Origin of the sequence: Yersinia vastinensis (assembly GCF_044905075.1) — a bacterium.
Lineage (GTDB): Bacteria > Pseudomonadota > Gammaproteobacteria > Enterobacterales > Enterobacteriaceae > Yersinia > Yersinia vastinensis.
Map to the genome: position 1 here is coordinate 1,037,470 of NZ_CP173260.1, position 57,671 is coordinate 1,095,140.

Here is a 57,671-nt window from a genome sequence, read left to right on the forward strand (position 1 = left end):
CCAGCTATTCCACAGATTCTCATTGGTGGCGCAGATGTCAGCCACAGTTAGGCTAACCAAATAGCGCAGGCGAGTTTCGCTTTGCACCTCAGCGGAGAATTGTTGGATCACCGCTGGATCCTGAATATCCCGACGTTGAGCGGTGACTGACATCAATAGATGACAGCGGACTAGCCAAGCGACAAGCTGGGCTTCACGGGAATTCAACCCATGCTGCTCGGCAAATTCCAAAACGTCGTGAGCGCCTAGAATTGAGTGGTCACCCCCACGGCCTTTGGCGATATCGTGGAATAGCGCGGCAAGCAGTAATAATTCTGGCTGAGGCAAGCGCGGGTAAAGCTCTACGCAAAGCGGATGGCGTGGCCGCGTTGTTTCATCGGCGAAACTTTCGAGCTTGAGTAGCACTCGAATCGTGTGCTCATCAACGGTATAAGCATGGAACAGGTCAAACTGCATTTGCCCGACAATACTGCCCCATTGCGGCATATAGGCCCACAAAACACTGTGGCGGTGCATTGGTAATAATGCGCGGGAAACCGCGCCGGGGTGGCGTAAAATTGCCATAAACAGCTTACGGGCTTCAGGGATGTTGCATAAGGGTTGCTTCAGATGCCGGCGGGCATGACGTAAACGGCGCACGGTGGTGGAGTAAATCCCTTTGATATCCTGATTGCGCACCATCAAGTAGAACATGCGCATAATGGCTTCAGGTTGTTGAACAAAGAGGTTTTCATCACGAAGGTCTATTAAATCCCCGCGTAACTGAAATTCATCATCCAGTGCGCGTGGTTTTTCATTGGTATCCAGCGCCAGTATGGCCTCATCAAACAACTGCAATAACATGTTATTCAGTTCACTGACCCGGCGCGTCATACGATAAAAATCTTTCATCATATGTTCGACGGGCTCATTACCTTCCCCCTGATATTGCAAAAGCTGGGCAACGCTCAGTTGGCGGTCAAATAACAGACGGTTATCGTAACGGGTCAATACCAAATGCAGTGCAAAGCGGATACGCCATAAAAAACTTTGGCTTTCGATAAGCTCATTGCGCTCTGCTTTCGTCAGAAAACCAAAATCAACCATTTCACTTAATGATGTGGCGCCAAAATGGCGGCGGGCAACCCACTGAAGAGTATGAATATCTCTTAATCCACCGGGGCTACTTTTGATATCCGGTTCCAGATTATAGCTAGTGCCGTGGTAGCGTTTATGCCGCTCTTGCTGTTCAACCACTTTGGCGTGGAAAAATTTGGGGGATGGCCAGAAGCTGTCGCTGAAAATGTGTTTTTGCATCTGTAAAAACAGAGCAACATCACCACAAATTAAGCGCGACTCAATCATATTAGTGGCTACCGTGAGGTCGGCTAGCCCCTCTAACAAACACTCTTCCAGTGTGCGGACGCTATGACCAACCTCTAGCTTCAAGTCCCACAGTAAAGTGATTAACTGACCGACTCGCTGAGCATGTTCTTCATTTAAACGCTGTTTGCTAAGGATTAAAACATCGATATCGGATAAGGGATGCAATTCGCCACGGCCATAGCCACCAACGGCGACGAGCGCGGTTTCTGGCACATCATCAAAGCCATAAAATGTCCACAACCGCCGTAGCAGTTGGTCAATATAATCACTGCGTGCAGCAATGAGTGTCTCGGCACTAATTCCGCCATTGAATGCTTCAGCGAGCCAAGATTGGAATATCTCTAACCGCTGTTTGAGTATGGGGCAATTAAGCTCGCTATCAAGGTAGGTACTCGGTAGCGCGGGCTGTTCCGGAATGACCTTCGTTACCGCGAGTGGTGCAGAGTGCTCGGTGTGATTGTCAGACATATATTCCCCGTGGATAAAGAATCCGATGAAAAACGCAGCCCATAAAAAAGCCGGCGGGAGCCGGCTTGTTATAATTACTCGTGCGTTATGATGTTGGGGATGGTGTCATCCTTACGCAACGTCATTATTTCGCAGCCGTTATCGGTTACCACAATAGTATGCTCATACTGTGCCGACAAGCTGCGATCTTTAGTTTTTACCGTCCAGCCATCTTTCATGGTACGAATCCGGTAATCCCCAGCATTGACCATCGGTTCAATGGTGAAAGCCATGCCCGCTTGCAGGATAACGCCGCCATCATCAGCATCGTAGTGCAGAACTTGTGGTTCTTCATGGAAACCTTCACCAATACCGTGACCACAGTACTCACGCACAACAGAGAAATTCTCAGCTTCGACAAATTTCTGGATAGCTTTGCCCAGCGTGCGCAGACGGATACCCGGTTTGACCATTTTGATCGCCAGATACAGGCTCTCTTGCGTCACGCGGCACAGACGTTCCCCGAGAATGGTCGGTTTACCGACAATAAACATTTTTGAGGTATCGCCGTGAAAACCATCTTTAATTACGGTCACGTCGATATTAACGATATCGCCATCTTTCAGCACTTTTTCATCACTTGGAATACCGTGACAAATCACCTCATTTACCGAGATACAAACTGATTTCGGATAGCCGTGATAGCCCAGACAAGCAGAAATAGCCTGTTGTTTATTGGTAATATGGTCGTGGCAGATACGATCCAGTTCACCGGTCGTTACCCCTGGTTTTACGTAGGGTTCAATGATTTCCAGCACTTCAGCAGCCAAGCGGCCAGCAACGCGCATTTTTTGAATATCGTCAGGTGTTTTGATTGAGATTGCCATGCAAAAGTGTCCACAGGGGCCAGCGTGAGGCCGCTGTATAATGAAATAAGTAAAAATGCTGTCGCGTATGGTATCAGCCCTGCAATTTGCTGCCAAACTTTCGTTTGCAGCGCCGAGACTAAATACAACAAAAGTTGGTGTGTTGCGGCTGTTTATGGTATAAAGCGCGCCGGCGAACCGCACTGTGTTCTAATGACAAATGCGTTGTTTAGCCAAGTAATACCAATCGCACTCATATGTGTAAATAACACACACGTGTCGACACATACACCGGGGTGCCCTAAAGTTTTTGATGATTATCAATCGCTTATGGGGTCGGTGTTATGGGACACGTGGAGGCATAACCCCAACTGATACTATAGAGGTTTTAATCATGGCAACTGTTTCCATGCGCGACATGCTCCAGGCTGGTGTTCACTTCGGTCACCAGACCCGTTACTGGAACCCGAAAATGAAGCCTTTCATCTTCGGCGCACGTAACAAAGTTCACATCATCAACCTGGAAAAAACTGTACCACTGTTCAACGAAGCTTTGGCTGAATTGAAAAAGATCTCTTCCCGTAAAGGTAAGATTTTGTTCGTTGGTACTAAACGCGCAGCAAGCGAAGCGGTAAAAGAAGCTGCCAACAACTGCGACCAGTTCTTCGTGAACCATCGCTGGTTGGGCGGGATGCTGACTAACTGGAAAACAGTTCGTCAGTCCATCAAACGTTTGAAAGATTTGGAAATCCAGTCTCAAGACGGCACCTTTGACAAGCTGACCAAAAAAGAAGCGCTGATGCGTACTCGTGAACTGAACAAGCTGGAAAACAGCCTGGGCGGTATCAAAGACATGGGCGGCTTACCAGACGCACTGTTTGTTGTTGATGCTGATCACGAACACATCGCTATCAAAGAAGCTAACAACCTGGGTATCCCGGTATTCTCTATCGTTGATACTAACTCCGATCCAGATGGCGTTGACTTCATCATCCCAGGTAACGACGACGCAATCCGTGCAGTTAAACTGTACCTGAGCGCTGTTGCTACTGCCGTCAATGAAGGTCGTTCTCAAGATCTGGCCGTTCAAGCGGAAGAAAGCTTCGTAGAAGCTGAATAATAAGTCAGGCTCGGTGTGAGCCCTTATTAACCAGGTATTGAAATATGTTGGTTAGGGGGCCTTTTATAGGCCCCCTTTGCGTATCTAATGTGAGATCTTGTTTTCACAAGAGAACCGAGGAAATTGAAATGGTTGCTATTACCGCTGCTTTGGTAAAAGAACTGCGTGAGCGTACTGCCGCAGGCATGATGGAATGTAAAAAGGCGTTGGTTGAAGCTAACGGCGACATCGAGCTTGCCATCGACAATATGCGTAAATCTGGTCAGGCTAAAGCTGCCAAGAAAGCAGGCCGTATCGCTGCTGAAGGCATCATCCTGGCTAAAGTTTCAGCTGACGGCAAATTCGGTGTGATTCTGGAACTGAACTGCGAAACTGACTTCGTTGCTAAAGATGCTGGCTTCAAAGCATTCGGCGAAGAAGTTATCAACGCAGCTCTGGCTGACAAAATCGCTGATATCGACGTTCTGAAAGCTAAGTTCGAAGAACAACGCGCTAATCTGGTTGCTAAAATCGGTGAAAACATCAACATTCGTCGTGTTGCTGTTCTGGAAGGCGATGTTCTGGGGACTTACCTGCACGGCGCACGTATCGGTGTTATGGTTGCGGCAACTGGCGCTGATGAAGAGCTGGTTAAGCACATTGCTATGCACATCGCTGCAAGCAAGCCTGAATACGTTAAGCCAGAAGATGTTCCTGCTGAAGTTGTTGCTCGCGAGCACCAAATCCAGCTGGACATCGCTATCGAATCCGGCAAACCACGTGAAATTGCTGAGAAGATGGTTGAAGGCCGTATGCGTAAGTTCACCGGCGAAGTTTCTCTGACTGGTCAGAACTTCGTTATGGACCCAAGCAAAACTGTTGGTGATTTGTTGAAAGAAAACAAAGCCGACGTTGTAAACTTCATCCGCTTCGAAGTGGGCGAAGGCATTGAGAAAGTTGAGACTGACTTTGCTGCTGAAGTTGCAGCAATGAGCAAACAGTCTTAATGCTAAAAAATGGGGCCGCCAATAGGCGGTTCCATTTTATCCACTTCTAGAATTTAGTCCGTAGACCTTTAGCGCACTTATTGTTGCTCTGAATGTATGACGGTCAAGTCCCCAATACTATTACTGCTGCTTAGGACAGAACACCATGGCAACCAATGCAAAACCCGTATATCAGCGTATCCTGCTTAAGCTTAGTGGCGAAGCCCTGCAAGGCGCAGAAGGTTTTGGTATCGACGCAAGCGTTTTAGATCGCATGGCTCAAGAAGTTAAAGAGCTGGTCGAATTGGGCATTCAGGTCGGTGTGGTCATTGGCGGTGGTAACTTATTCCGCGGTGCCGGTTTGGCACAGGCTGGGATGAACCGCGTAGTGGGCGACCACATGGGAATGCTGGCTACCGTAATGAATGGCCTGGCAATGCGAGATGCGCTGCACCGTGCCTATGTGAACGCCCGCCTGATGTCTGCGATCCCACTTAATGGCGTGTGTGATAATTACAGCTGGGCCGAGGCAATCAGCCTGCTACGTCACAACCGTGTGGTGATTTTTGCTGCAGGTACAGGTAATCCATTCTTCACCACGGATTCTGCGGCTTGTCTGCGCGGCATCGAAATTGAAGCTGATGTTGTGCTGAAAGCAACTAAAGTCGATGGGGTTTACTCCGCAGATCCGGTGAAAAATCCTGACGCGACACTGTACGAACAGTTAACCTATCAGGACGTTTTAGAACGTGAGCTGAAAGTTATGGATCTGGCAGCCTTTACTCTGGCACGTGACCATAACCTGCCAATTCGTGTCTTCAACATGAACAAACCTGGCGCTCTGCGTCGCGTGGTGATGGGTGAGAATGAAGGGACGCTGATCACTAAAGAAGTGACGGCTATCTCTAAATAAGCGACTGCCTGTACTGTCAGGGGGCAATTAGATTGAATACCCGCCCCTTTAGCCAGCAATTGTTGGTTTGTATATTCACCGGCTATACTCAAGCTATGGCCTGCCAAGTAACCAGTTTTCAAGGGTTCACAACGTGATTAACGAAATTAGAAAAGATACCGAAGTACGCATGGAAAAATGCGTCGAAGCCTTCCAGAACCATATTAGTAAGATTCGTACCGGCCGTGCTTCTCCAAGTATCCTTGATGGCATTCAGGTTGAGTACTACGGCACGCCAACCCCTTTGCGTCAGTTGGCTAACGTTGTTGTGGAAGATTCCCGTACTCTGGCACTGACTGTTTTTGACCGTAGCCTTAGTGCCGCAGTTGAAAAAGCAATTATGTCTTCAGATTTAGGTCTGAACCCTTCTTCTGCAGGTACTGTGATTCGCGTGCCATTACCACCGCTGACAGAAGAACGTCGTAAAGACTTGATCAAAGTTGTTCGTGCAGAAGCAGAGCAGGGCCGCGTCTCTATTCGCAACGTGCGCCGTGATGCTAACGACAAAGTGAAAGCCTTACTGAAAGACAAAGAAATTAGCGAAGACGAAGATCGTCGTTCTCAAGATGAAGTGCAAAAATTGACTGATGCTTACATCAAGAAAGTTGATGCAGCATTGGCAGCGAAAGAAGCTGAGTTGATGGATTTCTAATCGTCACTCACCAGGCAGAGCGTCGCTTAGGCGGCGCTTTGTTTTTAGTTCGGTTTACTGCTTTATTGGAAAAATATCTTATTGATAATTTTTCTAATAAAACAATAGGTTATAGGCGCAATAGACTCTCATCAATAAAGCGCCGTAAATTGGGTTTGAGGGTAGTAGTTTTCCGCCTGTCATACAGTTGGTTGATGCCTCACCTATCATAAAAACAGTTATTCAGAGCACTCTCATGAAGCAACTGACTATTCTTGGTTCTACTGGTTCTATCGGCAACAGCACTCTGGGTGTTGTGCGCACTAATCCCGAATTATTCAAAGTTACTGCACTGGTTGCTGGCCGCAATGTCGAGCAGATGGCACAGCAATGCCTAGAGTTCGCTCCCCGTTATGCGGCAATGTCCGATGAAACATCGGCTATAGCGCTGCGTCGCCTGTTGGCTGAAAATGGCTCTCGAACTGAGGTTTACTCTGGTGAAAAAGCAGCTTGCGAATTAGCGGCTTTAGAGGATGTCGATCAGGTTATGGCTGCTATTGTGGGTGTGGCTGGCTTGCCTTCTACATTAGCGGCTATCCGCAAAGGCAAGCAGGTCTTGTTGGCGAATAAAGAGTCGCTGATTACTTGCGGCAAGCTCTTTATGGATGAAGTCAAACATAGCCACGCGCAATTGCTCCCCATCGACAGCGAACATAATGCTATTTTTCAGAGTTTACCTGAAAATGTTCAGCGTCAATTAGGCTATTCTTCTCTAAGTGAGAATGGTGTTTCACGCATTATTCTGACAGGCTCTGGTGGCCCACTGCGTGAAATTCCATTATCACAATTTGTTGATGTCACACCGGATCAAGCCTGCGCACACCCTAATTGGTCTATGGGGCGCAAGATATCGGTCGACTCGGCAACAATGATGAATAAAGGGCTAGAATATATTGAGGCTCGTTGGTTATTTAATGCCAGTGCTGAGCAGATGGAAGTGATTTTACATCCTCAGTCAGTGATTCACTCGATGGTCCGCTATCATGACGGAAGCGTATTGGCACAGATGGGGACACCTGACATGCGCACACCTATTGCACATGCGATGGCATACCCGAAGCGAGTTCAGTCCGGTGTTGCTCCCTTGGATTTTTGCAAAATCCGCGAGTTGACCTTTGGTACACCGGATTATCAACGTTATCCATGCCTGAAACTGGCTATCGATGCATGTAATGCAGGGCAGGCCGCCACGACAGCGCTTAATGCGGCGAACGAAATTTCTGTCATGGCATTCTTGGATTCGAAAATTCGTTTCACTGATATTGCTGTTATCAATCGTACTGTAGTTGAACATTTATCGTCACCAGAACCAACCTGTGTGGATGAAGTGCTGATAATTGACCGTCAGGCCCGTGATATGGCAACGAAAGCAATAGCAAAATTGAATAATTAAAAGCCTTATCACCTGATGCGGGAATTTGTTAGGGCTGGGCTGAGATGGTATAGTCAGCACCATCAATGGAGATATAGACCGTTGATTAACGGCCCAATAGGTATTTAAACCGTCTATTTTGGCTGTCACTTAAGAAGCCGTGACTTGGTACACGGCTTTTTTTGTGCGCTTACTGCCTAATGTTCGGGACGAACAATTGATTTATTGAGGAAATGAGTTCGCATTATGTCGTCTGTAAATGAAGATAGGGCTAACTTGTCCCCACTGACTCCACGTCATGTTGCTATTATTATGGACGGTAACGGGCGTTGGGCTAAAAACCGGGGGAAATTAAGGGTTTTCGGTCATAAAGCGGGAGTGAAGTCGGTTCGTCGCGCGGTCAGTTTTGCTGCTTCTCATCAGTTAGATGCGCTCACGCTTTATGCTTTCAGTAGTGAAAACTGGAATCGCCCTGCTCAAGAAGTCACCGCGCTGATGGAGCTTTTTGTTCGAGCGCTGGACAGCGAAGTAAAAAGTCTGCATAAACATAATGTTCGTTTATCAGTAATTGGTGATATAAGCCGATTTAGTGAGCGCTTACAGCAACGGATTCGTCGCTCAGAAGAGCTAACTGCGAACAATGATGGTCTGAAGCTGAATATTGCAGCCAATTATGGTGGTCGTTGGGATATTATTCAGGGAGTGCGCCACTTAGCTGAACAAGTACAGCGAGGAGAGCTGCAACCCGAAGATATCAAGGAAGAATCGCTAAACTCGTATATCTGCCTACATGAGCAATCTGAGGTAGATTTAGTGATCAGAACCGGTGGTGAACATCGCATCAGTAATTTCTTGTTGTGGCAAATTGCCTATGCTGAACTTTACTTTACTGATGTACTCTGGCCTGATTTTGATGAACATGTCTTTGAAGGTGCGCTGAATGCATTTGCACAACGCGAGCGTCGCTTCGGGGGAACTACACCTATCGATGTCACGGCATCCTAGGGGGAACTTTTGCTGAAGTATCGTCTCATAACTGCTTTGATTTTGATTCCGGTTGTCATTGGTGCACTGTTCCTGCTTCCGCCGGTTGGTTTTGCTATTGTAACTCTCTTTGTCTGCATGCTTGCAGCTTGGGAGTGGGGGCAATTAGCCGGGTTTGCCAGCCGTTCTCAGCGTATTTGGTTGGCTATACTTTGTGGTTTTCTTCTTGTCCTGATGCTGCTTAGTCTTCCTGCCTACCAGCATTCGGCACATCTTCTGCAAGTAAGCGTCCCCCTCTGGCTCTCTATGGGGTGGTGGATTGCCGCATTGCTGTTGGTGCTAACGTACCCACGTTCAGCGGCTTTCTGGCGCAATTCTCGTCTCTTACGTATAATTTTCGGCATTCTGACGATTGTCCCTTTCTTCTGGGGCATGGTGGCACTGCGCCAGTACGGTTATGAGTTGAACCATAATATCGGTGCCTGGTGGTTGCTGTATGTGATGCTCTTGGTGTGGGGAGCGGATTCCGGCGCTTATATGTTCGGAAAACTGTTCGGTAAACACAAATTAGCGCCTAGAGTTTCACCTGGTAAAACGTGGGAAGGATTAATTGGCGGTTTACTGACATCAGCTCTGATATCATGGCTGTTTGGTCGATACGCTCCGTTGGATATCATCCCGGAAAAACTGTTAATCTGTTCCGTGGTTGCTGCATTGGCCTCGGTACTCGGCGATTTGACCGAAAGTATGTTTAAACGTGAAGCGGGAATCAAAGACAGTGGTCATTTGATTCCTGGTCATGGTGGGATACTGGATCGTATCGATAGCCTGACCGCAGCTGTGCCGGTATTTGCCTGCTTAATGCTGTTAGTGTTTTAATCCGTCACTGACGGGGAGTTTAGGGAATATGATGAGCATACTCTGGAGCCTGGCCGCGTTTATTATCGCACTGGGGATCTTAATTACAGTGCATGAGTTTGGTCACTTTTGGGTGGCACGGCGCTGTGGTGTCCGTGTGGAGCGCTTTTCGATCGGTTTTGGTAAAGCGTTATGGCGCCGAACTGATCGTCAGGGTACTGAGTATGTCATCGCCCTTATCCCTCTGGGCGGTTATGTTAAAATGTTGGATGAGCGTGTAGAGGCTGTCGCGCCAGAGTTCCGCCATCAATCTTTTAACAATAAAACTGTTTTACAACGCGCGGCGATCGTCAGCGCGGGTCCGATTGCTAACTTCCTTTTTGCTGTCATTGCATACTGGCTGGTGTTTATCATTGGGGTGCCAAGTGTGCGCCCGGTTGTGGGTGATATTTCACCACAATCTATTGCTGCACAAGCCAATATTTCTCCGGGAATGGAACTTAAGTCCGTAGATGGCATCGAAACGCCTGACTGGGATTCTGTTCGTTTGGCATTAGTCAGTAAAATTGGCGACAAGCAAACGCAAGTGGGGGTTGCTCCATTTGGTTCTGCCAATGTGGTGCAAAAAACACTGGATTTGCGTCAGTGGCAATTTGAGCCAGATAAACAGGACCCTGTCGTCGCATTAGGGATTATTCCTCGCGGCCCGCAGATTGAATCTGTTCTGGCAGAAGTTCAACCAGGTTCAGCGGCAGAAAAGGCGGGTTTACAAGCAGGGGATAGGATAGTTAAAGTTGGCGGTCAGTTATTGGATCGTTGGCAAACATTTGTTTTACAAGTTCGAGATAACCCCGGTAAAGCGCTGGTGTTAGATATTGAAAGGGGTGGTACCCCCTTGTCTTTAACCTTGATACCAGATACAAAATCGGTTGGAGAAAACCGCAGTGAAGGTTTTGCGGGTGTAGTGCCGAAAGTTATACCGCTTCCGGATGAATATAGAACGATTCGCCAATATGGCCCGTTTACGGCATTCTACCAAGCTGGGGATAAAACCTGGCAGTTGATGCGGTTGACGGTAAGCATGTTGGGTAAACTGATTACTGGTGATGTTAAGCTGAATAACTTGAGTGGCCCGATATCTATTGCGCAAGGTGCTGGGGTTTCAGCTGAGTACGGATTGGTGTATTACCTGATGTTTTTGGCACTCATCAGTGTCAATTTAGGCATTATCAATTTGTTCCCATTACCGGTGTTAGATGGTGGACATCTGCTCTTCCTGGCGATAGAAAAGCTGAAGGGTGGGCCGGTTTCTGAGCGAGTACAGGACTTCAGTTATCGCATCGGCTCGATTTTGCTGGTGCTATTAATGGGGCTTGCACTTTTCAATGATTTCTCCCGTCTTTAACGGCAGGGGATAGGTTAGGAAGAACGCATAACAACGATGGCGATGAAAAAGTTGCTCATAGCGTCGCTGCTGTTTGGCAGCGCCACCGTATACGGTGCAGACGGGTTCGTAGTGAAAGATATTCATTTCGAAGGCCTGCAACGGGTCGCCGTCGGTGCGGCGTTACTTAATATGCCGGTTCGCGTAGGCGATACCGTCAGTGATGAAGACATCGGTAATACTATCCGTGCGTTGTTTGCTACAGGCAACTTCGAGGACGTTCGTGTCCTGCGCGATGGTAATACGCTGATTGTTCAAGTCAAAGAACGCCCAACGATTGCCAGCATCACTTTCTCCGGTAATAAAGCGGTGAAAGATGACATGCTTAAGCAGAATCTGGAAGCCTCTGGCGTCCGGGTTGGCGAAGCCCTGGACCGTACCACTATATCCAGCATTGAAAAAGGACTCGAAGATTTCTACTACAGTGTGGGTAAATACAGTGCTTCCGTGAAGGCTGTTGTTACGCCATTGCCACGTAATCGTGTCGATCTCAAACTGGTCTTTACCGAGGGTGTTTCTGCAAAAATTCAGCAGATCAACATCGTAGGTAACCACAGTTTCACAACGGATGAGCTTATCTCTCGCTTCCAATTGCGTGATGAAGTGCCATGGTGGAACGTGGTCGGTGACCGCAAATACCAGAAACAGAAACTGGCTGGTGATCTTGAAACCTTGCGTAGTTTCTATCTTGACCGTGGTTATGCCCGCTTTAATATCGATTCAACTCAAGTGAGTTTGACTCCAGATAAAAAAGGCATCTATATCACCATCAATATTACTGAAGGCGACCAATACAAGCTTAACAGTGTGGTCGTGAGCGGTAATCTTGCAGGTCATCAATCTGAAGCAGATAGGCTGACCAAGATTGAGCCGGGCGAATTGTTCAACGGCAGTAAAGTCACCCGCATGGAAGAAGACATCAAGAAGATGTTGGGCCGTTATGGCTATGCCTATCCACGTGTGGTATCTCAACCTGAGATTAACGATGCTGATAAAACGGTCAAATTGCATATCAATGTAGATGCGGGTAACCGTTTCTATGTCCGCAATGTCCGTTTCGAAGGTAACGACACCAGTAAAGACTCCGTATTACGTCGTGAAATGCGTCAGATGGAAGGTGCTTGGCTGGGGAATGATCAGGTTGAAGCCGGTAAAGAACGTTTGAACCGTTTGGGCTATTTCGAAACCGTTGATGTTGAAACTCAGCGTGTTCCGGGGACTGCTGATCAGGTTGATGTTACCTACAAAGTTAAAGAACGAAACACCGGTAGCCTGAACTTTGGTATCGGTTACGGTACTGAAAGTGGTGTGAGCTTCCAAGTTGGTGTTCAGCAGGATAACTGGCTGGGTACCGGTAATACCGTTGGTATTAACGGCACGAAGAATGACTATCAGACTTATGCTGAATTTACCTTAACTGACCCTTACTTCACCGTCGATGGTGTCAGTCTGGGCGGGCGTATCTTCTATAATGACTTTAAAGCAGATAACGCGGACCTGTCTGGCTATACCAACAGCAGCTATGGTGTTGACGGTACTTTAGGCTTCCCTATCAATGAAAATAACTCATTGCGTGTTGGCTTAGGTTACGTCCATAACGATCTGTCTGATATGGAACCACAAGTCGCGATGTGGCGATATCTTGACTCCGTAGGTCAGGATCCTAATCTGACTGACCGTGCAAGCTTTACCGCAGATGATTTCACGTTGAATCTGGGGTGGACATATAACAACCTTGACCGTGGTTTCTTCCCAACTTCTGGTGTTAAATCATCAGTGAATACGAAAGTGACCGTGCCTGGCTCTGATAACGAGTTCTATAAAATCACTTTCGATACTTCTGCTTACCAGCCGTTAGATGAAAACCGTTCGTGGGTGCTCTTAGGTCGTGGTCGCTTAGGTTATGGCGACGGTATCGGCTCTAAAGAGATGCCATTCTACGAAAACTTCTATGCCGGTGGTTCTAGTACGGTGCGTGGTTTCCGATCAAATAACATCGGTCCTAAAGCTGCATACTATAATGCTAATGGAACCATCCGGGATTCTACAGATGCTGTCGGTGGTAATGCGATGGCGGTGGCCAGTTTAGAACTGATCACACCGACACCGTTTATTAGCGAGAAATACTCAAACTCTGTACGTACTTCATTCTTCATTGATTCAGGTACGGTATGGGATACTAATTGGGAAAATACCGCAGCGACGCGTGCTGCTGGCATACCTGATTACAGTAAAGCCAGCAATATTCGTGTGTCTGCCGGTGTGTCGCTGCAATGGATGTCTCCATTGGGGCCGTTAGTGTTCTCATATGCTAAACCGGTTAAAGATTACGAAGGTGATAAGTCAGAGCAATTCCAGTTTAACATTGGTAAAACTTGGTAATTGATTGGCAAAGTAGTACTGAATTTTAAAGACAGCACTGGTAGTTGAAATAACCTAAAGTAGCGTTGGCTCAGGCTGGCGCTAACTTAGGGATTATTCAGTATTAAGTGCACTTCAAGGTGTCTCTGACACAAACGGGTAATGGTAAGGAGTTTATAGTGAAAAAGTGGTTGTGTGCCGCAGGTCTAGGTTTAGCATTGGCTGCTTCAGCCAGCGTTCAAGCCGCTGACAAGATTGCTGTTGTTAACGTTTCCAGCATTTTCCAACAATTGCCTGCGCGTGAAACCGTAGCTAAACAGCTGGAGAATGAATTCAAAGGCCGTGCAACCGAACTGCAAGGAATGGAGCGCGATCTGCAGACTAAAATGCAGAAGCTGCAACGTGACGGTTCTACCATGAAAGCCAGCGAACGTACTAAGCTGGAAAACGACGTAATGAAACAGCGTGAAACTTTCTCTACTAAAGCCCAGGCTTTTGAGCAAGACAATCGCCGTCGTCAAATGGAAGAACGTAACAAAATTCTGAGCCGTATTCAGGATGCTGTTAAATCTGTTGCCAGCAAAGGCGGTTATAACGTAGTGATCGATGCAAATGCTGTTGCATATGTAGATTCTTCTATGGATATCACTGCTGACGTGCTGAAACAGGTTAAATAAAACATGCCTTCAATTCGACTGGCTGATTTAGCCCAGCAGTTGGATGCACAGGTGCACGGTGATGGCGATATCGTCATCACCGGCATCGCTTCTATGCATTCCGCCGAGCCTTCGCAAATCACATTTTTAGCAAATAGCCGATATCAGGAACAACTCGCCACGTGTAATGCAGGTGCCGTAGTGTTGACTGAGGCTGATTTACCTTTTTGTAAATCTGCCGCTTTAGTCGTGAATAATCCCTATTTAACCTATGCTCGCATGGCGCAAATAATGGATACGACCCCTCAGCCAGCACAGGATATTGCGCCAAGCGCGGTAATTTCTCCACAAGCGACGCTGGGAGAGAACGTCTCTGTTGGCGCAAATGCGGTGATAGAGTCTGGTGTTGTACTGGGTGATAACGTTGTTATCGGTGCAGGCTGTTTTATTGGTAAAAATACTCGCATTGGTGCTGGTAGCCGTTTGTGGGCCAATGTCTCCGTTTATCATGAAGTTGTGATTGGGCAAAATTGCTTAATTCAATCCGGTACGGTCATTGGTGCAGATGGTTTTGGCTATGCGAATGATCGTGGTAATTGGATAAAAATCCCCCAGCTTGGCTCTGTTCATATTGGTGATCGTGTTGAGATTGGTGCTTGTACAACAATTGACCGTGGTGCGTTGGATAATACGATTATTGGCAACGGCGTCATCATTGACAACCAATGTCAGATTGCACATAACGTTGTGATTGGCGACAATACCGCAGTTGCGGGTGGTGTTATCATGGCAGGCAGTCTGAAAGTTGGGCGCTATTGTATGATAGGCGGGGCCAGTGTGATCAATGGTCATATGGAGATCTGTGACAAAGTCACTATCACTGGGATGGGAATGGTGATGCGTCCAATCACTGAACCTGGGTTATACTCCTCCGGTATTCCGCTACAACCGAATAAAGTTTGGCGCAAGACAGCTGCTTTAGTGATGAATATTGATGGAATTAATAAACGCTTAAAAGCTATTGAGCGCAAGATCGATAAAGAATAGTCACTTAAGCCCGAAACTCTGAGCAAATAATCAAACTTATTGGCAGTTAATGTCAAAAGTAAGTGTAAAGAGTTCATAATTTGCGGCCTGCCTAATGCCTCCCTTTTGGGGCTGCGCAGGCCGTGTTGTTGATAGCATCAGTTTTTAGACAGGAAGAGTATTTTGACTACTGACACTCATACTCTGCACATTGAAGAGATTTTGGATCTACTCCCGCATCGTTTTCCATTCTTGCTGGTAGATCGCGTCCTCGATTTCGAGGAAGGTAAATTTCTACGTGCAGTGAAGAACGTCTCTTTCAACGAGCCATTTTTCCAAGGCCATTTCCCGGGCAAGCCAATCTTCCCTGGCGTGCTGATATTAGAAGCGATGGCTCAAGCTACTGGGATTTTGGCGTTTAAGAGCCGTGGTAAACTTGAACCGGGCGAGCTTTATTATTTTGCTGGTATTGATGACGCCCGCTTCAAACGCCCCGTAGTGCCAGGCGATCAAATGATCATGGAAGTTGAGTTTGTCAAAGAACGCCGTGGCCTGACCCGTTTTACTGGTGTTGCGAAAGTTGATGGTGAAATTGTTTGTACGGCAACAATGATGTGTGCGCGTAGCAAACCAGCAACAGCAGAAGTCGCAGCTGTAAAGCCTGACGTTAAGGAGTCCTGATACGTGATTGACAAAACCGCCGTTATCCATCCTAGCTCTATTGTTGAAGAAGGTGCCATTATTGGCGCCGGCGTTCATATTGGCCCCTTCTGCTTTGTCGGATCCCAGGTGGAAATCGGCGCTGGCACGGAACTGAAATCCCATGTCGTCGTTAATGGAATAACAAAAATCGGCTGTGATAATCAGATTTACCAGTTTGCCTCGATTGGTGAAGCAAACCAGGATCTGAAATATGCAGGCGAGCCTACTCGCGTCGAGATTGGTGACCGTAACCGTATCCGCGAAAGTGTTTCTATCCACCGTGGCACTGTTCAGGGGGGTGGATTAACCAAAGTAGGCAGCGACAATTTATTGATGATTAATGCCCATATTGCCCATGACTGTATCATTGGCGATCGTTGTATTCTTGCGAATAATGCGACATTGGGTGGTCATGTAGAAATTGACGATTATGCCATTATTGGCGGTATGACAGCAGTTCACCAATTCTGCGTGATCGGTGCGCATGTTATGGTGGGCGGTTGTTCAGGCGTTGCTCAAGACGTGCCTCCTTTTGTCATCGCTCAAGGCAATCATGCGACGCCATTCGGTATCAATATCGAAGGGTTGAAGCGCCGTGGTTTCGACAAAGAATCACTTCATGCTATCCGTAATGCGTACAAATTGCTGTATCGCAGTGGTAGAACGCTGGATGAAGTGAAGCCAGAAATTGCCGAACTAGCACAGCAATATCCGGCGGTTCAGGCATTCAGTGATTTCTTTGAACGTTCGACTCGCGGCATTATTCGCTGATTTATGCAAAATAGCCCATTATCTGTTGATCGTCCGTTAAGCGGCGGGCGTCCTTTAACTATCGGTTTGGTCGCTGGAGAAACGTCTGGCGACATTCTGGGTGCAGGATTGATTCGTGCACTGAAAGCGCAAGTTCCTGATGCACGTTTTGTTGGTGTCGCAGGGCCTCTGATGCAAGCTGAAGGATGTGAAGCTTGGTTTGAAATGGAAGAATTGGCAGTGATGGGCGTTGTTGAAGTGTTAGAGCGCCTGCCACGTTTATTGAAAATTCGAAAAGAGTTAACTCAACGTTTTAGCGAGCTTTCTCCTGATGTCTTTGTCGGTATTGATGCCCCTGATTTCAATATTACCCTTGAGGGGCGTTTAAAGCAGCGCGGTATCAGAACCGTTCATTATGTCAGCCCATCAGTTTGGGCCTGGCGACAAAAACGTGTTTTCAAAATTGGTAAAGCAACCGATATGGTGCTCGCTTTTCTTCCTTTTGAAAAAGCGTTTTACGATCGTTTTAATGTTCCCTGCCGTTTTATCGGTCATACCATGGCAGATGCCATGCCGTTAACGCCTGATAAACAAGCTGCGCGAGCAGAACTTGGTATTGCAACCAACACACCTTGCCTAGCCTTGCTGCCGGGGAGTCGCCATTCTGAAGTCGAAATGCTCAGTGGCGATTTTTTGCGCACAGCTGCGCTCTTGAAGCAACAAATACCGGAGTTGGACGTGTTGGTTCCTCTGGTTAATAGCAAACGACGTGAACAGTTTGAGCGAATTAAAGCCGAAGTTGCCCCCAACTTATCCGTGCATCTACTTGATGGTAATGCTCGTTTAGCAATGATTGCCAGTGATGCGACGTTGCTGGCTTCGGGTACTGCTGCATTAGAGTGCATGCTGGCTAAATGCCCGATGGTGGTCGGCTATCGTATGAAGCCTTTCACATTTTGGCTGGCTGAACGCTTGGTCAAAACGCCTTATGTTTCATTGCCCAATTTGCTAGCGGGTGAAGAACTGGTGACGGAGCTGTTGCAACAAGAATGTCAGCCACAGAAATTAGCCGACGCGCTGCTGCCATTACTGCAAGGTGGAGATGCCGTTGAGGCTTTAAAGGCACGTTTTCTGATTTTACATCAGAGCATCCGTTGTGGCGCGGATGAGCAGGCAGCACAGGCTGTATTGGAGTTAGCTGGACGATGACGGATATTTTTATTTACCCACAGGCAAATCTGATTGCAGGTGTGGACGAAGTGGGGCGTGGTCCTTTAGTGGGCGCAGTCGTCACCGCGGCAGTCATCCTCGATCCTCAACGGCCAATTGTGGGTTTGGCTGACTCAAAAAAACTGAGTGAAAAACGCCGCCTGTCACTTTATGACGAAATTACTGACAAGGCGCTGTCATGGAGCCTCGGTCGCGCAGAGCCGGAAGAAATTGATCACCTTAATATTTTGCATGCAACGATGCTGGCAATGCAAAGGGCGGTCGCGGGGCTGCATATCGCACCTGATTATGTTTTGATCGACGGCAACCGTTGCCCAAAACTGGCGATGCCATCGTTGGCTGTTGTCAAAGGTGATAGTCGAGTCGCTGAGATTAGCGCCGCTTCAATTCTGGCTAAAGTAACGCGCGATCGTGAGATGACGGAACTTGACCTCCATTTCCCTGAATATGGCTTCGCGCAGCACAAAGGTTATCCAACTGCTGTTCATCTGGAAAAATTGGCAGCTTTCGGTGCGACTGAGCATCACCGGCGTAGTTTCGGCCCGGTTAAACGTGTGCTAGGTTTGGTGTAATTCATTTTGGTATAAACCATTTTTGTGTAAACACTAAAGCAACTTCCATAACATATGGATATGATTCCTTGCAGTAAATTGCTTGGGATATGATTCAATCCACTAATTTCTGGTATCTGGATATGGCCGAACCTCGTTTTGTCCACCTGCGTGTTCACAGCGATTACTCCATGATCGATGGATTAGCCAAGGTTGGGCCCTTGGTGAAGAGAGCTGCTGCATTAGGCATGCCCGCTCTGGCCATTACCGATTTTACCAACCTATGTGGCTTGGTAAAATTCTACGGTAGCGCTCATGGTGCAGGGATCAAACCCATCATCGGTGCAGACTTCTACGTACAAAGCGAAATTTTGGGTGATGAGCTAGCTCACCTGACTGTTTTGGCACGTAATAATGAAGGTTACCAAAACCTAACATTACTGATATCTGAAGCTTATCAACGTGGCTATGGTGCGGCGGGGCCAATCATTGATAGAGATTGGCTGATTAATCATAAAGAAGGGCTGATTCTCTTGTCTGGTGGTCGGATGGGGGATGTTGGTAAGTTTATCTTACGAGGCAATCAGGCTCAGGTTGATCAATGTCTCGAGTTTTATCAAACGCATTTTCCCAACAGCTACTATCTGGAGTTAATCCGTACCGGACGCCCAGATGAAGAAAACTATTTGCATGCTGCCGTGACACTGGCGACTGAGCGCGGATTGCCCGTGGTGGCGACCAATGATGTGCGCTTTATCGACGAGTCAGACTTTGACGCGCATGAAATTCGTGTCGCCATCCATGATGGTTTTACACTGGTTGATCCAAAGCGGCCTAAAAATTATAGCCCACAGCAGTTTATGCGTGACGAAGAGCAAATGTGTGAGCTGTTCGCCGACATCCCTGAGGCCTTGCTCAACAGTGTCGAGATAGCCAAACGTTGTAATGTCACCATCCGACTGGGGGAGTATTTCTTACCCCAATTCCCAACCGGTGATATGAGCACAGAAGATTTTCTGGTTGAAAAGTCGAAACAAGGTTTAGAAGAGCGGCTGGAGTTTTTATTCCCTGATCCTGAAGTTCGGGCGCAAAAGCGCCCAGAATATGATGAACGTCTGGAAATTGAACTCAAAGTTATCAACCAGATGGGTTTCCCCGGCTACTTCTTGATAGTCATGGAGTTCATCCAGTGGTCAAAAGATAATGGTGTGCCGGTAGGGCCAGGGCGAGGTTCTGGTGCGGGTTCTCTGGTGGCTTATGCGTTGAAGATTACCGATCTCGACCCGCTGGAATTTGATCTGCTGTTCGAACGTTTTCTAAACCCGGAACGTGTATCAATGCCCGATTTTGACGTCGACTTCTGTATGGAGAAACGCGATCTGGTGATTGAGCACGTTGCGGAAATGTATGGCCGTGATGCGGTTTCCCAGATCATCACCTTCGGTACTATGGCGGCTAAAGCCGTTATTCGGGATGTGGGCCGTGTTCTGGGTCATCCTTATGGTTTCGTCGATCGTATCTCGAAACTAGTCCCGCCAGATCCGGGGATGACGCTAGAGAAAGCCTTCGCCGCAGAACCACAGTTGCCTGAAATTTATGAGGCAGACGAAGAGGTCAGGGCGCTGATCGATATGGCGCGGAAGTTGGAAGGGGTAACCCGTAATGCCGGTAAACATGCCGGTGGGGTTGTTATCGCACCAACCAAAATCACTGATTTCGCACCACTTTACTGTGATGCTGAAGGAAATAACCCAGTCACTCAATTTGATAAGAATGATGTGGAATATGCTGGGTTAGTGAAGTTCGACTTCTTGGGTTTGCGAACGCTCACTATCATTAACTGGGCGCTGGAGATGATCAATGCCCGGCGTGCCAAAACCGGTTTAGAGCCAATTGATATTGCTTCTATTCCACTGGATGACAAAAAAAGCTTCGATATGCTGCAACGCTCGGAAACGACAGCAGTATTCCAGCTTGAATCCAGAGGCATGAAAGATCTTATCAAGCGGCTTAAACCTGACTGCTTCGAAGACATGATCGCTCTCGTGGCACTGTTCCGTCCCGGCCCGTTGCAATCGGGAATGGTTGATAACTTTATTGACCGTAAGCATGGTCGTGAGGCTATCTCTTATCCCGATATTGAATGGCAGCATGAGTCCCTAAAACCGGTGCTTGAGCCAACTTATGGCATTATTCTGTATCAAGAACAGGTTATGCAGATTGCTCAGGTATTGTCGGGTTATTCACTCGGCGGTGCGGATATGTTGCGCCGTGCAATGGGCAAAAAGAACCCGGCAGAGATGGCCAAACAGCGCTCTGTATTCGAAGATGGCGCCAAAAGTCAGGGCGTTGATGGCGAACTGGCAATTAAAATCTTTGACCTGGTAGAGAAATTTGCCGGTTATGGCTTTAACAAATCACACTCCGCCGCTTATGCTTTGGTTTCTTACCAAACGCTGTGGCTAAAAGCACATTATCCGGCTGAATTTATGGCAGCGGTAATGACCGCTGATATGGATAACACCGATAAGGTTGTTGGCCTAGTCGATGAATGCTGGCGGATGGGGTTGAAAATTCTGCCTCCTGATATCAACAGTGGCTTGTATCATTTCCATGTCAATGACGACGGCGAAATTGTTTATGGCATTGGTGCTATCAAAGGTGTAGGTGAGGGGCCGATTGAGGCGATGCTGGAAGCCCGCAAAGAGGGCGGTTATTTCAAAGAATTATTTGATTTATGCGCCAGAGTCGACACGAAAAAACTTAATCGCCGAATTCTAGAAAAGCTTATTATGTCTGGTGCCTTTGACCGTTTGGGTCCACACCGCGCGGCATTAATGAGTTCGTTGGGTGAAGCATTAAAAGCGGCAGACCAACATGCCAAGGCAGAGGCTATTGGTCAGGTAGATATGTTTGGCGTATTAGCCGATGCTCCTGAGCAGGTTGAGCAATCTTATGCTAATGTGCCGCCGTGGCAGGAACAGATTGTTTTAGACGGTGAGCGGGAAACGCTGGGATTGTACCTGACCGGCCACCCGATTACTCAGTATCTGAAGGAAATAGAACGTTATGCCGGTGGGCTGCGTTTGAAAGATATGCATCCGACGGACCGGGGCAAAATGACCATGGCTGCGGGGTTGGTGATCGCGGCAAGGGTTATGGTGACAAAACGCGGCAATCGTATTGGCATTTGCACTTTGGATGACCGCTCTGGCCGTCTGGAGGTGATGTTATTCACCGATGCGTTGGAAAAATATCAGCATTTATTGGAAAAAGACCGTATCCTGATAGCCACTGGACAGGTCAGCTTTGATGACTTTAGTGGTGGACTTAAAATGACCGCCCGTGAGTTAATGGACATCAGTGAAGCTCGTGAAAAATATGCCCGTGGGCTTGCTATATCGCTGACCGACAGGCAAATTGATGACCAGCTTTTGAACCGTCTCCGTCAGTCGTTGGAACCCCATCGAGCGGGGACGATCCCAGTACATCTTTATTACCAACGGGAAGATGCTCGCGCCCGGCTGCGGTTTGGGGCCACATGGCGTGTGACCCCCACCGATCGCTTATTGATAGATTTGCGAACGCTGGTAGGTAATGAGCAGGTGGAACTGGAATTTGACTAAAATAGGAATGCTATGAGTCTGAATTTTCTTGATTTTGAACAGCCGATTGCAGAGCTGGAAGCGAAAATTGACTCGCTGACTGCAGTCAGCCGTCAAGACGAAAAATTAGATATTAATCTGGACGAAGAGGTTCAGCGTCTACGCGAGAAAAGTGTCGAGCTGACGCGGAAGATATTCTCGGATCTTGGCGCATGGCAAATTGCCCAACTGGCACGCCATCCTGGTCGCCCTTATACCCTGGATTATATCGCTAATATCTTTACCGATTTCGAAGAACTGGCTGGTGATCGTGCTTACGCCGACGATAAAGCTATCGTGGGGGGTATTGCACGTCTGGATGGCCGTCCGGTGATGATCATTGGTCATCAGAAAGGCCGTGATACCAAAGAGAAGATCCGTCGTAACTTTGGGATGCCAGCACCAGAAGGTTACCGTAAAGCATTACGTCTGATGGAAATGGCCGAGCGCTTTAAGTTGCCGATCATTACTTTCATTGACACCCCGGGGGCGTATCCGGGCGTTGGTGCTGAAGAACGTGGCCAATCGGAAGCCATCGCACGTAACTTGCGTGAGATGTCTCGCCTGAATGTACCTATCGTTTGTACCGTCATTGGTGAAGGTGGTTCCGGCGGTGCATTGGCAATCGGTGTTGGCGATAAAGTGAATATGCTGCAATACAGCACTTATTCTGTTATCTCTCCTGAAGGTTGTGCATCAATTTTGTGGAAAAGCGCCGATAAAGCGCCATTAGCCGCAGAGGCCATGGGTATCACTGCTCATCGTCTGAAAGAATTGAAGATGATCGACTCCGTGATCCCTGAGCCTTTAGGTGGTGCACATCGTGATTATTCAGCGATTGCCGCTTCACTGAAAGCACAGCTTCTGGCTGATCTCAGCGACTTGGATGTACTGAATAACGAAGAGTTATTGAATCGCCGTTATCAGCGTCTCATGAACTACGGTTATTGCTGATTTCGACACTCAGACAGTGAAAAAACCGGTGCTGTAATCAGTACCGGTTTTTTTTCATCAATTAAATGAGCGTGTAGCGAATCGATAAGAGATAACTCACTGATGATTTTATTGGAGTAATTCATGCTGGCAATACGTCGGGTTCATCATATTGCGATAATTGGCTCAGATTATCAGGTCAGTAAACAATTCTATTGTGAAGTTCTTGGATTCACTCTGGCTTCCGAAGTGTATCGAGAAGAACGTGATTCATGGAAAGCTGATCTTGCGCTAAACGGGCAGTACATTATTGAGCTATTCTCTTTTCCAACACCCGCACCGCGGCCCAGCCGTCCAGAGGCATGTGGATTACGGCACTTGGCTTTTCAGGTCGACGATATTGAGCTCGCTGTTCGGGAGCTTGAATTAGCCGGGGTTATTTGCGAGGCAATTCGCATTGATCCCTATACAGAGTCACGTTTTACTTTCTTTAATGACCCAGATGGTTTACCTCTGGAACTCTATGAATTGACACCGGAATAACATGAACGCTGTTCCCTCGACATCCCCTGTTTTGCTTAACCCGCTGCTTGCGCAATTGGGTGAACATCGGCATGTGCTGGTTGGGTTCAGTGGTGGCTTAGATTCCAGTGTGCTATTGCATTTATTAGTGTGTTTGCGTGACCAATTTATCCCTGAGTTACAGATTCGTGCCATTCATATTCACCATGGCCTAAATCCATTGGCAGATAATTGGGTAATTCATTGTCAGCAACAATGTGAACAATGGAAAATTCCGCTTGAGGTGGTGCGCGTCAGCATTGACTCCCGTGAAACCGGTATTGAGGCGGCGGCCAGAACTGCCCGCTATCAGGCATTTAGGGCCCATCTTGCCACCAATGAAGTGCTACTTACCGCTCAACATTTGGATGATCAGTGTGAAACTTTCCTACTGGCGCTCAAACGGGGTAGCGGCCCCGCAGGGTTATCCTCGATGGCGGCTAAGATGCCTTTTGCCCATGGCCAGCTTTTGCGCCCATTACTGGCTTTTTCACGTGCAATGCTAGAAAACTATGCCCGAGCGCAGCAGTTGCAGTGGATTGAAGATGACAGTAATCAGGACGATCGTTTCGATCGTAATTTCCTGCGTTTAAGAATTTTGCCTTTACTTAATCAGCGCTGGCCACATTTTGCACAAGCCACGGCGCGAAGTGCTGTCCTGTGCGCGGAGCAAGAGCAACTGCTGGATGAGTTGTTGGCTGATAACTTACAACAATTGCAAAATGCAGAGGGTGCGCTGTCTATTGAGGGGTTATTGCTGGCTTCGACAGCCAAACGTGCCGCAATACTGCGCCGTTGGTTAGCCGCATGTGGTGCTTCCATGCCGTCGCAAAACCAACTGCAACGGTTATGGTTAGAAGTTGCCATGGCCAGACAGGATGCAGAACCTCAACTGATACTGGGCGCTCATCAGATTCGTCGTTTTCGGCAATATTTATATTTGTTGCCTCCTTTGGCTGAAATAAGCGTTCAGCAACTGCCTTGGACTACAGTTTTAGCCGCCCCTGACCAAACCGCTATAGTTCCAGAACCTTTGGTTCTCCCGGCTAACCTTGGTGTGCTGCGTTTTGTTGCGAAGGGGGGGCAAGCTATCAGAGCCGCAGCTGTGGGTGAGGAAATAAGCATACGGTTTGGTTTGCAGGGGGAGATTAGTATTGTTGGGCGGCATCATTCGCGCCACAGTAAGAAGCTATGGCAAGAATTAGGCATCCCCCCCTGGTTGCGAGAACGTATTCCGCTGCTCTATTTTGGTGAGCAGTTAATTGCTGCTGCGGGTGTATTTGTTACTCAAGCCGGTCGAGCTGATGACGATGAGTTATGCTGGCATCTGGATTGGGCTAAACCGGCAGTAAAAAATAAAAATAGCTAAAGTCGTTTATTTTTGAGGAGCAATGATGAAATTAGTCGTCAGTTTAGTGGTGTTAGGCTTGTGTAGTTTTTCAGCGCTGGCCAAAAATGATATCGAAGCGGGTCGGGCAAAATCAGCCACTTGTGTTGCTTGCCATGGTATGAATGGCAAAACCTCCGTGCCGATGTATCCCAGTCTGGCGGGGCAAAATGCTGTCTATCTCGAGCAGTCACTGGCCGCCTATAAGAAAGGCAACCGTACCGGGGGGCAGGCTGAAGTAATGCGAGCTTATGTCTCTAATTTATCTGATGAGGATTTTTCGGATCTGGCCGCCTATTATGCCAGTCTGAAGCCATAGCATTTGAAGTTATAGAAAGAGTTGGATAATGATGAATCGGGCTTTATCGCGGTGAGAAGTCAAGATACAAAAACGGGCCGCTTTTCAGTGGCCCGTCAGTATAAGTTGCAGAAGTTATGATGCACTGACTACGACAGTCCCGATTTCGGGGTGGCTGAAGCTGGCGATATGGTCAAGGCGTAATTCACGCATTGTCCCTTCCTGCTCGACAATCAGGTATTCGACCTTTTTTCTCAGCAGCAGATCGCAAGCTTTACCTTCTACAATCTCACCGCCTCTCAACTTCAACGTCAGTATTAGGTGATGTTGGCAGGCGAGTTCCAGATTATCGTAGTCATCACAATTGATGGGTTGATATTCATCGTTCATCGACATAATCGCTCACCAATAAGTTAGCAGCGGCAAAGGCCGCCTGTTCCCTAACGGAGGACGGGAGTGCGTCGTTAGCCGCAACTTCGTCCAATGCTTTCAATACACAACGCAGTGCGTCTGGCACGTAGCCACGGTCACCACTTCCAATTTCGGCATAAAAACGGCGTACTAATTCACAGTATTGCTGCACAGTAATCCTCCCGGAAAAGTTTAACCCGGTAGCTTCTCAATGGAAACGTCACACTGTCAAGCTACGAAGATAAACTCTGAACTTATAAGGACTATAGCACAGGAGTGGGGGAGATATTAGAGTGAAAGCGAAGGTTTCTTTTTAGTATTGATGACACTAATAACTCTCTTTATGCACGGTTGGCTGGCTGCTGGCAGACCTAATCAAGTACACTACTCGCCAGATAATTAAGAGGTCACTCATGGCACTAAAAGCAACCATCCATAAAGCTGCCGTTAACATCGCCGATATGGATCGTAATTTTTTTCAGGATGTTAACCTGACTATCGCACAGCACCCATCAGAAACCGATCAGCGCATGATGCTGCGTTTATTAGCATGGATTTGTCATGCGGATGAGCGTTTGTTGTTCACCAAGGGGTTGAGTGCTGATGATGAGCCAGAAATTTGGCGTCATAACGATCACAATGGCATCGAATTATGGGTCGAACTGGGGCTTCCTGAAGAAAAGAGACTGCGCAAAGCCTGTAATCAGTCACAGCAAGTCGTGCTCTATGCCTACAGTGAACGGGCAGCTAAAGTGTGGTGGCCGCAGATTCAGGATAAATTATCCGGGCATGCAAATCTCCGTGTACGTTTCCTCAATGATGAACAGATGGCAAAGTTGGCCGCGCTGTCTAACCGCAACATGTCATTACAGGCTACGCTGCAAGAGGGAACTATTTGGTTATCAGATGCTCAGAATAGTCTGGAAATCAGTTTTGATGAGTGGCAAGGCAGCGAGCAATAAGCGTGTTAATTATATCTAATAATGTCAGCCTACCCGACAGCGAGATTGAACTGACGGCAATTCGGGCTCAGGGTGCAGGCGGGCAGCATGTTAATAAAACCTCAACGGCTATCCATTTGCGCTTTGACATTAAGGCATCAAGCCTGCCAGAGTATTATAAAGAAAGGTTATTATCGCTAAATAGTCATTTGATGACCGCTGAAGGGGTCATCATTATCAAAGCGCAGGAATATCGCAGTCAGGACATGAACCGTGAGGCTGCATTGGCCCGGTTGGTGGCGTTAATTCGCCAAGCAATGGTAGTGGAAAAAACACGCCGTGCGACAAAACCAACGAAAGGCTCAAAAATAAGGCGAGTTGAAAGTAAAGTCCGCAAAGGGGCGACAAAAGCGCTGCGCGGTAAAATACATCAGGAGTGAGGCTCATATCGGGCCTGCATGTTATGCATTGTGACGGGGCAACCTCATTCCTTATTTATGACCACAGTATGGGAGAATGACTGTGAGTAAATTAACAATAACGCTGTTTTTGGCAGTAGGTGCGCTGTCATTATTAGGTTGTAATAATCGATATCAGCCGGTTGAGCAAGATTTACAACCTATGTTGCAAAGTTATCAGGGAGTTTTACCTTGTGCTGACTGTAGTGGATTAGCGACATCACTGTTCTTAGACGCTGACGGTACTTTCGTATTGCAGGAAACTTATCTGGGTACCAAAGAGGGCAATCGGGTCTTCTCGGACCACGGGAAATGGGCGCGTACTGCCGATAAGCTGGTGTTAACGAACACTCAGGGCGAGAAACGTTATTTTCATCCGGTAGGCAATAATCTGGAAATGATGGATCAGCAGGGTCTGCCGATTAAGTCCTCACTAAATTATCAGCTGACGCCAAACGAAGCTTTGCCCGCAACACCAATTCCCTTGCGTGGTATGTATGTTTATATGGCTGATGCCGCGCAATTTACCGACTGTGCAACAGGTCGGCGCTTCGCAGTAGATAATAATATTGAGTTGGAAAATGGCTATATGAATGCGCAGAAAAATGCCGGAGAGCCGGTTTTCCTGACATTAAAAGGTCATTTTGGTATGCGTCCATCAATGGAAGACGGGCAATGGGATAAATCTATGATTCCAGATGGCGAAATTAAGTTTATTGCCGGGAAAAACTGCGATAGCAAATAGTCCATGAATATCGCCTCGGCTGTTTGCCAGCAGTGAATGATGTAAATAAAAAAAGCCCTGGTTAATACAGGGCTTTTTGTCATCTGTCTTGGCGAATTAACGTTTGATTTGGCTCAGTAGGAAATCAACAATTTCACTGGTTTTAATCATCTGTTTCTCACCAACACGGCGATTTTTGTATTCCACTTCTTCACTGTCGAGATTGCGATCGCCAATAACGATATTATGTGGCACACCAATCAACTCCATATCAGCAAACATCACCCCTGGGCGTTCTTTGCGGTCGTCGAGAATCACATCGATACCATGGGAGCGCAGGATGGTATACAGCTCTTCTGCCAGTTCTTTGACACGGAAAGATTTATGCATATTCATTGGCAAGATAGCGACTTGGAATGGCGCAATCGCATCTGGCCAAATAATGCCACGGTCATCATGATTTTGTTCAATTGCAGCCGCAACCACGCGAGATACCCCGATACCGTAACAACCCATGGTCATTACTTGGTTACGGCCATCTTCACCTTGAACTGTGGCTTTCATTGCTTCCGAGTATTTAGTGCCAAGCTGGAAGATATGGCCCACTTCGATACCGCGTTTGATTTGCAGTGTACCTTTGCCGTCTGGGCTGATATCACCTTCAACAACATTACGTAAATCGGCAACCTGCGGCAGTGGTAAGTCACGTTCCCAGTTAATGCCAAAGTAATGTTTGTCGTCGATATTGGCACCAGCCCCAAAATCGCTCATGACCGCAACACTACGGTCAATTACGATAGGCATTGGTAGATTAACCGGACCCAAAGAACCAGGACCTGCACCCACGATAGCGCGAATTTCTTCTTCGGTGGCAAATGTCAGCGGTTTGGCAACTTGCGGCAGCTTTTCAGCTTTGATTTCATTTAGCTCATGATCACCACGCACCAGCAGAGCCACCAGTTTATGGCCGCTCTCTTCATGGGCATGCACCATCAACGTTTTCACTGTTTTCTCGACTGGCAGTTCGAATTGCTCGACGAGTGCAGCAATGGTTTTTGCATTCGGGGTATCAACGATGCGCAACTCTTGCGTGGCGGCTGCACGAGGTTCAGAAGGTGCCATTGCTTCAGCAAACTCGATGTTAGCGGCATAGTCAGAACCGGTTGAGAAGACGATATCATCCTCGCCACTTTCTGCCAGCACTTGGAATTCGTGGGATGCGCTACCACCGATTGAACCGGTATCGGCTAATACTGCACGGAAATTCAGATCCATACGCTCGAAGATCTTACTGTAAGCGGCGTACATCGCGTCGTAAGTCTCCTGTAGCGATTCCTGAGTGGTGTGGAAAGAATAAGCATCTTTCATCAGGAACTCGCGTGCACGCATTACGCCAAAGCGTGGGCGAACTTCATCACGGAACTTGGTCTGGATTTGGAAGAAATTCAGCGGCAGCTGTTTGTAAGAGTTGATCTCACCGCGAATCAGATCGGTTATTACTTCTTCGTGTGTTGGGCCGAGTACAAAAGGGCGCTCGCCGCGATCAACGAAACGTAGCAACTCAGGGCCATACTGTTCCCAGCGCCCACTCTCTTGCCACAAGTCAGCTGGCTGGACGACGGGCATTGACACTTCGATAGCACCGGCGTTATTCATCTCTTCGCGCACGATGTTTTCGACTTTCTTCAACACTCGAACCCCGGTCGGCAACCAAGTGTAAAGACCCGAGGCCAGTTTACGGATCATCCCGGCGCGGAGCATCAGTTGGTGACTGATCACTTCAGCATCAGCAGGTGTCTCCTTCAGAGTGGAGAGCAAATATTGGCTAGTACGCATGATGTTTTGGTTCCATTAGCACTGCAAGTAGAGGCAGCCAAAAAAGTAAAAAGTGGTTTAGTTTACCAGTGAGTACGGGTTGTCAAAAGAGAGCATGGCGAAATTTAGCAGTGGTCGATTGATAACACTTCCGTTTGGCGACCAATAACTCGCCAGCGCACATTAAATTCCAACAGCAAAACCGCATATTCACGGCTTTCGTTATCTTCCTTACGGTAGGCTGGGCGTGGGTCTTGGGCCAAAACCTGAGTAATAAAACGCCGCAAATATGGATAACGTTGTTGTTGCTGGGTTAATTGCTGCTCTGCGGTGATAGAAAAACAAACCTGCATATCGGTATCTGGTGCCGTTTGAGCAAAACCGGCTCGCGCCAGTGGCTGGCTCTCAGCGAATGGCAAATAGGGTTTGATATCAATCACTGGCGTGCCATCAACCAGATCTAAGCTACCTAGCTCCAAAATCACCTCGCCACCTTGGCAGCGCACTGCTTTTAACTCAATCAGAGACATCCCGATTGGATTTGGGCGAAATGTGGAGCGGGTAGCAAAGACGCCCATCCGGGTATTGCCTCCCAGGCGGGGGGGGCGCACTGTTGGACGCCAGCCACCTTCCATGGTTTGGTGAAAAATAAATATCACCCATAAGTGGCTGAAATCTGACAAGCCTCGAACAGCTTCTGGCTGGTTATAGGGAGCCAAAAGTTGTAATTCACCACCACCATCTTCAATCAGACCGGGCTGCCGCGGGACTGCAAACTTTTCTTTATAGGGCGAGCGAATAACACCAATCTGATTAAAGGAAAATGTACTCATTTTGAAGAAACATTCAGGGCCGATCCCTGACACACAGCTTGCTGATAGCAGCCGGGGACGCCACTCAGTATTTCACATTGGTGCAATAATACCGCATTGGCTTTCATATAAGAGGCGCGAGTCTGCATTCTCTTACGAGCGGCGGCAATACTCGGTGGAGAGTCCTGAACGGTAGACTGACATGATTCGCCAGACACTTCCCCTAAGTCGCGGAATGGCTTACCAACAAGCTCTTCAGCGCTTTTATAAAGTTTGACGGGAGCCGGACGAGGCGCAACCGTAGGGCTGGGTTTGATAACCGGAGGCGGTTGCTTAACCGGGCTGTCTGTGGTGGATGGCTTTGATTGAAGCATGGAGCATCCGGTTAGCGAAAGGGCTAACAGACACAGAGGTAACGCACGCATAGAAATTCCTCAGCCTTTTTTATTTGAGAGGCGCTATTGAAGCAATCTATTATGCAAATAACAAGACGGGCCATAGCCCGTCTTGCAATATATTTAGCAAATACTGAATTCAGTAAACATCGTCTTCAGTAAAATAGCCAATGAGCAATTACCAACCTTTAACTGCACCGCCGTTAAAGGCTTTGTTTGCCGCGTCGTAAACTTCGTCAGACTGGTAAGCTTGAACGAATTTCTTCACGTTTTCCGCATCTTTATTATCTTCGCGAGCAACGATCAGATTGACGTATGGTGATTCTTTATCTTCAACAAACAGACCGTCTTTAGCAGGGGTCAGGCCAATTTGGCTGGCATAAGTGGTATTGATAATTGCCAGTGCAATTTGCTGGTCATCCAAAGAACGTGGTAACTGAGGTGCTTCCAGCTCAACCAGCTTCAGATTTTTAGGGTTCTCAACCACATCCAGCACGGTTGGCAGCAGGCCAACACCGTCTTTCAGTTTAATCAGACCCACTTTTTCCAGCAGCAACAGAGAGCGGCCTAGGTTAGTTGGGTCATTTGGCAGTGCGACTTGAGAACCCGGTTGCAGTTCTTCTAGGGATTTGATTTTTTTAGAGTAACCCGCAATTGGATAAACGAATGAGTTACCTACTGCGACCAGTTTGTAGCCGCGATCTTTAATTTGCTGATCCAAATAAGGCTTATGCTGGAATGCATTCAGGTCAATATCACCTTTGCTCAGAGCTTCGTTTGGTAATACATAGTCGTTGAACGTTACTAGCTCAACATCCAAACCATATTTGTCTTTTGCGACTTTTTGAGCCACTTCTGCCACTTGTTGCTCTGCGCCAACAATAACGCCCACTTTAATGTGGTTTGGATCTTTTTCTGCTGGGCCACAACCCACCAGTGCCAGAGTACCAATCAGTGCGCTGACTGCCGCGATCGATTTGAATTTTAAAGACATATCCCTTCCTCTATAGACATTCGTTAAGATGCGCCGCTGTGTGAGGCAGTCGCTGGTTAATCACTATGATGGTCAACAACTATTTGTGGGTAACGGCTTTTACGATCCGATCGCCACTGAACTGAATCAGATAAACCAAAATTACTAACAAGACTAATACAGTATTCATTACAGTGGCGTTATAACCAATGTAACCATACTGATAACCGATTTGGCCTAAGCCACCGGCTCCTACTGCACCCCCCATAGCGGAATAGCCTACTAGGGTAATTAAGGTAATTGTGGCCGCATTAACTAAGCCTGGAAGGGCCTCTGGCAACAACACTTTTTTGATGATTTGCATTGGCGTTGCGCCCATGGCTCGTGCGGCTTCAACCAAACCAGATGGGATCTCCAACAGAGCATTTTCCACCATACGGGCTATAAAGGGTGCTGCCCCTACCGTTAACGGTACAATCGCCGCTTGCAAACCAATAGATGTCCCTACGATCATCCGAGTGAATGGAATCATCCATACCAATAAGATAATAAAAGGTATGGAGCGGAAGATATTCACCACACCAGACAGGGTCCGGTAAACCTTATTGTTCGCAATAATTTGCCCGGGGCGGGTGACATACAACAGCACCCCGACCGGCAACCCCAGAACAAAACCAAAGAAACCTGATACAAAGGTCATCATTAGAGTTTCCCAGACGCCTCGGGCCATTAACCACATCATTGCCTCAGACATAACCTAGAACCTCTACTTTTACATGATGATCTTGCAAGAACTTAATAGCAGCAAGGCTATCTTGATTGTCGCCATGCAACTCAGCCAGCATGACACCAAACTTAACGCCACCGGCATAATCCATTTGCGAGCTAAGGATACCGATATCAATATTAAAGCGACGCACGGCTTGTGAAATCAACGGTGCATCAACTGACTGGCCGGTAAATTCCAATTTCAGCAATGGGACGCTATCTGTACTTGGCTCTTGCGTCATACGTTGGGCGTAATCCTCTGGGATATCCAGATGCAGAGTTGATTGGATAAATTGTTGGGCCAGCGGTGTTTTGGGATGAGAGAACACTTCGCTGACGCTATCCTTTTCAATCAATTTACCTTCACTGATAACGGCCACTTGGTCACAGATACGCTTCACCACATCCATTTCATGGGTGATAAGTAAAATGGTAAGCCCCAAACGGCGGTTGATATCTTTTAACAATTCCAGAATTGAGCGAGTCGTTGCAGGATCCAACGCGCTGGTGGCTTCATCGCACAACAGAACTTTAGGATTACTGGCCAGCGCACGGGCGATAGCAACGCGCTGTTTCTGTCCGCCAGATAGGTTAGCCGGGTAAGCGTCTTGCTTGTCGGATAGGCCGACCAGTTCCAGCAATTCGGTCACTCTCTTCTTTATATCTGCGCGTGGCGTATTGTCCAGCTCAAGAGGCAATGCGATATTGCCATACACTGTGCGGGAAGAAAGTAAGTTAAAGTGCTGAAAAATCATGCCAATTTGACGGCGAGCGCGCGTTAATTGGCCTTCAGATAAGGTGGTTAGGTCTTGCCCGTCGACCAGAACTTGTCCACTGGTAGGGCGCTCTAACATATTGGCGCATCGAATCAGTGTGCTTTTACCTGCACCTGAGGCACCGATAACGCCATAAATTTGTCCAGCAGGGACGTGTAGCGTCACGTCGGAAAGCGCGGTAATGGTGCGCGAACCCTGCTGAAACACTTTGCTGATGTGAGAAAGTTTAATCATATTATTCTTATTTTATCGTTATTTCCGTGGCTAGATAAAAAGTAAACTTCAGCAGAACCAAAGTATGGATTGGATGTTAAGGCGTCTAGACGGCTAAGTCAACTAACAACGTTGATTCTCTTCCATTCTCAATCGGCAATGAAACATGCGATACTAAGAAGGTTTATAGCCCTCAGGAGTAGATAAGTGACTCAGCCCGTCCCCGCAATATTTTTAGATCGTGATGGTACAATTAATGTCGATCACGGTTATGTCCACGAAATTGATAATTTTCAGTTTATAGACGGTGTTATTGATGCTTGCCGTGAATTGAAAGAAATGGGCTTTGCTTTGGTTTTGGTCACCAATCAGTCGGGCATTGCGCGCGGTATCTTTACCGAAGAGCAATTCTTAAGCCTAACAGAGTGGATGGATTGGTCCCTTGCTGATCGTGGTGTTGATTTGGATGGCATCTATTTCTGTCCTCATCATCCCGATGGCAGTGTAGCGGAGTTCCGTGAAACATGTGAATGCCGTAAGCCACTGCCAGGTATGTTACTGCAAGCACAAGGCGAATTGAACATCGATATGGCTTCTTCTTATATGGTCGGTGACAAAATTGAGGATATGCAGGCAGCTATAGCGGCAAATATTGGTACTAAAGTATTAGTTCGCACCGGCAAGCCTGTTACCGCTGAAGGTGAGGCCAGCGCAGATTGGGTGCTAAATAGCCTCGCAGACCTACCAAAAGCGATAAAAACGCGTCATAAGTAGTCGTTGCGTTCAAATAATCAGCAGTTGGAAAAAACTTTACGATAAACCCTTGCCATTCTGAAGCTGCTCCCTATAATGCGCATCCATCGACACGGCGCTGTGAGCAACTTCACAGAGTGGCCGGGAAGAACAGAGGAAATTAACTAATTAAGTGGTTGACTCTGTAGCGGGAAAGCGTATTATCTGCCTCCCGCGTTACCGTAAGATTCGCCGCAAGGCAAACAGGTAACGAACGCTCTTTAACAATTTATCAGACAATCTGTGTGGGCACTCGCAAGACGATATCGAAGCCTGTTTCGGCAGGCAGAAGAAATATCAAAGTCTTGAAGAGTGACCAAAGCAGTAAACATTTGAACTTCGGTTCGAATGCATATTTGCAGAAAGTAATCTTTGAGCATCGCTCTCTTTGCTTTTCATTAAGGAAAGGGTAGCAAATCAAACAAATCTTAAATTGAAGAGTTTGATCATGGCTCAGATTGAACGCTGGCGGCAGGCCTAACACATGCAAGTCGAGCGGCAGCGGAAAGTAGCTTGCTACTTTGCCGGCGAGCGGCGGACGGGTGAGTAATGTCTGGGAAACTGCCTGATGGAGGGGGATAACTACTGGAAACGGTAGCTAATACCGCATGACCTCGAAAGAGCAAAGTGGGGGACCTTCGGGCCTCACGCCATCGGATGTGCCCAGATGGGATTAGCTAGTAGGTGGGGTAATGGCTCACCTAGGCGACGATCCCTAGCTGGTCTGAGAGGATGACCAGCCACACTGGAACTGAGACACGGTCCAGACTCCTACGGGAGGCAGCAGTGGGGAATATTGCACAATGGGCGCAAGCCTGATGCAGCCATGCCGCGTGTGTGTGAAGGCCTTCGGGTTGTAAAGCACTTTCAGCGAGGAGGAAGGCATTTCACTTAATACGTGAAGTGATTGACGTTACTCGCAGAAGAAGCACCGGCTAACTCCGTGCCAGCAGCCGCGGTAATACGGAGGGTGCAAGCGTTAATCGGAATTACTGGGCGTAAAGCGCACGCAGGCGGTTTGTTAAGTCAGATGTGAAATCCCCGAGCTTAACTTGGGAACTGCATTTGAAACTGGCAAGCTAGAGTCTTGTAGAGGGGGTAGAATTCCAGGTGTAGCGGTGAAATGCGTAGAGATCTGGAGGAATACCGGTGGCGAAGGCGGCCCCCTGGACAAAGACTGACGCTCAGGTGCGAAAGCGTGGGGAGCAAACAGGATTAGATACCCTGGTAGTCCACGCTGTAAACGATGTCGACTTGGAGGTTGTGCCCTTGAGGCGTGGCTTCCGGAGCTAACGCGTTAAGTCGACCGCCTGGGGAGTACGGCCGCAAGGTTAAAACTCAAATGAATTGACGGGGGCCCGCACAAGCGGTGGAGCATGTGGTTTAATTCGATGCAACGCGAAGAACCTTACCTACTCTTGACATCCACAGAACTTAGCAGAGATGCTTAGGTGCCTTCGGGAACTGTGAGACAGGTGCTGCATGGCTGTCGTCAGCTCGTGTTGTGAAATGTTGGGTTAAGTCCCGCAACGAGCGCAACCCTTATCCTTTGTTGCCAGCACGTAATGGTGGGAACTCAAAGGAGACTGCCGGTGATAAACCGGAGGAAGGTGGGGATGACGTCAAGTCATCATGGCCCTTACGAGTAGGGCTACACACGTGCTACAATGGCAGATACAAAGTGAAGCGAACTCGCGAGAGCAAGCGGACCACATAAAGTCTGTCGTAGTCCGGATTGGAGTCTGCAACTCGACTCCATGAAGTCGGAATCGCTAGTAATCGTAGATCAGAATGCTACGGTGAATACGTTCCCGGGCCTTGTACACACCGCCCGTCACACCATGGGAGTGGGTTGCAAAAGAAGTAGGTAGCTTAACCTTCGGGAGGGCGCTTACCACTTTGTGATTCATGACTGGGGTGAAGTCGTAACAAGGTAACCGTAGGGGAACCTGCGGTTGGATCACCTCCTTACCTAACGATACGCATTGCGTAGTGTCCACACAGATTGTCTGATAAAAGTAATGAGCAAGAGCACCTGTTGATGTCGTGAGTTTCGACTCATGCTGATGCGAAACGGTTAGATTTCGGTTTAATCGGACTTTCGTGTCCCCATCGTCTAGAGGCCTAGGACACTGCCCTTTCACGGCTGTAACAGGGGTTCGAATCCCCTTGGGGACGCCAATCCGATAATGTGTGAAAGACATTATCACCGGTTCTTGATGAACCACAAAATAACTTAAAGATGACTTTAACGAGTCGTGTTTAAGATATTGCTCTTTAACAATCTGGAACAAGCTGAAAATTGAAACAATACAGCTGAACATTATCTCTCCGTAGATGTACTGAGATAATAAGTAACCTGTATTAGAGTCTCTCAAATAATCACAACGCAAGTGGTCGAAAGACACCTTCGGGTTGTGAGGTTAAGCGACTAAGCGTACACGGTGGATGCCTAGGCAGTCAGAGGCGATGAAGGGCGTGCTAATCTGCGAAAAGCGTCGGTAAGCTGATATGAAGCGTTACAACCGACGATACCCGAATGGGGAAACCCAGTGCAATTCGTTGCACTATCGTTAGATGAATACATAGTCTAACGAGGCGAACCGGGGGAACTGAAACATCTAAGTACCCCGAGGAAAAGAAATCAACCGAGATTCCCCCAGTAGCGGCGAGCGAACGGGGAGGAGCCCAGAGTCTGAATCAGTTTGTGTGTTAGTGGAAGCGTCTGGAAAGTCGCACGGTACAGGGTGATAGTCCCGTACACAAAAATACACTTGCTGTGAACTCGATGAGTAGGGCGGGACACGTGACATCCTGTCTGAATATGGGGGGACCATCCTCCAAGGCTAAATACTCCTGACTGACCGATAGTGAACCAGTACCGTGAGGGAAAGGCGAAAAGAACCCCGGCGAGGGGAGTGAAATAGAACCTGAAACCGTGTACGTACAAGCAGTGGGAGCACCTTCGTGGTGTGACTGCGTACCTTTTGTATAATGGGTCAGCGACTTATATTTTGTAGCAAGGTTAACCGAATAGGGGAGCCGTAGGGAAACCGAGTCTTAACTGGGCGTCTAGTTGCAAGGTATAGACCCGAAACCCGGTGATCTAGCCATGGGCAGGTTGAAGGTTGGGTAACACTAACTGAGGACCGAACCGACTAATGTTGAAAAATTAGCGGATGACTTGTGGCTGGGGGTGAAAGGCCAATCAAACCGGGAGATAGCTGGTTCTCCCCGAAAGCTATTTAGGTAGCGCCTCGTGAACTCATCTTCGGGGGTAGAGCACTGTTTCGGCTAGGGGGCCACCCCGGCTTACCAAACCGATGCAAACTCCGAATACCGAAGAATGTTATCACGGGAGACACACGGCGGGTGCTAACGTCCGTCGTGAAGAGGGAAACAACCCAGACCGCCAGCTAAGGTCCCAAAGTCATGGTTAAGTGGGAAACGATGTGGGAAGGCATAGACAGCCAGGATGTTGGCTTAGAAGCAGCCATCATTTAAAGAAAGCGTAATAGCTCACTGGTCGAGTCGGCCTGCGCGGAAGATGTAACGGGGCTAAACCATGCACCGAAGCTGCGGCAGCGACGCTTAGGCGTTGTTGGGTAGGGGAGCGTTCTGTAAGCCGTTGAAGGTGAACTGTGAGGTTTGCTGGAGGTATCAGAAGTGCGAATGCTGACATAAGTAACGATAATGCGGGTGAAAAGCCCGCACGCCGGAAGACCAAGGGTTCCTGTCCAACGTTAATCGGGGCAGGGTGAGTCGACCCCTAAGGCGAGGCTGAAAAGCGTAGTCGATGGGAAACAGGTTAATATTCCTGTACTTGGTGTTACTGCGAAGGGGGACGGAGAAGGCTAGGCTAGCCGGGCGACGGTTGTCCCGGTTTAAGCATGTAGGCGGAGTGACCTGGTAAATCCGGTTGCTTATCAACGCTGAGGTGTGATGACGATGCACTACGGTGCAGAAGTAGTTGATGCCAAGCTTCCAGGAAAAGCCTCTAAGCATCAGGTAACATTAAATCGTACCCCAAACCGACACAGGTGGTCAGGTAGAGAATACTCAGGCGCTTGAGAGAACTCGGGTGAAGGAACTAGGCAAAATGGTGCCGTAACTTCGGGAGAAGGCACGCTGGCATTAGGTGAAGAGACTTGCTCTCGTAGCCGAAGCCAGTCGCAGATACCAGCTGGCTGCAACTGTTTAATAAAAACACAGCACTGTGCAAACACGAAAGTGGACGTATACGGTGTGACGCCTGCCCGGTGCTGGAAGGTTAATTGATGGGGTCAGCCGCAAGGCGAAGCTCTTGATCGAAGCCCCAGTAAACGGCGGCCGTAACTATAACGGTCCTAAGGTAGCGAAATTCCTTGTCGGGTAAGTTCCGACCTGCACGAATGGCGTAATGATGGCCAGGCTGTCTCCACCCGAGACTCAGTGAAATTGAACTCGCTGTGAAGATGCAGTGTACCCGCGGCAAGACGGAAAGACCCCGTGAACCTTTACTATAGCTTGACACTGAACATTGAGCCTTGATGTGTAGGATAGGTGGGAGGCATCGAAGCGTGGACGCCAGTCTGCGTGGAGCCAACCTTGAAATACCACCCTTTAATGTTTGATGTTCTAACTCGGCCCCGTAATCCGGGGTGAGGACAGTGTCTGGTGGGTAGTTTGACTGGGGCGGTCTCCTCCCAAAGAGTAACGGAGGAGCACGAAGGTTAGCTAATCACGGTCGGACATCGTGAGGTTAGTGCAAAGGCATAAGCTAGCTTGACTGCGAGAGTGACGGCTCGAGCAGGTACGAAAGTAGGTCTTAGTGATCCGGTGGTTCTGAATGGAAGGGCCATCGCTCAACGGATAAAAGGTACTCCGGGGATAACAGGCTGATACCGCCCAAGAGTTCATATCGACGGCGGTGTTTGGCACCTCGATGTCGGCTCATCACATCCTGGGGCTGAAGTAGGTCCCAAGGGTATGGCTGTTCGCCATTTAAAGTGGTACGCGAGCTGGGTTTAGAACGTCGTGAGACAGTTCGGTCCCTATCTGCCGTGGGCGTTGGAAGATTGAGAGGGGCTGCTCCTAGTACGAGAGGACCGGAGTGGACGAATCACTGGTGTTCGGGTTGTCATGCCAATGGCACTGCCCGGTAGCTAAATTCGGAAGAGATAACCGCTGAAAGCATCTAAGCGGGAAACTTGCCTCGAGATGAGTCTTCCCTGGGGCTTTAAGCCCCCTGAAGGAACGTTAAAGACTATGACGTTGATAGGCTGGGTGTGTAAGTGCAGCGATGCATTGAGCTAACCAGTACTAATGATCCGTGAGGCTTAACCTTACAACACCGAAGGTGTTTTGTATTTGAGAGAGATTTTCAGCGAAGTTTACAGATTGAATTGGCTGGCTGCATGAGAGTGATTGTGTAGCGAGTTGATGAAAACAGAATTTGCCTGGCGGCCATAGCGCGGTGGTCCCACCTGATCCCATGCCGAACTCAGAAGTGAAACGCCGTAGCGCCGATGGTAGTGTGGGGTCTCCCCATGCGAGAGTAGGACACTGCCAGGCATCAAACACGAGTTATCAGAGTGACATCTGGTAACTGACAAAATCGCGATAAGCGGTTTTGCACAGCGAGAAGCGCTGGCCCTGTTAAGGGTAAGTATCAGGAAGATACACGTAAAAGAATCGGTGGAGCGGTAGTTCAGTTGGTTAGAATACCTGCCTGTCACGCAGGGGGTCGCGGGTTCGAGCCCCGTCCGTTCCGCCACTTATTAAAAAACCCCTGAATCTATGATTCAGGGGTTTTTTGCATTATAAGTTTTATATATTTTCTATTAGCTATATCACTATCGATAAAGATTTATCAAAATATTCCTAACGCCTAACGCCTAACGCCTAACGCCTAACGCCTAACGCCTAACGCCTAACGCCTAACGCCTAACGCCTAACGCCTAACGCCTAACGCCTAACGCCTAACGCCTAACGCTACGCCAGAACGCCCCTATTTCCCTGACTATCTATCCCGTCAATTTGGTGTTATTTAACAAATAGTTAGATGCACAAGGCTGTTCTGTGAAAGATAGGTAGAAAGTGGTAACTGGCCCGATCCTCTCAGTAGTGATTTGATCATCTGACGGGGAAGGGGAGCTATGTTGATGCTGAGTTTCTACAGATAGACAATTTCGTCTTTGCTGACATTTATACGTCACTGGTGATCCTACGCTGGTCGTAAGCACATTAATTCCGCATTGTTGATTTTTTATCAAAAGTATTGTGTTGAATAGACTGTTTTTAGGCAATAAAACTCTTGGCATAATCGTTTCAGATTTTATCAGGAAGCTGAAATGAAGAGTTTCCTAATAAGCCGCTAGTTTTAAACAGACATAACCTATTGTCTAACAAAGATAAAAAATTTATCAGTTCAAAATGAGGAACTATGATGAGCATACCTGCATTCGGCCTAGGAACTTTTCGCCTTCAAGACCAAGTTGTTATTGATTCTGTTAGTCAGGCTTTAACTCTGGGCTATCGTGCCATTGATACGGCACAAATCTATGAAAATGAAGCTGCTGTTGGCCAAGCTATTGCAGAAAGTGGTATTAAACGTGAAGAGTTATTTATCACTACCAAAATCTGGATTGCTAATTTAGCCCAAGGAAAATTAATTCCTAGCCTGCAAGAGAGCTTACAGAAGTTGAAAACTGACTATGTGGATTTAACGTTGATTCACTGGCCATCACCCAATGATGAAGTCCCTGTGGCTGAATTTATGCTTGAGTTAGTAAAGGCCAAAGCGTTAGGTTTGACACGCCAAATTGGTGTTTCTAATTTCACCATTGATTTAATGCAGCAGGCGATTGCCGCTGTGGGCGCAGAGTCCATTGCGACCAACCAGATAGAATTGTCGCCACTATTACAAAACCGCAAAGTGGTTGAATTCGCTCAGGAGCAAGGTATTGCCATTACCTCTTATATGACATTGGCATATGGCAAAGCACTGGAAGAGCCAATGATTCATGCTATTGCTAAAAAACACGCAGCAACTCCGGCTCAGGTGATTTTAAGCTGGGCAATGCAATTGGGTTACAGTGTTATCCCGTCATCAACTAAAGCGAATAACTTAGCCAGCAACTTGTTAGCGCAAGAATTACAATTAAGCGCGGAAGATATGGCGCTGATTGCTACGCTGGATCGGGGGGAACGGTTGGTCAGCCCTGATGGTTTGGCACCAAAGTGGGACTAACGACCACTTAAATAACGAATAAAACCACCTCGGAAGGGTGGTTTTTTAGTTTATAGGGAGGTCTGATGGTAAGCGCTCATTGATAAAATCAATAAAACAACGCAGCCGATTACTTACTGCCTGATCACTGTAGTACACCGCATTAATAGGCATGGCGACCGGTAAAGTATGCTCTGCCAGGATCGTAACCAAATCTCCACGTTGCAGATCTTGCTGGATCATAAAGTCAGAAAGACAGGCAATACCATTCCCCTCAAGACACAGACGACGTTGAGTTTCACCATTATTAGATGTTAAATCTGATGTTATTTCATGCAGCTGCCCATCCTCGCCGGTCAATGGCCAGCGATTTAATACAGGTAGATCATTAAAACCCAGACAAACATGATGCTGTAAATCTGCAGCAGTTTTTGGTGTGCCGTGCTGCCTTAGATAAGCTGGGGAGGCTAGCAGATGGCGGTAACTGGTCATAAGTTTTCTGGCACGTAAAGTCGAATCCTGCAATGTACCGACCCTAATCGCAATATCCACTTTCCGCTCGATAAGATTAATAAATGTCTCGGATGAAACCAGTGATAAGGCGACTAAAGGGTAACGCTGGCGAAATTCCACCATCAACGGGGCTAGAATGTGTAGCACTACCGGAGTTGATGCATCAATACGCAGTAACCCTTTCGGGTTCAATTGACTGTCTAGCAACTCATTTTCAGCTGTCGCCATGTCGCGCAGAATATTTTGTACCCGCCGAAAATAATGCTCACCTTCTTGAGTCAGGCTGATTTGCCGTGTAGTGCGGTTGAGCAGTGTGACACCCAGCTTACTTTCCAGTCTTTTGACGGTTCGGCTCACGACTGAGTTGGCTTGTTCAAGTTGCTCTGCCGCACGGCTAAAACTGCCACACTCCACGACAGTAACAAAGGTAATCAATTCATCTGAGTTTGCTTTCATTATGATAACTCCATCCAAAACTATTGCTTATTAAGCAAAAATATTTTGATATTTTGAGCATTTTTGTCATTTAAACATAGGTCCATAATCTCTGCTATCAAATTGACCTGTTTTAATTGAACTGAGTTTTTGGAGCAAATCATGCCACTCGCTTTACTGGCGCTGACTATCAGTGCATTCGCTATTGGTACTACAGAGTTTGTTATTGTTGGGCTTGTGCCAACGATTGCTGAGCAACTGGGGGTTTCTGTCCCTTCCGCAGGTTTATTAGTTTCAATCTACGCATTAGGTGTTGCTATTGGTGCCCCAGTGTTGACCGCATTAACAGGGCGAATTCCACGTAAAATGCTATTGATTGGACTGATGGTGTTATTTACCTTAGGCAACTTATTAGCATGGCAATCCCCCGGCTATGAATCGTTGGTTATTGCCCGCCTCTTAACCGGTCTAGCTCATGGGGTGTTTTTCTCCATTGGGTCGACGATTGCCACCAGCTTAGTGCCGAAAGAGAAAGCAGCTTCAGCGATAGCCATTATGTTTGGTGGTTTGACGGTAGCATTAGTCACGGGGGTTCCTCTGGGGACGTTCATTGGTCAGCATTTTGGATGGCGCGAAACCTTCCTTGCGGTATCACTGATTGGTATGGTTGCTATTATTGCAAGTGCCATTTTGGTACCCAATAATATTCCTCAACAAGTTTCCGCTAGTATAAGACAACAATTGCAGGTATTAACTCATCCTCGTTTACTGCTGATTTACGCGATTACAGCATTAGGATACGGCGGCTTTTTCACCATGTTTACTTTTCTGGCCCCGGTGATGCAAGAGTTGTCAGGCTTCTCAGCCGCTGCTGTGAGCTGGATCTTACTGGCATACGGTGTCTCGGTTGCTATTGGTAACATATGGGGCGGAAAACTGGCCGACCGCCATGGAGCAGTGCCTGCATTGAGTTTTATCTTTACCGCACTGGCTGCCCTGTTATTTATTTTTCAGTTCAGTGCCAGTCACAGTATTGCGGCACTGATTACATTATTGGTTATGGGGATTTTCGCCTTTGGCAATGTCCCCGGCTTACAGGTCTATGTGGTGCAAAAAGCGCAGGAGTATACGCCACAGGCGGTTGATGTCGCGTCTGGCTTAAATATCGCCGCATTCAACGTAGGAATTGCACTAGGGTCAATTATTGGTGGTCAAGCGGTGACTCGTGTTGGGTTAGCACAAACGCCCTGGATTGGAGGAGTGATTGTTATTGGTGCATTAGTGCTGGTTACACTCAGTGGTAAACTAGATAAAAAGCCAGCACCTCAAGCTGCTGTAGGCTAGTTTTCTTATCCAGTCTTCAATTTTAGCCCGCTTTTGCGGGCTTTTTTGTTAATGACGATGTTATTAGTGCATTATGAACAACATAGATTGAATCTATCTTTGACTATCCCAATATCAGAATCATAACGTGGGTAAAAGACATTACTGACCAGAACATCTGAGCGTATAATCAATAAACCACCGGCTGCGGCTATCTTACAAGCCAGAGTGATTTCGAATAAGGAATAGGCCATCAAAGTGCCGAAACGAACATATGCAATGCGGTATGTTGCAGGTCAACCGGTTGAACAGATTTTCCCAGGCTCCGCTAAACAATTGGGGCTGGGGTTGCCGCCAGGCGCGCCATTACCTACATCTGAATTTTTACGTGTGATGGTGTGGAATATCTTTAAGCAGCAGCGGGCCGAATGGCTGTCTGTGCTCAAAGAGTTCGGGCGTGATGCTCAACTGATGCTCCTGCAAGAAGCACAAACTACACCCGAGTTGGTGAGGTTTGCTACGTCTCATTATCAAGCGGCGGATCAGGTTCCCGCCTTTGCGCTGCCTCAGCACCCCTCAGGTGTGATGACGCTAGCTGCCACCCACCCAGTCTACTGCTGTCCGCTGCGTGAGCGAGAACCGTTGTTACGTTTGTCTAAGTCAGCTTTAGTTACCGTTTACCCCATTCATGATGGTCGCTTGCTGATGGTCGTAAATATTCACGCTGTGAATTTTAGCCTCGGTGTTGATGTGTATAGCAAACAGCTTGAGCCGATTGGTGAGCAAATTTCGATGCATCGTGGCCCGGTTATTTTAGCGGGAGATTTCAATGCCTGGAGCCGTCAGCGGGTGAATGCTTTACAGCGTTTTGCCCTCGCAGTAGGGTTGACCGAAGTGGAATTTCAAGCTGATTATCGTAGTCGAGCTTTTGGTCGTCCCCTTGATTTTGTTTTTTACCGCGGTCTCACTTTGGCTGATGCTTCGGTACTCGTTACCCGCGCCTCTGATCACAATCCACTGTTAGTTGAATTCCAGCCATAAAAAAAGCACCCCGAAGGGTGCTTTTTAACAGCTTTATGCCGATTCTAATGTTATGCATCCGGTGTCGATTTGTTGTTAACAAACAACGTCAATTTCAAACCGGGCACTAATTTATTCGCTTTGCTGATTACCGAATTCCATCGCATCACATCGTCGGTGTTTACACCGTGACGCTTGGCAATACTGGCAAAGGAATCACCTTTACGAACCTGATAGGTGATGCTGTTGCTGTTTGTATTGCTTGCCAGTTGCAGGGTTTGCCCAACTTTTAAGGTGCTCTTGGCACGTAAGTTGTTCCAACTCTGCAAATCGCTGGTCTTGATATTCAACCGCTTGGCAATCGTAGATAAGGTATCGCCGGGGCGAACTTTATACTGCGAACTTGATGCTGACTTTGCGCTGTTCTGAGCCAACTTAGTTGGTTGAACGGCGGCAATATCTGTATCTGCCAATGAATCTTTAAGCTGCTCAGCATGGGCTTTCGGCAACATAATATAACGAGGACCATGACCATCCGGTGCCGTTACATTGCGCTTATACCCAGAATTAAAGGATTTCAACTTAGTTAGTGACATCCCCGCCATCTCAGCCGCCTGAGTTAGCTGTATCTGCTGACCAACATCAACACGTGCCAATGCACGGTCTTTGTCGGGTTCAGGTAAAGTTATACCGTACTTTTTGCTGTTCTTGATTAAATCACCCAAGGCCAGCATTTTTGGAACATAAACTGACGTTTCACGAGGAAGCGACAATGCCCAAAAATTCGTCGGTTTACCCTTTGCCTTATTAGCTTTCACCGCCTGCATGACTCTGCCTTCACCACTGTTATACGCAGCGACTGTTAACAACCAGTCACCGTTAAACATTTTGTTCAGGCGCTCCATCATATCAAGCGCTGCTTTGGTAGAAGCAACCACATCTCTGCGGCCGTCATACCATTGGTTCTGTTTCAAGCCATAATTTCGACCAGTACTTGGCACTATCTGCCACAGCCCTGCGGCGTTGGCGGATGATGTCGCGTGTGGGTCAAAAGCGCTCTCCACTATGGGTAGCAGTACCAATTCCATCGGCATCTTACGTTTCTTAATCTGCTCGACTATCAGGTACATGTACGGCTCTGCCCGTAATGTTACATCGTGGAGATAGCTCTTATTTTTTAAGTACTTCTGTTTTTGTTCACGGATCCGGGAATTTTCCGGAACCTTCATCTTCAGCTCGTCGCTAATGAAGTTCCACAAATCTTGCTGCGCGAGGCCACTTTCACTATCAAGCCATCGCGCGGAACCCACTCGGGCGTTATTTGTGTACTCTCCTGCTTCACTCTCTTGACCTGCCGAAGACAAACTCTGTGCATGCTGTACAGGAGCCTGTACGCCCACCTTGGACGACTGGCACCCAACAAGCAAGACTGAGGCGAGAAATATCGCTTTGGTCTTCATGTGTGTGTCAATGTAGTTGCTTAAAAGACGAGCAATCATACTTTGCTTCGACAAAAAACACAACTAAAAGCTCAGAAGTGGTCCTTCTGGGCGCGTAATTCGGAAAAAACTGAGACAAGTGAGTCTGGTGGTGACATTACGCCTATTTTTCTTTGTAAATCAATGTCATTGCAACGTAAAAAAACATTAATTTTACGTTCGATTTGCAATTTTACTGGCAGGCTAGGTAGGTTTTTTGCCCGTAATTGCATGATTTGTAGTTGATATGTTGCAATGTCTTGGTCTGCGGGCAGAATAAAACGGGCAAACTTAAGATTTGCGAGAGTGTATTCATGCGCGCTGCAAATTAAGGTTTCGTCGGGGAGTTGCGCGAGCTGTTGAATAGATGAGTACATTTGGGCTGGCGTGCCTTCAAATAGCCTACCGCAACCGGCAGAAAAAAGAGTGTCGCCACAGAAAAGATAAGGTTTACTGTAGTATGCGATGTGCCCGAGCGTATGACCGGGAACCGCAATAATTTGGTAGTTTTGGCCATCAATAGTCAGGCTATCACCCCCTTTAACAATTATTGTGGCCCCTTTATTGGCTGTTTCCTGCGGTCCATAGACAGGGATTTCGGGATAATGGCGGCGTAAATCAGCGACACCACCGACATGATCGTTGTGGTGATGTGTCAATAATATCGCTTGTGGAAGATAGTGGCCTTGATTCAGCATCGCCAGCACTGGGGCGGCTTCACCAGGGTCAACGATAACGCAATGTTTTTGTGCGTCCGCTAATAGCCAAATGTAATTGTCTTGAAATGCCGGAATGCTGATAAGATTCATTGGATACCTCTAATCGCTTGAAAGAAGATGATAAAACATGAAGCCAGCGCAGACACGCCAAAAGATCGATGCGCCCGCATCCTGGGCTGAGTTACCTTGGGGAGAGTATTATCGCGCAGCGATTGAGCAGCAATTACAGCCTTGGTGGCCTAAATTCTTTGGTTTCCATTTAGTAAAAATAGGCCATTTAAGCGCAGAGATCGCCAGTGATAAATGTGCGATATCTCACCAGGTCAATGTGGGAGAAACGGGCAAGAATATGCAGGTGCTCGCCAGCCCATATCAGTTACCTTTTGCTGAAAAATCAGTGGATGCCTGTCTGTTATCTCACACTTTAGCCTACGCTTCTGATCCGCACCGCATGTTACGTGAGGTGGATCGCGTGCTGATTGACGACGGTTGGCTAGTTATCAGTAACTTTAATCCACTAAGCCTTTTAGGGGCAGGGAAGTTAGTGCCGTTATTGCGCCAGCGACAGCCTTACATTAGCCGAATGTTTACTCAGATGCGTTTGCTAGATTGGCTGAGTTTACTGAATTATGAAGTTTTGTATGTATCACGTTTTCATGTTTTACCATGGCACAAAGAAGGTGGCCGTTTTATCAGTACCCATTTGCCAGCGTTGGGTTGTGTAAGCTTAATTGTGGCCCGTAAGCGCACCATCCCATTGACGTTCAATCCGATGAAGTTTGGTGCGCGTAAGCCGTGGTTTAGTCGGGCGGTCGGTGCAACGAAAAGCTATCGCGACCAACCCTAAGCCGGCCACAACGTCAAAGGTGAAGGGTTAATCAGGATTATAACCGCTATCTTCTAACGTCGGTGAGTTCGCTCCTTGGCGGGCCAATTCATCGCAACGTTCATTTTCTGGATGACCCGCGTGGCCTTTTACCCACTCCCATTGCACTGTATGGGTTTGGATAGCCAGATCTAGACGCTGCCATAAATCAACATTGCGTACTGGTTTGCGGTCAGCTGTTTTCCAGCCGCGCTTTTTCCAATTGTGAATCCATTGGGTGATACCTTGACGGACATATTGGCTATCAGTGCTGAGTGTCACTTCACAAGGCGAAGTTAAAGCCTCTAGCGCGACAATGGCCGCCATCAATTCCATACGATTATTGGTCGTCAGGAAATAGCCTGCACTAAAGGTTTTTTCATGTTGTTTGTAACGCAAAATTGCGCCATAACCACCGGGGCCCGGATTGCCAAGGCAAGATCCGTCGGTGAAAATTTCTACCTGTTTGGTCATCTCTGGTAGACTCTTCCTATCGGTTTAAACGTTAAGTCTGACATAAACGAGCGCTATGAGCACTGGCAATATGCAAGTTACACCGACCAGACAGATTGTTCTGGATACTGAAACCACCGGTATGAATAAACTGGGCGTTCATTATGAAGGTCACAGAATTATTGAGATCGGTGCGGTTGAAGTGATTAACCGCCGCCTGACAGGCAGAAATTTTCATGTGTATGTGAAACCCGATCGTCTGGTTGATCCAGAGGCTTATGGTGTTCACGGTATCAGTGATGAATTTTTGGCTGACAAACCCACGTTTGCTGAGATTGCTCCAGAGTTTCTGGAGTTTATCCGTGGTGCTGAGTTAGTCATCCATAATGCAGCGTTCGATATCGGCTTTATGGATTACGAGTTTCGTATGTTGCAGCAGGATATTCCAAAAACGGAAACCTTCTGTACCATCACCGATAGCTTATTATTAGCGCGTCGTCTGTTCCCCGGTAAGCGCAACAACCTTGACGCCCTGTGTGACCGTTATCAGATAGATAATACCAAGCGAACATTGCACGGCGCGTTACTCGATGCCGAAATTCTGGCTGAAGTGTATCTGGCGATGACCGGCGGTCAGACATCCCTTTCATTCTCAATGGAAGGTGATCAGTCCCAGAATGATTCTTCAGAAGATATTCAGCGCATTACCCGCCCAGCGTCTGGATTAAAAATAATTTATGCGGCTGAAGACGAATTGGCAGCTCATGAGTCACGTTTGGATTTGGTGATGAAAAAAGGCGGCAGTTGTCTGTGGCGGATGCCGCTGGAGCCAGAAGAGGGCGCAAACGCAGAATAAAACGACATCCAGACGAAAAACTGTCCAAATGACTTATTTTGCTGGAAAAAGTGTTGACGAGTATATGTTCCGTACGTAATATTCGTCTCGTTCTTAACCGGAACAACAGCGTGGTGCGGTAGTTCAGTCGGTTAGAATACCGGCCTGTCACGCCGGGGGTCGCGGGTTCGAGTCCCGTCCGCACCGCCAACATTTAGAAGCCCTGAGTTATCACTAACTCAGGGCTTCGTTGTTTTTACGCTTAGTCTTTGACGCCACAGCGGTGTTAACTGCACTCGCGAACCCGAACCACTTACTGATCTAAGTGATTCGGGACGAATTGATTTACTGCGCGGCCTTAGTATTTCCTGCCTCAGCGGCGGTTTTCACCCAGCCATCAAAGGTCGCCTGATGAGCCTGAATCCAACCATTTACATGGCGTTCAATATCGGCATCTGAAGACTCACCGGCATGCATACGCATATTCTGAGCATTCACATCATTAATGGATAGTTTCATGATGGAGAACAGTTTCGCGGCGGCAGGGTTGGCTTCAGCCCATTTTTTGTTCGCCACGATATGCATCACGCTAGGTGGGAAACCGTAATTCGCGCCGTTGGAAAGCTGGGTGTCGATAGTCTTATCTGGCAAGGAGGAGAACGGCACCTGTAACCACACCACATCACGCCCCGGTACTAATACATCACTGACCCAATACGGCGTCCAAGTGTAGTACAGAATAGGTTTACCTTCTTTGTAACGAGTGATGGTATCGGCAATCATCGCGGCATAGTTACCCTGATTGTGGGTTACCGTATCACTTAAGCCATAAGCTTGAATTTGGTGATTGAGCGGTGCTTCACAGCCCCAGCCTGGATTACAACCGGTGAGGTCAGCCTTGCCATCATTATTTGCATCAAACAACTTGGCGATTTTCGGATCTTTTAACTGCTCAATATTGGTGATGTGATATTGATCGGCGGTTTTTTTGTCTATCAAATAACCCTGTGCCAAACCTTCAATGAAGTTACCCTGACGGTAGAATTTAGCATCGCCACCGGCAGCAGCGTATTGATCGTTATGCAATGGTTCCCAGTTTACCGCCAGAAAAGTGGCATCACCGGCGGCAATGGAAGAATAGGCGACGTTGTAGTCAACCTCTTTGGTCGGCTGGACATCGTAACCGAGTTTTTCTAGTGCTTTATTGACCAGTGAGGTCTGGAAGGTTTCTTCCGAAATAGTGCTTTGCAGAGGTTGGACTGTGATGCCTTTACCCGGTAACTCTGCTGCGGATAATTGAGTGCTGATCAGTGTGGTGAGGGCTAAGGCCCAAACTGTTGTCGTGCGCATAATTTTCCTCTTTATTAAGCTATTTTACTTGCCATTTTGAACCAGAGCAGTGCTCATCATCCTCACGTACGGTGTGTATGTTGCGGTGATTGCGTGCTGTTCCAGTCCAAACTGCCGGCGACAATGACGCTTATTCTCTTAGTTATTCGTTTCTGGGCTTTATGTTGAACACAGCTCATTCAAATAACTAATAAAGCTAATCTTTAAGGAGAGAAGAGTGATGGGGGGAGTGGCGTGAGCCACCTGAGTGCCCCACGCTGTGCTAGGCCCGAGTCTCTCGGTCTTCTTTCCAACTTTGTCAGTAAACTCAATTAATTGAGCTTACTTATCGTGACGGAGTATTGTGGCGAAATGGTTTGGTGAGCAGCCCAACAGGGCCAGTGGCATACCAGCGACCGACACCTTTACTGCGACGATCGCGGCCTAATGATTGTGTCAGGCGGTCAAGGATAATGGCTAAAATCACGATACCTACCCCACCGACGGCCGCAAGCCCCATATCGAGCCGACCAATGCCACGCAGTACCATCTGGCCTAAACCCCCTACGGCAATCATTGAGGCGATAACCACCATGGACAGCGCCAACATCAGGGTTTGGTTCACACCCGCCATGATGGTGGGCATTGCCAGAGGTAATTGCACTTTGAACAACATCTGGCGTGGATTGGCGCCAAAGGATTCAGCGGCTTCAATAAGGTCTTCTGGTACCTGTTTAATGCCCAAAATGGTCAGACGGACAATTGGCGGCAGTGCAAAGATAATGGTCACCACGACACCTGGAACATTACCGATCCCGAATAGCATGACGATAGGCACCAGATAGACGAACGCTGGCGTGGTCTGCATTGCATCCAGTAGGGGGCGTATAATACGCGCGGCATTATTACTGCGTGCTAACCATATTCCGAGCGGTAGTCCGATAAGAATACAGAAGAACAGCGAGGTCAGAACTAACGCCAGTGTCACCATAGCCTGCGACCATGCGCCAATCGCGCCGATAGCAATCAATGATACCAGTGTTGCAACCCCCATTCCTAAGGTAGAGAACTGCCAAGCGATGAGGGCAAAAACTAAAATTGCCACGGGTGCTGGCATACCCAGCAACAAATGCTGAAAACCGCTGAGAATAAAATCGACGGGCACACGAATGCCTTGGAACAGTGGGCGGAAATGCAACACCACCCAATCAATGCCATGAGTGACCCATGAATCCAGCGGTAACCAAGTGGTATGGAAAGGGTCCATCAGACTGAAATGTTCGGGAGCAGCAGCAGGGGCGCTGTTCAACCAGTCGGTATTGGCAACTTGGCTCTGAGCGGCCTGAGCGGCAACCTCATGGCCGGCGTTTCCTGCGGCATGGCTACCCTCGGCCATGCTGGCTCCCCAAGGGTCAGCAGCGGCAGATAAGCTCTGAGAGGCTGTATCGGTAGTTGCAGGGGCTGCGGACGCCGCAGTATCCGTTGCCCACGGGTTACTGACAGTTTGGTTGTCAACCTGAATTTGATCACTCATTTGGCGTCTCCTTATCTAGGGCCTGCAACAGCATGCCTTTGGAAATAATACCGATATAACTGTTGTCTTCACCGATTACCGGAACCGCGCACGGTGCCTGTGCAACCAGTGAAATCAGCTCACTCAGGGGCATATCTGCCGGAACCGGTGCTGGATCGGCCAGCAAGGCACTATCCAGTGATTGATTCTCAGCCAATGCTTTTTTCAGTGAATCTATCGATACCACACCAATAAATTTCTGCCCGCGTTCCAGTACATAGCCGTAATCGCGGTCTTCATCCTGAAGCAGTTTTAACGCCGAACGAGGGCCGAAACCCGGAGTTTTACGAATTAAGGATACTGGGCGACGGCGCGCAATATCTTTGGCACTAAAGACATGACTGATATCGACACCACGGAAGAAGGTGCGAACATAGTCATTTGCGGGGTTATTTAGTATTTCATCCGGGGTGCCGACTTGTACTACTTCGCCACCCTGCATAATGGCGATACGATCGCCAATACGCATTGCTTCATCGAGATCATGAGAGATAAAGACAATGGTGCGTTGATGTTTGGCTTGCAACTTAACCAATTCATCTTGCATCTCGGTTCGGATTAAGGGGTCGAGTGCTGAAAATGCCTCATCCATCAATAAGATATCAGGGTTGTTTGCCATGGCACGAGCTAGGCCAACACGTTGGCGCATCCCACCGGAAAGCTCATCGGGGTAAGAGTGTGCGTAGCTCTCCAAACTCACTTGACGCAATGCTTCCAGTGCTTTTTCATGACGTTCCTGTTGCGGGACGCCAGCCAACTCCATGCCGAATGCGGTATTGTCGAGCACATTCAGATGGGGCATGAGTGCAAAGGATTGGAAAACCATGCTGATTTTGTTGCGGCGTACAGTACGCAAGGCGCTGTCAGAGATCTTGGCAATATCTTCGCCATCAATCAGCACTTCACCACGGGTGGGTTCTATCAGACGATTGAGAAGGCGTACCAGGGTGGATTTACCCGAACCGGATAACCCCATGATGACGAATATCTCGCCTTCTTCAATGGCCAGATTGGCATCTTTAACGCCAACGGACAAACCGGTTTTGGTAAATATCTGCTCTTTATTTTTACCTGATTCAAGTAGTTTAAAAGCGCGTTCGGGATGCTCACCAAATATCTTATATAAGTTTTTTACTTCGAGTTTAATTGCCATGCAGCTGGTGTATTCCTCTGTCAATTTTAATTTATGTTTATTCGATCGATGTTATCCTGATGAAAAAATAGAGCGCCATATACCCTAACACAGTGAGAATCTGAGACAACCCTCAATATTCATATAATGAAAACTTCAATAGTCATCATCTCAATATATATCTTTTTAAATCGTTAATTTACTTACGTTAATATTGTGGTTTTTTTATCGTTGATGTATTGCCAATATTGATGGTGTGAGCGGTGTCTAATTATTGCGTTAATGGTGTAAATATTGCACATATATCTTTAATTCATTCTCTACATTATTATGGATAATATCCTTCAAATGTTTTCGCGTAATGAATAGCCAAATCAAACACCTCCAACAGCCCTAATATCAGCATTAAAAAACCGGGTGTAGATACGCTGAATCCCCTATATGCTCTAGCCTGTGGCCAAATGAGTCGCCAGATAATCATGACTCATTTTCGTGCTAAACCGAGCGAGGAAAATCACAAAAAAGGGCATGGATTTGTAGGGTGTTTTCGGTGCGTTGCGGGTAAGAAATGACGGAAAAAAAATAGGCAACCTTCTGTAGCTGCCTATTGGTGCGGTATACCCCTTTTTAAGGTGATAAAAAAGGCGGGGTGAAAAAGTATGTGGGAGCTTAAAAGTCCCAGTCTTCATCTTCAGTATTGACGGCTTTGCCAATCACATAAGATGAGCCTGAACCAGAGAAGAAATCGTGATTTTCATCCGCATTTGGTGATAATGCGGCCAAAATCGCTGGGCTGACCGTAGCCTGACTGGCTGGGAACAACGCTTCATAACCTAAATTCATTAAGGCTTTATTGGCATTGTAATGAAGAAATTTTTTGACATCCTCTGTCCAACCGACCTTATCATAAAGGTCTTCTGTATAGCGCACTTCATTATCATATAAGTCTTGTAACAAATCGAAAGCAAAATTCTTTATTTTCTGACGACGGGTATTATCGACTTTCTCTAGCCTTTTTTGGAACTTGTAACCAATGTAATATCCATGTACTGCTTCATCGCGGATAATAAGACGAATAAGGTCAGCAGTATTAGTTAATTTGGCCCGGCTTGACCAATACATGGGTAAATAGAATCCAGAATAGAAAAGAAATGATTCCAAGAATACACTGGCAATTTTTTTCTTCAGCGGATCGTCATTATGATAATGCTGAAGGATAATATCAGCTTTCTTTTGCAGTGGGCCATTCTCCTCACTCCAGCGATAAGCATCATCGACATCAGATGTCATGCAAAGTGTAGAAAAAATGGAACTATAAGAGCGAGCATGAACCGCTTCCATAAAGCTGATATTCGAGAATACAGCCTCCTCATGGGGGGTCGTAGCATCTTTAATCAGCGCGGGTGCACCCAAGGTATTTTGAATAGTATCCAGCAAGGTTAGCCCCGTGAAAACCCGAATCGTCAGTTGCTGTTCATCGGGGGTTAAGGTAGCCCAAGAGGGAATGTCATTTGATAGGGGGACTTTTTCTGGTAACCAAAAGTTAGATGTTAAACGGTTCCATACTTCTAAGTCTTTATCATCTTCAATTTTATTCCAATTGATGGCACTGACTGTTTTTGTTGGTTTTACTGTGTTCATAGAGAATACTTCCTTATTCATCCGATTCTGTTTATTCAGTACTGCGCATTACAGTGAGCAGGAAACACAACCTTCAACTTCCGTGCCTTCGAGCGCCATTTGACGCAGTCGGATGTAATAAATAGTTTTAATCCCTTTTTTCCAGGCATATATCTGCGCTTTATTTATATCGCGTGTCGTGGCGGTATCACGGAAGAATAGCGTCAGTGATAAACCTTGATCGACGTGTTGGGTTGCCTCGGCATAGGTATCAATGATCTTCTCAGGACCAATCTGATAAGCATCTTGATAATATTCAAGATTATCGTTGGTCATATAAGGGGCGGGATAATACACACGACCAATCTTGCCTTCTTTGCGGATCTCAATCGGTGAGACAATAGGGTGGATACTTGATGTCGAATGGTTGATATAGGAAATAGATCCGGTGGGGGGGACGGCCTGTAAATTCTGATTATAAATGCCATGCTCCATCACTGAGTCGCGCAGTTCGGCCCAATCTTGCTGATGCGGAATAGTAATGCCGGCCTCAGCAAACAGTGCTAGTACCTTGGTGGTTTTCGGCTGCCAGCACTGTTCAATATACTTAGTGAAATAGCGACCGGAGGCATAATCTGACTCGTCGAAGCCTTTAAAATAGCTGCCCCGTTCTATTGCCAATAGGTTGGATGCACGGATAGCGTGATACACCACGGTATAAAAATAGATATTTGTGAAATCCAGAGCTTCTTCTGAACCGTAAAAAATACGTTCACGCGCCAGATAGCCGTGCAGATTCATCTGCCCGAGACCAATGGCATGAGATTCCTGATTACCTTTTTCAATGGAGGGAACAGAACGAATATGACTCATGTCTGAGACTGCAGTTAGTCCACGAATGGCCGTTTCAATTGATTTACCAAAATCAGGTGAATCCATAGTACGGGCAATATTCATTGAACCAAGGTTACAAGAGATATCCTTACCAATATGGCGATAGCTGAGGTCATCGTTATATTCAGTTGGTGAATTAACCTGCAAAATTTCTGAGCACAGGTTACTCATATTGATCCGGCCTTTAATTGGGTTGGCGCGATTGATCGTATCTTCAAACATCATATAGGGATAGCCAGATTCGAACTGAATTTCTGCCAAAATCTGAAAGAACTCACGTGCTTTGATTTTGCTTTTACGTATGCGCTTGTCATCAACCATCTCGCGGTATTTCTCGCTGATACTGATTTCTGACATTGGCGCGCCGTAAACCTGTTCCACGTCATACGGGGAAAACAGGTACATATCTTCATTATTCTTCGCTAATTCAAAGGTAATATCTGGGATCACAACCCCGAGCGACAAGGTTTTAATACGCACTTTTTCATCGGCATTTTCCCGTTTGGTATCGAGAAAACGCAAAATATCCGGGTGATGGGCATGGAGATATACCGCCCCTGCGCCCTGACGTGCGCCTAACTGGTTAGCGTATGAAAAGGCGTCTTCCAGCATTTTCATGATGGGAATGACCCCAGAAGACTGATTTTCAATGCGCTTTATGGGAGCGCCGACTTCCCGGATATTACTTAGCAGGAAAGCAACACCGCCACCTCGTTTAGAAAGTTGTAGCGCTGAGTTAATCGAGCGGCCAATCGATTCCATGTTGTCTTCCATTCGTAGCAGGAAGCAGGAAACCAGTTCCCCACGCTGTTTTTTGCCGCAGTTGAGGAAGGTCGGGGTGGCGGGTTGGAAGCGGCCAGAGATGATCTCTTCGACTAAATCTCGCGCGACTTGCGGGTGGCCGGCGGCCAGTGTCAAGGCCACCATACAGACGCGATCTTCATAGCGCTCCAGATAACGTTTGCCGTCAAAGGTTTTCAGGGTATAGCCGGTGTAGTATTTAAATGCGCCAAGGAATGTTGGAAAACGAAATTTTTTGCTATAAGCTTGCTGGAATAAGCTCTTGATAAAGCTGAAATCATACCTATCCAGCACCTCTTTCTCGTAATAACCCTCTTCAACCAGATAATCGAGTTTTTCCTGCAAATTATGGAAGAACACCGTGTTTTGATTAACGTGCTGTAAGAAATATTGCCGTGCTGCCAACCTATCTTTATCAAACTGGATACGTCCGTCAGCATCATAGAGGTTCAACATCGCATTCAGTGAGTGATAGTCAAGCTCATTGCTGGATGAATCGGTGATTTTCAGTGTTGTCGTTGCCAAAATTCAGTTACTCCCTTGCGCACATTTGCCACATCTTCTGCTGTACCCAGTAGTTCAAAGCGATACAGATAAGGAACCTGACATTTTTGGGAAATAATTTTCCCCGCCAGACAGTAGGCGTCGCCAAAATTAGTATTGCCCGCAGCAATGACACCACGGATCAGTGAACGGTTATGGGGATCGTTGAGAAATCTAATCACCTGAATGGGTACCGCTCCGACGGGGCTACCGCCGCCATAACTGGGTACAAGCAAAATGTAGGGGTGCTCAATCCGTAGTTTTTCCCGTGCACCCGCAATGGGAATTCGTATTGCCGGGAGATCCAGCTTCCCGACAAAACGATGAGTGTTCTCCGATGAACTGGAGAAATACACCAACGGATTCATTTCTTCGCCCTCATCAGGCGCTGACCGCCTGAACCAGTGCATTTATTTTGTCAGGACGGAAGCCTGACCAATGATCCTCACCGGCAATAATCACCGGAACCTGCTGATAACCAAGGGATTTAACATGATTGAATGCCTGTAAATCTTCAGTTAAATCAATAACCTGATAAGCAATGCCTTGTTTATCCAATGCACGGTAGGTGGCATTGCACTGGACACAGTCGGGTTTACTGTAAATAATAATGCTCATGATTCGCATTTACCTTTTGTCGTGAGGAAAGGCGTATTTGGCAGGTTGTTAATGTATATCGACCACCTG

50 protein-coding genes, 3 tRNA genes and 3 rRNA genes (1 of these 56 running past the window's edge) are annotated in these 57,671 nt (G+C 47.5%); 35 read left to right on the top strand and 21 right to left on the bottom strand.

The window, feature by feature from the left end:
• Both glnD and map read right to left on the bottom strand, forming a co-directional pair.
• Positions 1–1,833: the 5' portion of a bifunctional uridylyltransferase/uridylyl-removing protein GlnD gene (gene glnD, locus ACIOG0_RS04710; RefSeq protein ID WP_050098111.1), read on the bottom strand. 846 nt of this gene lie to the left of the window's left edge; 1,833 of the gene's 2,679 nt are visible here — the first part of the coding sequence; the start codon lies at positions 1,831–1,833; its stop codon lies off the left edge, out of view.
• A 74-nt stretch (positions 1,834–1,907) separates the two neighbouring features.
• Positions 1,908–2,699 carry a type I methionyl aminopeptidase gene (gene map, locus ACIOG0_RS04715; protein WP_050098112.1) on the bottom strand — a complete coding sequence of 264 codons (792 nt, stop codon included), beginning with the start codon at positions 2,697–2,699 and terminating at the stop codon, positions 1,908–1,910.
• A gap of 373 nt (positions 2,700–3,072) precedes the next feature.
• Between map and rpsB the strand changes: the two genes are divergently transcribed.
• The 20 genes from rpsB to ACIOG0_RS04815 all read left to right on the top strand — a co-directional run bounded on the left by rpsB (position 3,073) and on the right by ACIOG0_RS04815 (position 25,184).
• A complete protein-coding gene (gene rpsB / locus ACIOG0_RS04720; protein ID WP_004706703.1) occupies positions 3,073–3,798 on the top strand; it encodes a 30S ribosomal protein S2 in 726 nt (241 codons plus the stop codon).
• Positions 3,799–3,926: 128 nt separating this feature from the next.
• On the top strand, positions 3,927–4,784 hold the full coding sequence (tsf, locus tag ACIOG0_RS04725; protein ID WP_050098113.1) for a translation elongation factor Ts: 858 nt from the start codon (positions 3,927–3,929) through the stop codon (positions 4,782–4,784).
• Positions 4,785–4,929: 145 nt separating this feature from the next.
• On the top strand, positions 4,930–5,676 hold the full coding sequence (pyrH, locus tag ACIOG0_RS04730) for a UMP kinase (RefSeq protein ID WP_025377285.1): 747 nt from the start codon (positions 4,930–4,932) through the stop codon (positions 5,674–5,676).
• 133 nt (positions 5,677–5,809) lie between these two features.
• Positions 5,810–6,367 carry a ribosome recycling factor gene (gene frr / locus ACIOG0_RS04735; RefSeq protein WP_050098114.1) on the top strand — a complete coding sequence of 186 codons (558 nt, stop codon included), beginning with the start codon at positions 5,810–5,812 and terminating at the stop codon, positions 6,365–6,367.
• A gap of 235 nt (positions 6,368–6,602) precedes the next feature.
• Entirely contained in the window at positions 6,603–7,799 is a 1,197-nt protein-coding gene (gene ispC / locus ACIOG0_RS04740) for a 1-deoxy-D-xylulose-5-phosphate reductoisomerase (protein WP_050098115.1), read from the top strand.
• Between the two features lie 225 nt (positions 7,800–8,024).
• Positions 8,025–8,783 (top strand): (2E,6E)-farnesyl-diphosphate-specific ditrans,polycis-undecaprenyl-diphosphate synthase, encoded by a 759-nt coding sequence (gene ispU, locus ACIOG0_RS04745; protein ID WP_050098116.1) that lies wholly within the window; start codon positions 8,025–8,027, stop codon positions 8,781–8,783.
• Positions 8,784–8,792: 9 nt separating this feature from the next.
• Complete coding sequence (cdsA, locus tag ACIOG0_RS04750) at positions 8,793–9,641, top strand: phosphatidate cytidylyltransferase (protein ID WP_050098117.1); 849 nt, start codon at positions 8,793–8,795, stop codon at positions 9,639–9,641.
• Between the two features lie 28 nt (positions 9,642–9,669).
• A complete protein-coding gene (gene rseP / locus ACIOG0_RS04755) occupies positions 9,670–11,025 on the top strand; it encodes a sigma E protease regulator RseP (RefSeq protein WP_050098118.1) in 1,356 nt (451 codons plus the stop codon).
• 36 nt (positions 11,026–11,061) lie between these two features.
• A complete protein-coding gene (bamA, locus tag ACIOG0_RS04760) occupies positions 11,062–13,446 on the top strand; it encodes an outer membrane protein assembly factor BamA (RefSeq protein WP_128451842.1) in 2,385 nt (794 codons plus the stop codon).
• A gap of 158 nt (positions 13,447–13,604) precedes the next feature.
• Positions 13,605–14,102 (top strand): molecular chaperone Skp, encoded by a 498-nt coding sequence (skp, locus tag ACIOG0_RS04765; protein WP_050098120.1) that lies wholly within the window; start codon positions 13,605–13,607, stop codon positions 14,100–14,102.
• A gap of 3 nt (positions 14,103–14,105) precedes the next feature.
• A complete protein-coding gene (gene lpxD / locus ACIOG0_RS04770; RefSeq protein WP_050098121.1) occupies positions 14,106–15,128 on the top strand; it encodes a UDP-3-O-(3-hydroxymyristoyl)glucosamine N-acyltransferase in 1,023 nt (340 codons plus the stop codon).
• A gap of 162 nt (positions 15,129–15,290) precedes the next feature.
• Positions 15,291–15,788: a 3-hydroxyacyl-ACP dehydratase FabZ gene (gene fabZ, locus ACIOG0_RS04775; protein WP_050098122.1), complete on the top strand. Its 498-nt coding sequence runs from the start codon at positions 15,291–15,293 to the stop codon at positions 15,786–15,788.
• A gap of 3 nt (positions 15,789–15,791) precedes the next feature.
• Positions 15,792–16,580, top strand: coding sequence for an acyl-ACP--UDP-N-acetylglucosamine O-acyltransferase (gene lpxA / locus ACIOG0_RS04780; RefSeq protein ID WP_050098123.1), 789 nt, complete (start codon positions 15,792–15,794; stop codon positions 16,578–16,580).
• Between the two features lie 3 nt (positions 16,581–16,583).
• The gene (gene lpxB, locus ACIOG0_RS04785; RefSeq protein ID WP_050098124.1) at positions 16,584–17,768 is read left to right on the top strand and encodes a lipid-A-disaccharide synthase; all 1,185 of its coding nucleotides are present in this window, start codon (positions 16,584–16,586) and stop codon (positions 17,766–17,768) included.
• Complete coding sequence (rnhB, locus tag ACIOG0_RS04790; RefSeq protein ID WP_050140293.1) at positions 17,765–18,361, top strand: ribonuclease HII; 597 nt, start codon at positions 17,765–17,767, stop codon at positions 18,359–18,361. Before lpxB ends, rnhB begins: the two co-directional genes overlap by 4 nt.
• Before the next feature lie 122 nt (positions 18,362–18,483).
• Entirely contained in the window at positions 18,484–21,966 is a 3,483-nt protein-coding gene (gene dnaE, locus ACIOG0_RS04795; protein ID WP_145525109.1) for a DNA polymerase III subunit alpha, read from the top strand.
• A 12-nt stretch (positions 21,967–21,978) separates the two neighbouring features.
• Complete coding sequence (gene accA, locus ACIOG0_RS04800; protein WP_050098126.1) at positions 21,979–22,938, top strand: acetyl-CoA carboxylase carboxyl transferase subunit alpha; 960 nt, start codon at positions 21,979–21,981, stop codon at positions 22,936–22,938.
• Positions 22,939–23,061: 123 nt separating this feature from the next.
• Complete coding sequence (locus ACIOG0_RS04805; RefSeq protein ID WP_128451841.1) at positions 23,062–23,460, top strand: VOC family protein; 399 nt, start codon at positions 23,062–23,064, stop codon at positions 23,458–23,460.
• Between the two features lies 1 nt (position 23,461).
• Positions 23,462–24,847, top strand: coding sequence for a tRNA lysidine(34) synthetase TilS (gene tilS / locus ACIOG0_RS04810; protein ID WP_050140295.1), 1,386 nt, complete (start codon positions 23,462–23,464; stop codon positions 24,845–24,847).
• Positions 24,848–24,869: 22 nt separating this feature from the next.
• Positions 24,870–25,184 carry a cytochrome c gene (locus ACIOG0_RS04815; RefSeq protein ID WP_050098129.1) on the top strand — a complete coding sequence of 105 codons (315 nt, stop codon included), beginning with the start codon at positions 24,870–24,872 and terminating at the stop codon, positions 25,182–25,184.
• A 114-nt stretch (positions 25,185–25,298) separates the two neighbouring features.
• On the opposite strand, the gene rof is transcribed toward ACIOG0_RS04815, so the two are convergent.
• Complete coding sequence (rof, locus tag ACIOG0_RS04820; RefSeq protein WP_050098130.1) at positions 25,299–25,559, bottom strand: Rho-binding antiterminator; 261 nt, start codon at positions 25,557–25,559, stop codon at positions 25,299–25,301.
• Positions 25,543–25,746 (bottom strand): YaeP family protein, encoded by a 204-nt coding sequence (locus tag ACIOG0_RS04825; protein WP_050098131.1) that lies wholly within the window; start codon positions 25,744–25,746, stop codon positions 25,543–25,545. Before ACIOG0_RS04825 ends, rof begins: the two co-directional genes overlap by 17 nt.
• Before the next feature lie 241 nt (positions 25,747–25,987).
• Here ACIOG0_RS04825 and ACIOG0_RS04830 point away from each other — a divergent pair, with 241 nt between their 5' ends.
• From ACIOG0_RS04830 to nlpE, 3 genes are all read left to right on the top strand, one after another.
• Positions 25,988–26,536, top strand: a complete 549-nt coding sequence (locus tag ACIOG0_RS04830; protein WP_050098132.1) for a YaeQ family protein — start codon at positions 25,988–25,990, stop codon at positions 26,534–26,536.
• 2 nt (positions 26,537–26,538) lie between these two features.
• The gene (gene arfB / locus ACIOG0_RS04835; protein ID WP_050098133.1) at positions 26,539–26,955 is read left to right on the top strand and encodes an alternative ribosome rescue aminoacyl-tRNA hydrolase ArfB; all 417 of its coding nucleotides are present in this window, start codon (positions 26,539–26,541) and stop codon (positions 26,953–26,955) included.
• A gap of 82 nt (positions 26,956–27,037) precedes the next feature.
• Positions 27,038–27,718 (top strand): envelope stress response activation lipoprotein NlpE, encoded by a 681-nt coding sequence (gene nlpE / locus ACIOG0_RS04840; protein WP_050098175.1) that lies wholly within the window; start codon positions 27,038–27,040, stop codon positions 27,716–27,718.
• A gap of 96 nt (positions 27,719–27,814) precedes the next feature.
• On the opposite strand, the gene proS is transcribed toward nlpE, so the two are convergent.
• The 6 genes from proS to metN form a co-directional block, all read right to left on the bottom strand.
• Positions 27,815–29,533, bottom strand: a complete 1,719-nt coding sequence (gene proS, locus ACIOG0_RS04845) for a proline--tRNA ligase (RefSeq protein WP_050296117.1) — start codon at positions 29,531–29,533, stop codon at positions 27,815–27,817.
• Between the two features lie 104 nt (positions 29,534–29,637).
• Positions 29,638–30,345: a tRNA (N6-threonylcarbamoyladenosine(37)-N6)-methyltransferase TrmO gene (tsaA, locus tag ACIOG0_RS04850; RefSeq protein WP_050098135.1), complete on the bottom strand. Its 708-nt coding sequence runs from the start codon at positions 30,343–30,345 to the stop codon at positions 29,638–29,640.
• Positions 30,342–30,749: an Rcs stress response system protein RcsF gene (gene rcsF, locus ACIOG0_RS04855; protein WP_050098136.1), complete on the bottom strand. Its 408-nt coding sequence runs from the start codon at positions 30,747–30,749 to the stop codon at positions 30,342–30,344. The genes tsaA and rcsF overlap by 4 nt, the downstream gene beginning before the upstream one ends.
• Positions 30,750–30,897: 148 nt before the next feature.
• A complete protein-coding gene (locus tag ACIOG0_RS04860; protein WP_050098137.1) occupies positions 30,898–31,713 on the bottom strand; it encodes a MetQ/NlpA family lipoprotein in 816 nt (271 codons plus the stop codon).
• 79 nt (positions 31,714–31,792) lie between these two features.
• Positions 31,793–32,446, bottom strand: a complete 654-nt coding sequence (locus tag ACIOG0_RS04865; protein WP_050098138.1) for a methionine ABC transporter permease MetI — start codon at positions 32,444–32,446, stop codon at positions 31,793–31,795.
• Complete coding sequence (gene metN, locus ACIOG0_RS04870; RefSeq protein ID WP_050098139.1) at positions 32,439–33,470, bottom strand: methionine ABC transporter ATP-binding protein MetN; 1,032 nt, start codon at positions 33,468–33,470, stop codon at positions 32,439–32,441. The genes ACIOG0_RS04865 and metN overlap by 8 nt, the downstream gene beginning before the upstream one ends.
• Positions 33,471–33,656: 186 nt before the next feature.
• Between metN and gmhB the strand changes: the two genes are divergently transcribed.
• The 7 genes from gmhB (at position 33,657) to dkgB (ending at position 41,472) form a co-directional block, all read left to right on the top strand.
• The gene (gmhB, locus tag ACIOG0_RS04875; RefSeq protein WP_050098140.1) at positions 33,657–34,223 is read left to right on the top strand and encodes a D-glycero-beta-D-manno-heptose 1,7-bisphosphate 7-phosphatase; all 567 of its coding nucleotides are present in this window, start codon (positions 33,657–33,659) and stop codon (positions 34,221–34,223) included.
• Between the two features lie 448 nt (positions 34,224–34,671).
• A 16S ribosomal RNA gene (locus ACIOG0_RS04880) occupies positions 34,672–36,212 on the top strand.
• Between the two features lie 134 nt (positions 36,213–36,346).
• A tRNA-Glu gene (locus ACIOG0_RS04885) sits at positions 36,347–36,422 on the top strand.
• 240 nt (positions 36,423–36,662) lie between these two features.
• Positions 36,663–39,567 (top strand): 23S ribosomal RNA (locus ACIOG0_RS04890).
• A 111-nt stretch (positions 39,568–39,678) separates the two neighbouring features.
• Positions 39,679–39,794: ribosomal RNA gene (gene rrf / locus ACIOG0_RS04895) — 5S ribosomal RNA — on the top strand.
• Together the 16S, 23S and 5S rRNA genes with 2 tRNA genes alongside form the textbook arrangement of a ribosomal RNA operon.
• Positions 39,795–39,919: 125 nt before the next feature.
• Positions 39,920–39,996, top strand: a tRNA-Asp gene (locus tag ACIOG0_RS04900).
• A gap of 672 nt (positions 39,997–40,668) precedes the next feature.
• A complete protein-coding gene (dkgB, locus tag ACIOG0_RS04905) occupies positions 40,669–41,472 on the top strand; it encodes a 2,5-didehydrogluconate reductase DkgB (RefSeq protein ID WP_128451366.1) in 804 nt (267 codons plus the stop codon).
• Positions 41,473–41,517: 45 nt separating this feature from the next.
• Here the strand turns inward: dkgB and yafC are convergent, their stop codons facing one another.
• Positions 41,518–42,420 (bottom strand): DNA-binding transcriptional regulator YafC, encoded by a 903-nt coding sequence (gene yafC, locus ACIOG0_RS04910; protein WP_050100917.1) that lies wholly within the window; start codon positions 42,418–42,420, stop codon positions 41,518–41,520.
• A gap of 141 nt (positions 42,421–42,561) precedes the next feature.
• Between yafC and ACIOG0_RS04915 the strand changes: the two genes are divergently transcribed.
• Together ACIOG0_RS04915 and ACIOG0_RS04920 are read left to right on the top strand one after the other, a co-directional pair.
• Positions 42,562–43,743 carry an MFS transporter gene (locus ACIOG0_RS04915; protein ID WP_050100916.1) on the top strand — a complete coding sequence of 394 codons (1,182 nt, stop codon included), beginning with the start codon at positions 42,562–42,564 and terminating at the stop codon, positions 43,741–43,743.
• Between the two features lie 237 nt (positions 43,744–43,980).
• Positions 43,981–44,763, top strand: a complete 783-nt coding sequence (locus tag ACIOG0_RS04920) for an endonuclease/exonuclease/phosphatase family protein (protein ID WP_072086700.1) — start codon at positions 43,981–43,983, stop codon at positions 44,761–44,763.
• A gap of 50 nt (positions 44,764–44,813) precedes the next feature.
• On the opposite strand, the gene mltD is transcribed toward ACIOG0_RS04920, so the two are convergent.
• Positions 44,814–46,202, bottom strand: a complete 1,389-nt coding sequence (gene mltD, locus ACIOG0_RS04925) for a murein transglycosylase D (protein WP_080991528.1) — start codon at positions 46,200–46,202, stop codon at positions 44,814–44,816.
• Positions 46,203–46,273: 71 nt separating this feature from the next.
• On the bottom strand, positions 46,274–47,029 hold the full coding sequence (gene gloB / locus ACIOG0_RS04930; RefSeq protein ID WP_050100913.1) for a hydroxyacylglutathione hydrolase: 756 nt from the start codon (positions 47,027–47,029) through the stop codon (positions 46,274–46,276).
• A 37-nt stretch (positions 47,030–47,066) separates the two neighbouring features.
• Here gloB and ACIOG0_RS04935 point away from each other — a divergent pair, with 37 nt between their 5' ends.
• Positions 47,067–47,786, top strand: a complete 720-nt coding sequence (locus ACIOG0_RS04935; protein WP_050100912.1) for a class I SAM-dependent methyltransferase — start codon at positions 47,067–47,069, stop codon at positions 47,784–47,786.
• Between the two features lie 27 nt (positions 47,787–47,813).
• Here the strand turns inward: ACIOG0_RS04935 and rnhA are convergent, their stop codons facing one another.
• The gene (gene rnhA / locus ACIOG0_RS04940) at positions 47,814–48,278 is read right to left on the bottom strand and encodes a ribonuclease HI (protein WP_050100911.1); all 465 of its coding nucleotides are present in this window, start codon (positions 48,276–48,278) and stop codon (positions 47,814–47,816) included.
• Positions 48,279–48,348: 70 nt separating this feature from the next.
• Between rnhA and dnaQ the strand changes: the two genes are divergently transcribed.
• Both dnaQ and ACIOG0_RS04950 read left to right on the top strand, forming a co-directional pair.
• Positions 48,349–49,113: a DNA polymerase III subunit epsilon gene (gene dnaQ / locus ACIOG0_RS04945; protein ID WP_050100910.1), complete on the top strand. Its 765-nt coding sequence runs from the start codon at positions 48,349–48,351 to the stop codon at positions 49,111–49,113.
• A gap of 112 nt (positions 49,114–49,225) precedes the next feature.
• Positions 49,226–49,302: transfer RNA gene (locus ACIOG0_RS04950), tRNA-Asp, on the top strand.
• 135 nt (positions 49,303–49,437) lie between these two features.
• On the opposite strand, the gene proX is transcribed toward ACIOG0_RS04950, so the two are convergent.
• The 7 genes from proX to nrdH form a co-directional block, all read right to left on the bottom strand.
• The gene (gene proX, locus ACIOG0_RS04955; RefSeq protein WP_050100909.1) at positions 49,438–50,442 is read right to left on the bottom strand and encodes a glycine betaine/L-proline ABC transporter substrate-binding protein ProX; all 1,005 of its coding nucleotides are present in this window, start codon (positions 50,440–50,442) and stop codon (positions 49,438–49,440) included.
• Positions 50,443–50,767: 325 nt separating this feature from the next.
• Positions 50,768–51,955: a glycine betaine/L-proline ABC transporter permease ProW gene (gene proW / locus ACIOG0_RS04960; RefSeq protein ID WP_128451368.1), complete on the bottom strand. Its 1,188-nt coding sequence runs from the start codon at positions 51,953–51,955 to the stop codon at positions 50,768–50,770.
• Positions 51,948–53,147 (bottom strand): glycine betaine/L-proline ABC transporter ATP-binding protein ProV, encoded by a 1,200-nt coding sequence (proV, locus tag ACIOG0_RS04965; RefSeq protein WP_050100907.1) that lies wholly within the window; start codon positions 53,145–53,147, stop codon positions 51,948–51,950. The genes proW and proV overlap by 8 nt, the downstream gene beginning before the upstream one ends.
• A gap of 648 nt (positions 53,148–53,795) precedes the next feature.
• Complete coding sequence (nrdF, locus tag ACIOG0_RS04970) at positions 53,796–54,767, bottom strand: class 1b ribonucleoside-diphosphate reductase subunit beta (protein WP_128451403.1); 972 nt, start codon at positions 54,765–54,767, stop codon at positions 53,796–53,798.
• 48 nt (positions 54,768–54,815) lie between these two features.
• Positions 54,816–56,966, bottom strand: a complete 2,151-nt coding sequence (gene nrdE, locus ACIOG0_RS04975) for a class 1b ribonucleoside-diphosphate reductase subunit alpha (protein WP_050100905.1) — start codon at positions 56,964–56,966, stop codon at positions 54,816–54,818.
• Entirely contained in the window at positions 56,948–57,352 is a 405-nt protein-coding gene (gene nrdI, locus ACIOG0_RS04980; RefSeq protein ID WP_050100904.1) for a class Ib ribonucleoside-diphosphate reductase assembly flavoprotein NrdI, read from the bottom strand. The genes nrdE and nrdI overlap by 19 nt, the downstream gene beginning before the upstream one ends.
• Positions 57,353–57,365: 13 nt before the next feature.
• Positions 57,366–57,602, bottom strand: coding sequence for a glutaredoxin-like protein NrdH (gene nrdH / locus ACIOG0_RS04985; RefSeq protein ID WP_050100903.1), 237 nt, complete (start codon positions 57,600–57,602; stop codon positions 57,366–57,368).
• Positions 57,603–57,671: the final 69 nt, after the last annotated feature.

Bases quoted from the DNA above. Each gene is read 5' to 3' on its own strand.
- map (WP_050098112.1), bottom strand. From the start codon at position 2,699: ATGGCAATCTCAATCAAAACACCTGACGATATTCAAAAAATGCGCGTT.
- rpsB (WP_004706703.1), top strand. From the start codon at position 3,073: ATGGCAACTGTTTCCATGCGCGACATGCTCCAGGCTGGTGTTCACTTC.
- tsf (WP_050098113.1), top strand. From the start codon at position 3,927: ATGGTTGCTATTACCGCTGCTTTGGTAAAAGAACTGCGTGAGCGTACT.
- pyrH (WP_025377285.1), top strand. From the start codon at position 4,930: ATGGCAACCAATGCAAAACCCGTATATCAGCGTATCCTGCTTAAGCTT.
- ispC (WP_050098115.1), top strand. From the start codon at position 6,603: ATGAAGCAACTGACTATTCTTGGTTCTACTGGTTCTATCGGCAACAGC.
- ispU (WP_050098116.1), top strand. From the start codon at position 8,025: ATGTCGTCTGTAAATGAAGATAGGGCTAACTTGTCCCCACTGACTCCA.
- rseP (WP_050098118.1), top strand. From the start codon at position 9,670: ATGATGAGCATACTCTGGAGCCTGGCCGCGTTTATTATCGCACTGGGG.
- bamA (WP_128451842.1), top strand. From the start codon at position 11,062: ATGGCGATGAAAAAGTTGCTCATAGCGTCGCTGCTGTTTGGCAGCGCC.
- lpxD (WP_050098121.1), top strand. From the start codon at position 14,106: ATGCCTTCAATTCGACTGGCTGATTTAGCCCAGCAGTTGGATGCACAG.
- lpxB (WP_050098124.1), top strand. From the start codon at position 16,584: ATGCAAAATAGCCCATTATCTGTTGATCGTCCGTTAAGCGGCGGGCGT.
- rnhB (WP_050140293.1), top strand. From the start codon at position 17,765: ATGACGGATATTTTTATTTACCCACAGGCAAATCTGATTGCAGGTGTG.
- dnaE (WP_145525109.1), top strand. From the start codon at position 18,484: ATGGCCGAACCTCGTTTTGTCCACCTGCGTGTTCACAGCGATTACTCC.
- accA (WP_050098126.1), top strand. From the start codon at position 21,979: ATGAGTCTGAATTTTCTTGATTTTGAACAGCCGATTGCAGAGCTGGAA.
- ACIOG0_RS04805 (WP_128451841.1), top strand. From the start codon at position 23,062: ATGCTGGCAATACGTCGGGTTCATCATATTGCGATAATTGGCTCAGAT.
- tilS (WP_050140295.1), top strand. From the start codon at position 23,462: ATGAACGCTGTTCCCTCGACATCCCCTGTTTTGCTTAACCCGCTGCTT.
- ACIOG0_RS04815 (WP_050098129.1), top strand. From the start codon at position 24,870: ATGATGAAATTAGTCGTCAGTTTAGTGGTGTTAGGCTTGTGTAGTTTT.
- rof (WP_050098130.1), bottom strand. From the start codon at position 25,559: ATGTCGATGAACGATGAATATCAACCCATCAATTGTGATGACTACGAT.
- ACIOG0_RS04830 (WP_050098132.1), top strand. From the start codon at position 25,988: ATGGCACTAAAAGCAACCATCCATAAAGCTGCCGTTAACATCGCCGAT.
- proS (WP_050296117.1), bottom strand. From the start codon at position 29,533: ATGCGTACTAGCCAATATTTGCTCTCCACTCTGAAGGAGACACCTGCT.
- tsaA (WP_050098135.1), bottom strand. From the start codon at position 30,345: ATGAGTACATTTTCCTTTAATCAGATTGGTGTTATTCGCTCGCCCTAT.
- rcsF (WP_050098136.1), bottom strand. From the start codon at position 30,749: ATGCGTGCGTTACCTCTGTGTCTGTTAGCCCTTTCGCTAACCGGATGC.
- ACIOG0_RS04860 (WP_050098137.1), bottom strand. From the start codon at position 31,713: ATGTCTTTAAAATTCAAATCGATCGCGGCAGTCAGCGCACTGATTGGT.
- ACIOG0_RS04865 (WP_050098138.1), bottom strand. From the start codon at position 32,446: ATGTCTGAGGCAATGATGTGGTTAATGGCCCGAGGCGTCTGGGAAACT.
- metN (WP_050098139.1), bottom strand. From the start codon at position 33,470: ATGATTAAACTTTCTCACATCAGCAAAGTGTTTCAGCAGGGTTCGCGC.
- dkgB (WP_128451366.1), top strand. From the start codon at position 40,669: ATGAGCATACCTGCATTCGGCCTAGGAACTTTTCGCCTTCAAGACCAA.
- yafC (WP_050100917.1), bottom strand. From the start codon at position 42,420: ATGAAAGCAAACTCAGATGAATTGATTACCTTTGTTACTGTCGTGGAG.
- ACIOG0_RS04915 (WP_050100916.1), top strand. From the start codon at position 42,562: ATGCCACTCGCTTTACTGGCGCTGACTATCAGTGCATTCGCTATTGGT.
- mltD (WP_080991528.1), bottom strand. From the start codon at position 46,202: ATGAAGACCAAAGCGATATTTCTCGCCTCAGTCTTGCTTGTTGGGTGC.
- gloB (WP_050100913.1), bottom strand. From the start codon at position 47,029: ATGAATCTTATCAGCATTCCGGCATTTCAAGACAATTACATTTGGCTA.
- ACIOG0_RS04935 (WP_050100912.1), top strand. From the start codon at position 47,067: ATGAAGCCAGCGCAGACACGCCAAAAGATCGATGCGCCCGCATCCTGG.
- rnhA (WP_050100911.1), bottom strand. From the start codon at position 48,278: ATGACCAAACAGGTAGAAATTTTCACCGACGGATCTTGCCTTGGCAAT.
- dnaQ (WP_050100910.1), top strand. From the start codon at position 48,349: ATGCAAGTTACACCGACCAGACAGATTGTTCTGGATACTGAAACCACC.
- proX (WP_050100909.1), bottom strand. From the start codon at position 50,442: ATGCGCACGACAACAGTTTGGGCCTTAGCCCTCACCACACTGATCAGC.
- proW (WP_128451368.1), bottom strand. From the start codon at position 51,955: ATGAGTGATCAAATTCAGGTTGACAACCAAACTGTCAGTAACCCGTGG.
- proV (WP_050100907.1), bottom strand. From the start codon at position 53,147: ATGGCAATTAAACTCGAAGTAAAAAACTTATATAAGATATTTGGTGAG.
- nrdF (WP_128451403.1), bottom strand. From the start codon at position 54,767: ATGAACACAGTAAAACCAACAAAAACAGTCAGTGCCATCAATTGGAAT.
- nrdI (WP_050100904.1), bottom strand. From the start codon at position 57,352: ATGAATCCGTTGGTGTATTTCTCCAGTTCATCGGAGAACACTCATCGT.
- nrdH (WP_050100903.1), bottom strand. From the start codon at position 57,602: ATGAGCATTATTATTTACAGTAAACCCGACTGTGTCCAGTGCAATGCC.